At 60.3% G+C, this 57425-nt stretch carries 49 protein-coding genes, 1 tRNA gene, 1 pseudogene and 1 riboswitch (2 of these 52 running past the window's edge); of the genes and pseudogenes, 38 read left to right on the top strand and 13 right to left on the bottom strand.

What is annotated here, in order from left to right; genetic code table 11:
• The 15 genes from ACYQ8E_RS15140 to ACYQ8E_RS15070 form a co-directional block, all read left to right on the top strand.
• On the top strand, nt 1–321 hold the 3' end of the coding sequence (locus tag ACYQ8E_RS15140; protein WP_459861330.1) for a ComF family protein. 441 nt of this gene lie to the left of the window's left edge; 321 of the gene's 762 nt are visible here — the last part of the coding sequence; its start codon lies beyond the left edge, outside the window; the stop codon is at nt 319–321.
• A gap of 64 nt (nt 322–385) precedes the next feature.
• Nucleotides 386–1864 (top strand): sensor histidine kinase, encoded by a 1479-nt coding sequence (locus ACYQ8E_RS15135; RefSeq protein WP_459861327.1) that lies wholly within the window; start codon nt 386–388, stop codon nt 1862–1864.
• Nucleotides 1865–2005: 141 nt separating this feature from the next.
• On the top strand, nt 2006–2191 hold the full coding sequence (locus ACYQ8E_RS15130; RefSeq protein ID WP_459861325.1) for a hypothetical protein: 186 nt from the start codon (nt 2006–2008) through the stop codon (nt 2189–2191).
• 65 nt (nt 2192–2256) lie between these two features.
• Nucleotides 2257–3345 carry a hypothetical protein gene (locus ACYQ8E_RS15125; protein WP_459861323.1) on the top strand — a complete coding sequence of 363 codons (1089 nt, stop codon included), beginning with the start codon at nt 2257–2259 and terminating at the stop codon, nt 3343–3345.
• Nucleotides 3342–3998: an endonuclease III domain-containing protein gene (locus ACYQ8E_RS15120; protein ID WP_066724434.1), complete on the top strand. Its 657-nt coding sequence runs from the start codon at nt 3342–3344 to the stop codon at nt 3996–3998. Before ACYQ8E_RS15125 ends, ACYQ8E_RS15120 begins: the two co-directional genes overlap by 4 nt.
• 81 nt (nt 3999–4079) lie before the next feature.
• Entirely contained in the window at nt 4080–5705 is a 1626-nt protein-coding gene (locus ACYQ8E_RS15115; protein ID WP_066724431.1) for an NADP-dependent glyceraldehyde-3-phosphate dehydrogenase, read from the top strand.
• 107 nt (nt 5706–5812) lie between these two features.
• Nucleotides 5813–7126, top strand: a complete 1314-nt coding sequence (gene nhaA, locus ACYQ8E_RS15110; protein WP_459861320.1) for a Na+/H+ antiporter NhaA — start codon at nt 5813–5815, stop codon at nt 7124–7126.
• Nucleotides 7127–7369: 243 nt separating this feature from the next.
• On the top strand, nt 7370–7549 hold the full coding sequence (locus tag ACYQ8E_RS15105) for a hydrogen-dependent growth transcriptional repressor (RefSeq protein ID WP_066724425.1): 180 nt from the start codon (nt 7370–7372) through the stop codon (nt 7547–7549).
• Nucleotides 7550–7743: 194 nt separating this feature from the next.
• Nucleotides 7744–10524 carry an isoleucine--tRNA ligase gene (ileS, locus tag ACYQ8E_RS15100; protein WP_066724423.1) on the top strand — a complete coding sequence of 927 codons (2781 nt, stop codon included), beginning with the start codon at nt 7744–7746 and terminating at the stop codon, nt 10522–10524.
• Nucleotides 10525–10605: 81 nt separating this feature from the next.
• Nucleotides 10606–11091, top strand: a complete 486-nt coding sequence (lspA, locus tag ACYQ8E_RS15095; RefSeq protein WP_459861318.1) for a signal peptidase II — start codon at nt 10606–10608, stop codon at nt 11089–11091.
• 23 nt (nt 11092–11114) lie between these two features.
• Nucleotides 11115–11261 (top strand): hypothetical protein, encoded by a 147-nt coding sequence (locus ACYQ8E_RS15090; RefSeq protein ID WP_459861316.1) that lies wholly within the window; start codon nt 11115–11117, stop codon nt 11259–11261.
• A gap of 48 nt (nt 11262–11309) precedes the next feature.
• A complete protein-coding gene (locus ACYQ8E_RS15085) occupies nt 11310–12155 on the top strand; it encodes an ion transporter (protein WP_459861314.1) in 846 nt (281 codons plus the stop codon).
• Between the two features lie 81 nt (nt 12156–12236).
• Nucleotides 12237–12313: transfer RNA gene (locus ACYQ8E_RS15080), tRNA-Pro, on the top strand.
• Between the two features lie 489 nt (nt 12314–12802).
• Entirely contained in the window at nt 12803–13363 is a 561-nt protein-coding gene (locus tag ACYQ8E_RS15075; RefSeq protein ID WP_459861312.1) for a helix-turn-helix domain-containing protein, read from the top strand.
• 179 nt (nt 13364–13542) lie between these two features.
• Entirely contained in the window at nt 13543–14214 is a 672-nt protein-coding gene (locus ACYQ8E_RS15070; protein WP_459861310.1) for a tyrosine-type recombinase/integrase, read from the top strand.
• On the opposite strand, the gene ACYQ8E_RS15065 is transcribed toward ACYQ8E_RS15070, so the two are convergent.
• Nucleotides 14201–15363, bottom strand: a protein-coding gene (locus ACYQ8E_RS15065) for an IS3 family transposase (RefSeq protein WP_459861308.1) whose coding sequence is annotated in 2 segments (ribosomal slippage) — nt 14201–15102 and nt 15102–15363 — 1164 coding nt in all. Because the reading frame shifts where the segments join, the coding sequence is not laid out codon by codon here. The genes ACYQ8E_RS15070 and ACYQ8E_RS15065 overlap by 14 nt on opposite strands.
• 72 nt (nt 15364–15435) lie before the next feature.
• Between ACYQ8E_RS15065 and ACYQ8E_RS15060 the strand changes: the two genes are divergently transcribed.
• The 6 genes from ACYQ8E_RS15060 (at nt 15436) to ACYQ8E_RS15035 (ending at nt 21183) form a co-directional block, all read left to right on the top strand.
• On the top strand, nt 15436–15840 hold the full coding sequence (locus tag ACYQ8E_RS15060) for a hypothetical protein (RefSeq protein WP_459861306.1): 405 nt from the start codon (nt 15436–15438) through the stop codon (nt 15838–15840).
• 440 nt (nt 15841–16280) lie between these two features.
• Complete coding sequence (locus ACYQ8E_RS15055; protein WP_459861304.1) at nt 16281–18257, top strand: PriCT-2 domain-containing protein; 1977 nt, start codon at nt 16281–16283, stop codon at nt 18255–18257.
• Nucleotides 18258–18869: 612 nt separating this feature from the next.
• The gene (locus tag ACYQ8E_RS15050) at nt 18870–19829 is read left to right on the top strand and encodes a CsgG/HfaB family protein (protein WP_459861302.1); all 960 of its coding nucleotides are present in this window, start codon (nt 18870–18872) and stop codon (nt 19827–19829) included.
• Nucleotides 19826–20122, top strand: coding sequence for a hypothetical protein (locus ACYQ8E_RS15045; RefSeq protein ID WP_459861301.1), 297 nt, complete (start codon nt 19826–19828; stop codon nt 20120–20122). The genes ACYQ8E_RS15050 and ACYQ8E_RS15045 overlap by 4 nt, the downstream gene beginning before the upstream one ends.
• Before the next feature lie 12 nt (nt 20123–20134).
• Nucleotides 20135–20542 (top strand): DUF4810 domain-containing protein, encoded by a 408-nt coding sequence (locus ACYQ8E_RS15040; protein ID WP_459861299.1) that lies wholly within the window; start codon nt 20135–20137, stop codon nt 20540–20542.
• Complete coding sequence (locus tag ACYQ8E_RS15035) at nt 20539–21183, top strand: DUF799 domain-containing protein (RefSeq protein ID WP_459861297.1); 645 nt, start codon at nt 20539–20541, stop codon at nt 21181–21183. Before ACYQ8E_RS15040 ends, ACYQ8E_RS15035 begins: the two co-directional genes overlap by 4 nt.
• A gap of 755 nt (nt 21184–21938) precedes the next feature.
• Here the strand turns inward: ACYQ8E_RS15035 and ACYQ8E_RS15030 are convergent.
• Genes ACYQ8E_RS15030 through ACYQ8E_RS15010 form a run of 5 tightly spaced genes read right to left on the bottom strand, consistent with a single transcriptional unit; the run spans nt 21939 to nt 29515 of the window.
• Nucleotides 21939–23129 (bottom strand): Wadjet anti-phage system protein JetD domain-containing protein, encoded by a 1191-nt coding sequence (locus tag ACYQ8E_RS15030; RefSeq protein WP_459861295.1) that lies wholly within the window; start codon nt 23127–23129, stop codon nt 21939–21941.
• Complete coding sequence (locus ACYQ8E_RS15025) at nt 23129–26623, bottom strand: SbcC/MukB-like Walker B domain-containing protein (RefSeq protein WP_459861293.1); 3495 nt, start codon at nt 26621–26623, stop codon at nt 23129–23131. The genes ACYQ8E_RS15030 and ACYQ8E_RS15025 overlap by 1 nt, the downstream gene beginning before the upstream one ends.
• Nucleotides 26620–27282 (bottom strand): DUF4194 domain-containing protein, encoded by a 663-nt coding sequence (locus tag ACYQ8E_RS15020; protein ID WP_459861291.1) that lies wholly within the window; start codon nt 27280–27282, stop codon nt 26620–26622. The genes ACYQ8E_RS15025 and ACYQ8E_RS15020 overlap by 4 nt, the downstream gene beginning before the upstream one ends.
• Nucleotides 27272–28681 (bottom strand): Wadjet anti-phage system protein JetA family protein, encoded by a 1410-nt coding sequence (locus tag ACYQ8E_RS15015; RefSeq protein WP_459861289.1) that lies wholly within the window; start codon nt 28679–28681, stop codon nt 27272–27274. The genes ACYQ8E_RS15020 and ACYQ8E_RS15015 overlap by 11 nt, the downstream gene beginning before the upstream one ends.
• Complete coding sequence (locus tag ACYQ8E_RS15010; protein WP_459861287.1) at nt 28682–29515, bottom strand: WYL domain-containing protein; 834 nt, start codon at nt 29513–29515, stop codon at nt 28682–28684. It lies immediately after the preceding gene.
• A 161-nt stretch (nt 29516–29676) separates the two neighbouring features.
• Between ACYQ8E_RS15010 and ACYQ8E_RS15005 the strand changes: the two genes are divergently transcribed.
• The 5 genes from ACYQ8E_RS15005 to ACYQ8E_RS14985 all read left to right on the top strand — a co-directional run bounded on the left by ACYQ8E_RS15005 (nt 29677) and on the right by ACYQ8E_RS14985 (nt 31879).
• Nucleotides 29677–30318: a hypothetical protein gene (locus ACYQ8E_RS15005; RefSeq protein ID WP_459861286.1), complete on the top strand. Its 642-nt coding sequence runs from the start codon at nt 29677–29679 to the stop codon at nt 30316–30318.
• A 103-nt stretch (nt 30319–30421) separates the two neighbouring features.
• Nucleotides 30422–30706 (top strand): DUF4258 domain-containing protein, encoded by a 285-nt coding sequence (locus tag ACYQ8E_RS15000; RefSeq protein ID WP_066724414.1) that lies wholly within the window; start codon nt 30422–30424, stop codon nt 30704–30706.
• Nucleotides 30703–31182, top strand: coding sequence for a type II TA system antitoxin MqsA family protein (locus ACYQ8E_RS14995; protein WP_066724412.1), 480 nt, complete (start codon nt 30703–30705; stop codon nt 31180–31182). Before ACYQ8E_RS15000 ends, ACYQ8E_RS14995 begins: the two co-directional genes overlap by 4 nt.
• Nucleotides 31183–31259: 77 nt before the next feature.
• Nucleotides 31260–31493, top strand: a complete 234-nt coding sequence (locus ACYQ8E_RS14990; RefSeq protein ID WP_197463724.1) for a type II toxin-antitoxin system Phd/YefM family antitoxin — start codon at nt 31260–31262, stop codon at nt 31491–31493.
• Nucleotides 31493–31879 carry a type II toxin-antitoxin system VapC family toxin gene (locus ACYQ8E_RS14985; protein WP_066724403.1) on the top strand — a complete coding sequence of 129 codons (387 nt, stop codon included), beginning with the start codon at nt 31493–31495 and terminating at the stop codon, nt 31877–31879. Before ACYQ8E_RS14990 ends, ACYQ8E_RS14985 begins: the two co-directional genes overlap by 1 nt.
• Before the next feature lie 194 nt (nt 31880–32073).
• On the opposite strand, the gene ACYQ8E_RS14980 is transcribed toward ACYQ8E_RS14985, so the two are convergent.
• From ACYQ8E_RS14980 to ACYQ8E_RS14970, 3 genes are all read right to left on the bottom strand, one after another.
• A complete protein-coding gene (locus ACYQ8E_RS14980) occupies nt 32074–32628 on the bottom strand; it encodes an SOUL family heme-binding protein (RefSeq protein ID WP_066724401.1) in 555 nt (184 codons plus the stop codon).
• 172 nt (nt 32629–32800) lie between these two features.
• The gene (locus ACYQ8E_RS14975; protein ID WP_066724399.1) at nt 32801–33697 is read right to left on the bottom strand and encodes a nucleotidyl transferase AbiEii/AbiGii toxin family protein; all 897 of its coding nucleotides are present in this window, start codon (nt 33695–33697) and stop codon (nt 32801–32803) included.
• The gene (locus ACYQ8E_RS14970) at nt 33660–34688 is read right to left on the bottom strand and encodes a type IV toxin-antitoxin system AbiEi family antitoxin (protein WP_066724396.1); all 1029 of its coding nucleotides are present in this window, start codon (nt 34686–34688) and stop codon (nt 33660–33662) included. Before ACYQ8E_RS14970 ends, ACYQ8E_RS14975 begins: the two co-directional genes overlap by 38 nt.
• A gap of 282 nt (nt 34689–34970) precedes the next feature.
• Here ACYQ8E_RS14970 and ACYQ8E_RS14965 point away from each other — a divergent pair, with 282 nt between their 5' ends.
• The 3 genes from ACYQ8E_RS14965 (at nt 34971) to ACYQ8E_RS14955 (ending at nt 38004) form a co-directional block, all read left to right on the top strand.
• Complete coding sequence (locus ACYQ8E_RS14965; protein ID WP_066722594.1) at nt 34971–36185, top strand: IS256 family transposase; 1215 nt, start codon at nt 34971–34973, stop codon at nt 36183–36185.
• Between the two features lie 237 nt (nt 36186–36422).
• Nucleotides 36423–36806, top strand: a complete 384-nt coding sequence (locus ACYQ8E_RS14960) for a hypothetical protein (RefSeq protein WP_066724394.1) — start codon at nt 36423–36425, stop codon at nt 36804–36806.
• A gap of 373 nt (nt 36807–37179) precedes the next feature.
• On the top strand, nt 37180–38004 hold the full coding sequence (locus ACYQ8E_RS14955; RefSeq protein ID WP_066724392.1) for a mechanosensitive ion channel family protein: 825 nt from the start codon (nt 37180–37182) through the stop codon (nt 38002–38004).
• Nucleotides 38005–38084: 80 nt separating this feature from the next.
• On the opposite strand, the pseudogene ACYQ8E_RS14950 reads toward ACYQ8E_RS14955, so the two are convergent.
• Nucleotides 38085–38432 (bottom strand): annotated as a pseudogene (locus ACYQ8E_RS14950) (hypothetical protein); the annotation flags it as partial.
• On the bottom strand, nt 38413–38685 hold the full coding sequence (locus ACYQ8E_RS14945; RefSeq protein ID WP_157471739.1) for a pyridoxamine 5'-phosphate oxidase family protein: 273 nt from the start codon (nt 38683–38685) through the stop codon (nt 38413–38415). The gene ACYQ8E_RS14945 and the pseudogene ACYQ8E_RS14950, both read right to left, overlap by 20 nt.
• A 184-nt stretch (nt 38686–38869) precedes the next feature.
• Nucleotides 38870–38963: riboswitch (cyclic di-GMP riboswitch) on the top strand.
• 135 nt (nt 38964–39098) lie between these two features.
• On the opposite strand from ACYQ8E_RS14945, the gene ACYQ8E_RS14940 reads away from it, so the two are divergent.
• The 3 genes from ACYQ8E_RS14940 to ACYQ8E_RS14930 all read left to right on the top strand — a co-directional run bounded on the left by ACYQ8E_RS14940 (nt 39099) and on the right by ACYQ8E_RS14930 (nt 42819).
• A complete protein-coding gene (locus ACYQ8E_RS14940) occupies nt 39099–40715 on the top strand; it encodes a hypothetical protein (RefSeq protein WP_066724389.1) in 1617 nt (538 codons plus the stop codon).
• Nucleotides 40716–40797: 82 nt separating this feature from the next.
• A complete protein-coding gene (ade, locus tag ACYQ8E_RS14935) occupies nt 40798–42513 on the top strand; it encodes an adenine deaminase (protein ID WP_066724386.1) in 1716 nt (571 codons plus the stop codon).
• Between the two features lie 45 nt (nt 42514–42558).
• Nucleotides 42559–42819 (top strand): hypothetical protein, encoded by a 261-nt coding sequence (locus ACYQ8E_RS14930; RefSeq protein ID WP_066724384.1) that lies wholly within the window; start codon nt 42559–42561, stop codon nt 42817–42819.
• A 175-nt stretch (nt 42820–42994) separates the two neighbouring features.
• Here the strand turns inward: ACYQ8E_RS14930 and ACYQ8E_RS14925 are convergent, their stop codons facing one another.
• Both ACYQ8E_RS14925 and ahr read right to left on the bottom strand, forming a co-directional pair.
• Nucleotides 42995–43438: a VOC family protein gene (locus ACYQ8E_RS14925; RefSeq protein WP_066724378.1), complete on the bottom strand. Its 444-nt coding sequence runs from the start codon at nt 43436–43438 to the stop codon at nt 42995–42997.
• 140 nt (nt 43439–43578) lie between these two features.
• Entirely contained in the window at nt 43579–44580 is a 1002-nt protein-coding gene (gene ahr / locus ACYQ8E_RS14920) for an NADPH-dependent aldehyde reductase Ahr (protein ID WP_066724375.1), read from the bottom strand.
• Nucleotides 44581–44903: 323 nt separating this feature from the next.
• Between ahr and ACYQ8E_RS14915 the strand changes: the two genes are divergently transcribed.
• The 6 genes from ACYQ8E_RS14915 to ACYQ8E_RS14890 form a co-directional block, all read left to right on the top strand.
• Nucleotides 44904–45410, top strand: a complete 507-nt coding sequence (locus ACYQ8E_RS14915) for a YcjF family protein (protein ID WP_066724373.1) — start codon at nt 44904–44906, stop codon at nt 45408–45410.
• 63 nt (nt 45411–45473) lie between these two features.
• Entirely contained in the window at nt 45474–45653 is a 180-nt protein-coding gene (locus ACYQ8E_RS14910; protein WP_066724370.1) for a hypothetical protein, read from the top strand.
• Nucleotides 45650–46360, top strand: coding sequence for a thioesterase II family protein (locus ACYQ8E_RS14905; protein WP_066724367.1), 711 nt, complete (start codon nt 45650–45652; stop codon nt 46358–46360). The genes ACYQ8E_RS14910 and ACYQ8E_RS14905 overlap by 4 nt, the downstream gene beginning before the upstream one ends.
• Nucleotides 46350–47045 (top strand): 4'-phosphopantetheinyl transferase family protein, encoded by a 696-nt coding sequence (locus tag ACYQ8E_RS14900; RefSeq protein WP_082820161.1) that lies wholly within the window; start codon nt 46350–46352, stop codon nt 47043–47045. The genes ACYQ8E_RS14905 and ACYQ8E_RS14900 overlap by 11 nt, the downstream gene beginning before the upstream one ends.
• A 48-nt stretch (nt 47046–47093) precedes the next feature.
• Nucleotides 47094–47975, top strand: a complete 882-nt coding sequence (locus tag ACYQ8E_RS14895) for a DUF481 domain-containing protein (protein WP_066724362.1) — start codon at nt 47094–47096, stop codon at nt 47973–47975.
• Nucleotides 47976–47985: 10 nt separating this feature from the next.
• Nucleotides 47986–57425: the 5' portion of a non-ribosomal peptide synthetase gene (locus tag ACYQ8E_RS14890; protein WP_066724359.1), read on the top strand. It continues 79 nt past the right edge of the window; the window shows 9440 of its 9519 coding nt (coding positions 1–9440); the start codon lies at nt 47986–47988; its stop codon lies off the right edge, out of view.

The raw sequence follows: 57425 nt of genomic DNA, 5'->3' as shown, positions 1-57425 counted from the left end.
TCACTCCTTTTGGCCCGCTGCCTCGGCCGCCAATTCGGCCTGCCGGTGGCGGCCGGCCTGCTGCGGCGCACCCGGGCGACGCCATCGCAGCAGGGGCTGCCGGCTGTTGTGCGCCGCCGCAACCTGAAAGGCGCCTTTGCCCTTGGCGAGGCACCCGGACCTTGCCACATCCTCCTTGTCGATGACGTCATGACGACCGGCAGTACCGCCCGGGAATGCGCGCGGACCCTGCGCGCCGGCGGGGCGCTGCGGGTCGAGGTCGCCGTCGTCGCCCGCGCCGGAAATCTGCTTGCCCCTTGCCCCCCGGGAGGAATATGTTAGATTTTCCATGAATTCGGCGCCCTCACCACCGGCCGCACCGGCCGCACTCTCCTCTGGAGCCGTTGTGACCCGACTCGATCCGCTTATTGCAAGCATCTCCCTGGAAAAAGTCCTCGAAACCATCCCCAGCGGCCTCTTTGTCGTCGATTCCGGGCAACACATCGTCTGCTGGAATGCCGAAGCCGAGCGCATCACCGGCTATTCAGCTGCCGAGGCGATCGGGCAGCACTGTTCGTTTCTCTCCGGCATCCCCTGCGGCAAGGGGTGCGGTCTCTTCGACCCGCTGCAACAAAAGCCGATCATCGGCACCTCCTGCTCCATCCGCCGCAAGGACGGCGGCCGCGTTTTCCTCAGCAAGAACGTCGACTATTTGCGCGACGAGCAGGGCGCCATCATCGGCGGCATCGAATCATTCATCGACGCCAGCCGCCAGCGGCGGCTTGAAACACGGCTGCGCAACCATAGCCGGCGCCTGGGGAGGGCGGTGCGCCAGCGGACGGCCCAGCTCGAGGAAGAACGTTCCCGCCTCGGCATGCTCCTCGACTCCATGGAAGATCTCGCCTACCTGGTCGGTCCCGAGTTCCGGATCAGCTTTACCAACCGGGCGCTGCAGAAGGTATTCGGCGAAGTTCAGGGGGCGATCTGCTATCAGGCCCTGCATCGGCGCAGCTCGCCCTGCCCCTGGTGCCCCCTGGAACGGGTCCGGAACGGCGAAATCGTGCGCGAGGAGCGCGAAATCGAAAGCAACCTGCGCCGCTACGAAATCATCCATTCGCCCCTGCGCACTGCGGACGGCGTCATCGAGAAGCTCGCCGTCTATCGTGACATCACCGCCCGCAAACTGGCCGAGGAGAAACTTCTCGCGGCCAACCAGGAACTCGACGCCTTCGTCTATACCGTCTCCCACGACCTGCGCAGCCCGCTGACGCCGATCATCGGCTTCGCCGAGTTCCTGCGCGAGGAGTACCGCGACCGCCTCGACGCCCAGGGGATCGAACTGCTCGGTGAAATCGAGACCCAGGGGCAGAAGATGCTCGCCCTGATGGAGGATCTGCTGACCCTCTCCCGGGTCGGGCGGGTCACGCCGCCGCCGGCGCCCCTCCCGCTGCAGCCGATCCTGCAGGAGGTTCTCAACGAACAGAGTCTGGAAATCAATCGTCTCGGCCTGCAGGTCGCGGTCGAGGAGCTGCCCGAACTGCAACTCCCGGAGACCCTGATCGGGGAGCTCTTCACCATCCTGCTCGAGAATGCCATCCGCTATGCGGCGGCACCGGGTGCCACCATCGAAATCGGCAGCCGCGCTGCCGCGGAGCGGGTCCGGCTCTTCGTGCGCGACCATGGTCCCGGGGTTCCCGAGGCGGAACGCCAACGCATCTTCGACCCCTTCTATCGGGGCTCGACCGCAACCGGCAGTCGCGGCACGGGGATTGGCCTCGCCACGGTACGCAAGATCGCCCGGCTTTATAATGGCCGCTGCTGGGTGGAGGAAACCCCGGGGGGCGGTGCGACCTTCTGGATCGAGCTCCCCCGCCACATCACCTGAAGCGACCCCGTGCGCATTTGCGCACTCGTCGACCGTCCCCCCGAACCGCTATTGCTGCGGCGATCACCGTGGTCAAAGGTCCCGACCGGGGCTATTTTTCCAGGCAGAGATGCTTCCCTCGCACCCGTAACGGAGGAGACCATGCCCCTGCCCGCCCCGTCGGCTCTGCCGCGCCCACCCCGTCCGCCCGTCAAATCCCGCAACTGGGAGAACCTCAGCCGCGAGGAGCAGCGGCGCCAGATCCGGGACCTGATCGGCAGCCCTTACTGGGTGGTCCTCCCCCTCGACATCCAGGAGCGCTTCCTCGATCTCTACCGCAGCAACTGATCGGCCCCTGGCGGGGCCAACCGGGATCGCTTGCCCGATTTCATCGCGCGTGCTATCTATCCCCCATGCGCCTGCGTTACTACATCAGCGGTCATGGTCTCGGCCACGCCAGCCGTTCCCTGCAGATCATTGCGGCCCTGCGGCGGCGCCACCCGCAGCTGGCGGTGGACGTCGTCACCAGTGCCGCCCCCTGGTTCCTGCGCGCCGGCGGTCTTCCCGCGACAGCAGTGCGCAGCGCAGCCTTCGACATCGGCGTGATCCAGCGCGACAGCCTGGAGATGGATCTCGCCGCCACCGGCTGCGCCTGGCGGGAACTCCTCAGCCGGCGCGACGCCCAGCTGGCCGCCGAGACCGCCTCCCTGCAGCGGGATCGGGTCGCGCTGGTCGTTAGCGACATCCCCGCCCTCCCCCTGGTGGCGGCGCGCCAGGCTGGCATTCCCGGCATCGGCGTCAGCAACTTTACCTGGGACTGGATCTGCCGCGGCTTCGTCGCCGAAGCGCCGGAGCTGGCGGCGGTGGCGGCCAGCCTCGCCGCCGACTACGCCGCGGCCGAGCGTTTTCTCGCCCTCCCTTTTCGCGGCCCGTTTCCACCCGGCCCAAGCGTCGAACTGCTGCCTTTGGTGGCACGCAAGGCGCGGCGCCCGCCCGCGGTCATCCGCCAGGAGCTCGGCCTCCCCGCCGCCAAGCGCATCGCCCTGATCTCCTTCGGCGGCTTCGGCCTCACCGAGTTCGACTCCGCTCCCCTCGGCCGCCTTCACGACTGGATCTTCCTCAGCGAACCGGCCCTCGGGGCGGCGGCGCCCAACCTGCGTCTCATTCCTCAGGGGAGCTACTTCTACCCGGATCTGGTCGCCGCCGCCGATGTCGTCGTCACCAAGCCGGGGTACGGCATCGTCGCCGAGGCGATCGCCAACGACACCGCGGTGCTCTACACCGAACGGGGGAATTTTCGCGAGCAGGAGCTGCTGATCGCCGGCCTGCGGCGCTATGCCCGGGCCCTCCCCATCGACAACCGGCAACTGCGCAGCGGCGACTGGGGAGAGGCTCTCGCCACCCTGCTCACCCTCCCCGCAGCGGGCGAAGCCCTGGCGAGCGACGGCGACACGGTTGCCGCCGATCGTCTCGCCACCCTCGCTACCGGCAGGTCAGAGTGAAAGCGCAGCTCCTTGCCATCTTTGAACTGCTGCAACACCACTTCGGCCCCCGCCACTGGTGGCCGGCCGAATCCCCCTTCGAAGTGGTGATCGGCGCCATCCTCACCCAGAACACCGCCTGGCGCAACGTGGAGCAGGCGATCGCCAACCTGCGCGCGGCCGACGCGCTCACCCCGCGAGGGATCCTCGACCGGGAACTGGCCGAGCTTGAAGCGATGATCCGCCCCGCCGGCTTTTTCCGGCAGAAGGCAGCGCGCCTCACCGGTTTTGCCCGCTACCTCGAAGCCCACCACCACGGGGACCTCCCCGGCTGGCTCGGCCGCCCCCTCGACCAGGTGCGGGCCGAGCTGCTGAGGCTGCCCGGCATCGGGCCGGAGAGTGCCGATGCCATCCTCCTCTATGCCGGCCAGCGCCCCTCCTTCGTCGTCGATGCCTATACCCGGCGACTTTTGGGTCGCCTCGGCCTGCTGCGCGGCAGCGAATCCTACCATCAGGTCCGCTCCCTTTTCATGACCGCCCTGCCGCCTGATACGCAGCTTTTCAACGAGTTCCATGCCCTGATCGTCGAAGAGTGCAAGGTCTACTGCCGCACCCGTCCGCGCTGTCCCTCCTGTCCGCTACGGTCCCGCTGTCCCGCCGCCCTCCCCGGCTGATTATTCCTTCCCGACAGCTTGCATCCTGGTGTCAGCGGTTACACTTGGTAACACCCCTCCCACCTTGTCACGGAGATCACCATGGATACGCTGCCGCAACGGATCGACCGACTCTTCCCGACCGCCGGGCAAATCCCCGAAGCCTACCGCCTGCCCCCCCTGGAGCAGGACGAATATCTGATCAACGGCGAGTTGCGCCACTGGCCCGGCCCCTACGGTGAAGCCCGTTCGCCGGTCTGGCTCGAAACCCCGTTGGGGGCGAGCCCGGTCGTCATCGGCCACTACCCGCTCCTCGACGAGGCCGAGGCCCTCGCCGCCCTGGTGGCGGCCCGCGATGCCTACGGCCAGGGGCGCGGTCCCTGGCCGACGATGGCGGTGGCCGACCGCATTCGCCACGTCCAGGACTTCCTGGTCCGCTTCCGGGAAGTGCGCGAGGACGTGGTACGACTGGTCATGTGGGAGGTCGGCAAGAGCGCCGCAGACGCCGGCAAGGAATTCGACCGCACCGCCAGCTACATAGCCGACACCATCGAAGCGCTCAAGGACCTCGACCGCAGCTCCTCGCGGCTGGTGATCGAGGAAGGGATCATCGCCCAGACCCGGCGTGGTCCCCTCGGCGTCGTTCTCTGCATGGGCCCCTTCAACTACCCGCTCAACGAGACCTTCACCACCCTGATCCCGGCCCTGATCATGGGCAACACCGTGGTCCTGAAGCCGCCGCGCCTCGGCATCCTCCTCTACCGGCCGCTCCTCGAAGCGTTTCGCGACTGCTTCCCCCCCGGGGTGATCAATACCGTCTACGGCGAAGGGCGCAAGGTACTCGGTCCGCTGATGGCCACCGGCGACGTCGATGTCCTCGCCTTCATCGGCTCGGCCCGGGCCGCCGACGCCCTGAAAAAGGCCCACCCCGCCCCGCACCGGCTGCGCGGGGTCCTCGGCATGGGGGCCAAGAATCCGGCCATCGTCCTCGCCGACGCCGATCTCGACCTGGCGGTGCAGGAGTGCCTCCTCGGCAGCCTCTCCTTCAACGGCCAGCGCTGCACCGCGCTGAAGATTCTCTTTGTCGAACGCTCCATCGCCGCCCCCTTCGTCGCGCGCCTTGCCACTGCCATCGGCAACCTTTCCTTCGGCATGCCCTGGCAGCCCGGGGTCGCCCTCACTCCGCTGCCGGAAGCCGACAAACCCGCCTATCTCAGCGAACTCGTCGCCGATGCGATCGCCCTGGGGGCCGAAGTCTGCAACGCGGCCGGCGGCCGAATCCGCCACAGTTTCTTCTATCCGGCGCTGGTCTACCCGGTCACCCCGGCCATGCGCCTCTATCATGAAGAGCAGTTCGGCCCGGTAATCCCGGTGGTTCCCTTTGACCGCGTCGAGGAACCGATCCGCTACGTCGTCGAGTCGAACTTCGGCCAGCAGCTCAGCCTCTTCGGCAGCGATCCGCAGACTCTCGCCCCCCTCATCGACCCGCTGGTCAACCAGGTCTGCCGCGTCAACCTCAACAGCCAGTGCCAACGCGGCCCCGATATCTTTCCCTTTACCGGCCGCAAGGGCTCCGCCGAGGGGACGCTCTCGGTCAGCGACGCCCTGCGCGCCTTTTCGATCCGGACCCTGGTCGCCGCCAAGGAGGGCGAACTCAACAAGGAGCTGATCCGCACCATCACCCGGGAAGGGCGGTCGAACTTCCTCTCGACCGACTTTCTACTCTGAGCTCGGCGCCGGACCGGCCCTTGCGCCTGCGCGCCCTTCTGGCAGACTTAACAGTAGAAAGCGCTGTCGCTCCGAACGCCCCAAACCCAATGTGAAGAAAGGCCGTCATGCCGGTCCGCCTTTCCAACCTGCTGCGTCCCTTCGAGGATTTTTTCAAAAGCCAGGTGGCCGGGGGAATCGTTCTCCTCGGCGCCACCCTCATCGCCCTGCTCCTCGCCAACTCCAGCTGGAGCGGCTATTACCACCATTTCTGGGAAATGGAACTGACGGTCGGCTTCGATCACTTCGGCCTGACCAGGAGCCTGCATCACTGGATCAATGACGGCCTGATGGCGGTCTTCTTTTTCGTCGTCGGCCTCGAAATCAAACGGGAACTGCTGGCGGGGGAACTCGCCAGCCTGCGCAACGCGACCCTTCCCATTGCCGCCGCCCTCGGCGGCATGCTGCTGCCGGCGCTGATCTACCTCCTCCTCGCGCCCAATCCCCCCGCCGTCACCGGCTGGGGGATTCCGATGGCGACCGACATCGCCTTCGCCCTCGGCGTCATCGCCCTGCTCGGCGACCGCATCCCCCGTTCCCTCGCCATCTTTTTGACCGCCCTGGCCATTGTCGACGACCTCGGCGCGGTCCTGGTCATTGCCCTCTTCTACACCAAGGACCTCGCCCTGCTGCCCCTGGCGATCGCCCTGCTCGGACTGCTGGTGCTGGTCGCCGGCAACCGCTTCGGCCTGCAGAATCCCAACTTCTTCGCCCTGGTCGGATTCGGTCTCTGGCTCGCCCTGCTTAAATCGGGCGTGCACGCCTCCATCGCCGGAGTTTTGATCGGCGCCACCATCCCGGTCCAGCCGCGCCATTCCAGGGACGAGTTCCTCCGCCGGGTGCAGACGCTCCTCGACCGTTTCCGCAACTTCGAGACGATTGACGGTCCGTTCCACAACGAATCGCGCCTCGGCACCCTGCTCGCCCTGGAGCATGTCTGTCACGACGCCATGAGTCCGTTGCAGCGCATGGAACACGTCATGAGCCGCTGGGTGATTTTCGGCGTCATGCCCCTCTTCGCCCTCGCCAATGCCGGGATTCCCCTCAGCCTCGGCGACCTCCAGGCCGCCGTCAGCAACCCGGTCACCCACGGCGTCGTCTGCGGCCTGCTCATCGGCAAGCCCCTCGGCATCTTCACCTTCTCCTGGCTGGCGGTGCGGCTGAAGCTCGCCGACCTCCCCCGCGGCACCCGCTGGATTGACATTCTCGGCATCGGGATTCTCGGCGGCATCGGCTTCACCATGAGTCTCTTCATCTCCAACCTCGCCTTCGAACTCCCCGGCCAGGTCGAAGACGCCAAGGTCGGCATCTTCAGCGCCTCGCTGCTGGCCGGCGCCATCGGCTACCTCCTGCTCAGCCGGCGCCACCAGAGTTCGCCGTAATTTGGGTCATCCTGACCACAATGCCGCCCATGTGCGTCATTTTGTCCAAACTGTCCCCGAGCACACTCCCGCCAGATCGACCCAAAATCGACCCAACCTGTTGAAATTTAAATAATTGTAAAGTTACAGAAAAATAATTTTCCCGCTGGCAGCACCTTTGCACTTATGTATACGCAACATTTTGACGCAATACCCCGATCGGGGTGCGTCGAGCAAATCTTTCCCAGCAAAGGAGCAGCAGCCATGGGCCGACCGGTGGAAAACCCCAAAAAGTACATCATCTCCTGCCGTATCAATGATGACGAAATGCAGGTGCTGCAGGACCTGGCCAGACGTGCCGACACCAGCATCTCGACCCTGTTGCGGCGCAGCCTCGACCTCCTCCAGCAGGAGAGTGGCGCCGAGTTCCGGCTCAGCGCCTGAGCGCCGACCCGGGATGACGCGGGGATGGCAGGGCGATGGCGCCCTGCGTCCCCCGCCCGCCTCGCCCGCCGCCAGCTGCAACCACCTCCCGTCACCTCCCCCGCCAGGCCCGGTTTTCCCTTGACTTATCCTGCCATTTTGCTACCTTACATGACTTGATTTTTCCCACCCCAGGGCTCCCGGGAGGACCACCAATGGATTACAAAGAGACCCTCAATCTCCCCGTCACCGACTTTCCGATGCGCGCCAACCTGCCGCAACGGGAACCGGCGATGCTGCAGCGCTGGCAGGAATTGGGGCTCAACGACAAGCTCGAGGGGGCCGACGCCGGTCGCCCCACCTTCATCCTTCATGACGGTCCCCCTTACGCCAACGGCCATATCCATATCGGTCACGCGCTCAACAAGATCCTCAAGGACATCGTCGTCAAGAGCAAGCGCATGCAGGGGTATTACGCCCCCTACGTGCCGGGCTGGGACTGCCACGGTCTCCCCATCGAGCTCAAGGTCGACCAGGAACTCGGCGAGAAAAAGCGCGGGATGAGCAAAGCGCAGATCCGCAAGGAGTGCCGCCGCTACGCCCAGAACTGGATCACCACCCAGAGCGAGGAGTTCCAGCGCCTCGGTATCTTCGGCGACTGGCAGCACCCCTACCTGACGATGACGACCCGCTACGAGGCGGCGACCGCCCGCGAGCTGGCCCGCTTTGCCGAGCGCGGCGGGCTCTACAAGGGGAAGAAACCGGTCCACTGGTGCCCCTCCTGCGTCACCGCCCTGGCCGAGGCCGAGGTCGAGTACGATGACCACACCTCGCCGTCGATCTACGTCAAGTTTCCCTTCGTTGACACCCTGCCGGCCGAACTGGCGGAGTTGGCCGGGCAAAAGCTCTCCTTCGTGATCTGGACCACCACCCCCTGGACGATCCCGGCCAACCTCGCGGTCTGCCTCCACCCGGAGCTCCCCTACGTCGTCATCGAGACCGGCGGTGAGCTGCTGGTGATGGCCGAAGGGCTCTACCAGCAGGTCCTCGGCAAGCTCGGGATCAGCGACTTCACCCTGCGCGCCACCTTCCAGGCCCCGATCTTCGAGAAGCTGCGCTGCAAACACCCCCTCTTTGCGCGCGACTCCCTCCTCGTCCTCGGCGACTACGTCACCCTCGAAGCCGGCACCGGCTGCGTCCACACCGCCCCCGGCCACGGCCAGGACGACTACCTCACCGGCCTGCGCTACGGCCTGGAGATCTACAACCCGGTCGACGATTACGGCCGCTACCGCGACGACGTCGAGTTCTTCGCCGGCCTCAACGTGCAGAAGGAGGCCAACGCCGCCGTCAGCGCCAGGCTGAAGGAGGTCGGGGCGCTGCTCGGCGAGGGGAAGGTCTCCCACAGCTACCCGCACTGCTGGCGCTGCAAGAAACCGATCATCTTCCGCGCCACCGAGCAGTGGTTCATCGCCATGGAGGCGAACGACCTGCGCGGCAAGGCCCTCAAGCACATCAACGACGTGCAGTGGATTCCCCACTGGGGCCGCGAGCGCATCTACAACATGATCGAAAACCGCCCCGACTGGTGCATCAGCCGCCAGCGCACCTGGGGGGTGCCGATCACCGTCGTCTACTGCAAAAAGTGCGGCGAAGCGATCGCCGACGGCAAGCTGATGCACCACATCGCCAACCTCTTCGAAGAGGGCGGCAGCGACATCTGGTTCGAGCGCGAGGCCAAAGAGCTGCTGCCGGCGGGGACCAGCTGTCCCAAGTGCGGCCACGACGACTTCGACAAGGAGCAGGACATCCTCGACGTCTGGTTCGATTCGGGGGTCTCCCACGCCGCCGTGCTTGAGACCACGCCCAAGCTCCACAGCCCCGCCGACATCTACCTGGAAGGGAGCGACCAGCACCGCGGCTGGTTCCATTCGAGCCTTTTGGCCTGTGTCGGCACCCGCGACGCCGCCCCCTACAAGGCGGTGCTGACCCACGGCTTCGTCCTCGACGAGAACGGCCGGCCGATGTCGAAATCGATGGGGAACGTCGTCGCCCCGGAGAAGGTGATCCAGAAATTCGGCGCCGAGGTGCTGCGCCTCTGGGTCGCCACCCAGGACTACCGCAACGACACCCGCGTCGGCGACCAGATCCTGCAGCAGGTCTCCGAGGCCTACCGGCGCATCCGCAATACCGCCCGCTACATTCTCGGCAACCTGCACGGCTTCGACCCGAGCGCCGACTCGGTCCCCGACGGCGACCTGCTCGAGATCGATCGCTGGGCCCTCTCCAGACTGGAAGGGCTGGTCAAGCGGGTCGAGAAGTCCTACAACGACTACGAGTTCCACGTCCTCTACCACGCGGTCCACAACTTCTGCAGCGTCGACCTCTCGGCCTTTTACCTCGACGTCCTCAAGGACCGCCTCTACATCTCGCCGGCCAAGAGCCTGGCCCGACGAAGCGCCCAGACCGCCATGTACCGCATCCTCGATGCGCTGACGCGGCTGATCGCCCCGGTCCTCTCCTTCACCGCCGACGAGATCTGGCAGGAACTGCCCGGCGAGCGGGAGGAGAGCGTCCACCTCGCCGCCTTCCCGGCCTTCGAGGCGGCCCTCTTCGACGCCGATCTGGAGGGGCGCTACAGCAAGCTCCTCGCCGTCCGCTCCGATGTCTCCAAGGCGCTGGAACTGGCCCGCGCCGAGAAGCGCATCGGCCACTCCCTCGACGCGCGGGTGCTGCTCGCCGCGCCGGCCGGCCCCTGGCGCGAACTGATCGAAGCCTACCAGGGGGAACTTGCGACCCTCTGCATCGTCTCCCAGGCGGAACTGGTCGATGAACTTCCCGACGGCGGCGCCGGCGAAGAGGTGGCAGGGCTGCGCATCAAGGTCGAGAAGGCCCAGGGCGAGAAGTGCGAACGCTGCTGGAATTACGCCACCACCATCGGCGAGAGCGACCAGCACCCGACCGTCTGCCACCGCTGCCGCGAGGCGCTGGTCTGACCGCGATGAGCAATGAGTAGCGGGCGACGAGAAACCTCATCGCTCATCGCTCATTGCTCGCCACTTTCCCTGAGGTTTCCCGTGTCCCGTTACCGCCTGCTCGCCATCGTCACCGCCGTCGTCCTCGTCCTCGACCAGGCGACCAAACTCTATGTCGACAGCCATTTCCGCCTCCACGAGTCGGTGACGGTGATCGAGAACTTTTTTCACTTCACCTATGTCCGCAACAAGGGGGCCGCTTTTGGCATCTTCGCCGACAGCGCCATCCGCATCCCCTTTTTCATCACCGTCTCCCTGGTCGCCGCCGGCGGCATCCTCTGGTACCTGCGCCGCCTGAAGGAGAGTCAGAAGCTGGTCAGCTTCTCCCTGGCGCTGATCTTCTCCGGCGCCATCGGCAACCTCATCGACCGGGTCCGCTTCGGCGAGGTGATCGACTTCATCGACGTCCACTGGTACCAGTATCACTGGCCTGCCTTCAACGTCGCCGACTCGGCGATCAGCATCGGCGTCACCCTGCTGCTGATCGACCTCTGGCGTGAGGAACGGGCCCGCAAGGCGAAGTCCTGAACCGCCCCTTCCGGAGTCAAAGCATGGCCCGTCTCACCGCTCTTTTGCTGCTGATGATCCTCGCCCTCGCCGGCTGCGAGACCCTGGTCGGCGCCCGCAAGGACCTCCACGCCGTCGGCCACGTCCTGCAGGAGACTGCCCACGAGGTGAACGCCAGCCTCAAGCAGTAGCCCTGCCATGGTCGGCCGCCCCCTCGGCAGCCGGCACAGGAGAGCGCCATGACCCTGCCCCAACCGCCCTGGCAGAAACCCGAGACCCCCTACCACAGCAGTTGGCGGCAGACGCTGCACGAAGTGATTTTCGAAGCCGACACCCCGGCCGGCAAGACCTTCGACGTCCTGCTGATCTTCTCCATTCTCGGCAGCGTCGCCGCGGTGATGCTCGACAGCGTCGCCACCATCCGCACCAGTTACGGTCCGCTGCTGACCGCCGCCGAATGGTTTTTCACCCTCCTCTTCTCCATCGAGTACCTGCTGCGCCTCGTCTGCGTCGGCAAGCCGCTGCGCTACGCCCGCAGCTTCTACGGCATCGTCGACCTGCTCGCCATCCTCCCGACCTACCTCAGCCTGCTGCTGCCGGGAAGTCACTACCTGCTGGTGATCCGCATCCTGCGCATCCTGCGCATCTTCCGGGTCTTCAAGCTGGTCCAGTACCTGAGCGAGGCGCGCATGCTCGGCCAGGCGCTGCGCGCCAGCGGCCGCAAGATCGTCGTCTTCCTCTTCACCGTCCTGACCCTGGTGATCATCTTCGGCTCGCTGATGTACCTGATCGAAGGGGAGGCGAGCGGCTATACCAGCATCCCGCGCAGCATCTACTGGACCATCGTCACCCTGACCACCGTCGGCTACGGCGACATCTCGCCGCAGACCGGTCTTGGCCAGAGCCTTGCTTCCCTGATCATGATCTGCGGATACGGCATCATCGCCGTTCCCACCGGCATCGTCACCGTCGAGATGAGCCGTTCCTTTAGCCGCAGCGTCTCGACCCAGGCCTGCCCCGCTTGCGGCGGTGAAGGACACGATGCCGACGCCGTCCACTGCAAGTTCTGCGGCGCGGCGCTGTAGCTCAATTTCCTGCAAAAGCTGCTTGCATTTTTCCGACTCGCGTGCTAAAAGTCTCGTCTGTTGTCGCAAGGAAAGTGATGTCGGGGCGTAGCGCAGTCTGGTAGCGCACCTGCTTCGGGAGCAGGGGGTCGGAGGTTCAAATCCTCTCGCCCCGACCAGTAATAGCAAAGGGAGATCCCAATCGGGGTCTCCCTTTCGTTTTGTCCTCCGGTCCGATTCTGGTCCAGGGGCTTTTTATTTGTGGCTGAGGGGATGCCTGGAGATCAGGCTATGGATGCTCCGGTACGAGGGGACACCTCCGGGGAGTCTCCGGGGCCAACAAAAATCGTCCAATCCAAGCCCACCTCCGAATTAGCACTAACCGCCCCATATCTCGCGTTTCTGCGATATGGCTATTCCGGCAGTCTCCATATCTCGCGTTTGTGTAATATGGAATCTCTATTGGAGGTCCCGGGGCGGGGTTTCGACTCCGGGGAGTCTCCGGGGCGGGGGTTGCCCATGGGTGTACTTTTGAAAGGTCCTCGGAGCTCAGATTCCGGGCAATATCCCCACGAAATATGTTTGACATGGAGAACATTTAGTGATACATATCCAACACGCCAATGGCAAGAAATCTCAAACAACACGTTCAAATGGAGGCACAGGCCATGAACCACCTCTCACCCAATCAAGAAAATCTTCTTGGTAAAATCTTAAAGGAAACCAGAACAAAAGCTGGGATAGGCCTTAGGGAGATTTGCCGTATGTCGCAGCGACATACATCAACCGGGAAATCTTTCTCGGCTTCTTATTATTCTCAGGTCGAAAATGGCAAAAAGGTAAACATTGACAAAGTAAGCCTTGATTTTCTGTGGGCAGTTGGTGCGGTTCTTTCGATTGACCCACTTTTACTTTTCGTTGCATCCCGACCAGATCTCCCTGACAAATTCTTAGACGCAACAGCTAGGGACCGATTATTTAAAATAAGAACTTACAAAAAAGAACCAACTGATGAGATCGAAATACGAAATTGGCCTACAAATCTTCCTGCGCAGATAACTGCCGTGTATTCCTTAATCAGCCAACTAAAAAGAACGACCCCTTTAAGTAAAATTAAAAAATATTTTATCAATCCACAAGAAGGAGAGATTTCAGAAATTCTTGATTCACTCGTATCCCTAGGTAAGGCTAAAAAAAATAAAAATGGCTACCTTGCCATTCACACTTAATTAATCTTACCAGTAGCGACCTCGCCCCAGCCACCCCGGTTGGGGCTTTTCTTTTGCCCCCTCAAGACCGGACCTGGACCGGACTTTTAGCCCTTCCCGCCACAGACCCACCTAAAGACTCACCCCCTCACCGTAGCGCAAAGAATATCTAGATCTACGTCCAAGAAAGGAGGCCATCCATGAGCCAACCTACCCGTCGTTTTGCGTTCACCAAACGCAGCATAGAAGCCATCCCACCCCACGATCCTGCCAGCCCCAGCAGGGAGGCCGAGTATTCCGACGCTGAGTGCATCGGTCTCCACCTGAGGGTCAGCAAGAACGGTCGTCGTTTCTTCCAACATAGGTATCGGTATCTGGGCCGGAAGAAATGCCTCAGCCTTGGGGAATACCCCCATGTGTCCATTCAGGATGCCCGTCAAAGGGTCAGCGAGCATAAGGCCCTTTTGGCCAGAGACATCGATCCCAGCGATGAGCGGTCCCAGAAGAGGAATGACCTCACCTTCTCCACCTTTGCCCGAGACTTCTATATCCCCCACGCCAAGATGCACAAGAAGACCTGGCAGGAGGACGTATGGAAAATTGACCGGCAGCTGATACCGGCCTTTGGCAACCTCAGGCTATCCACCATCTCTTCCAGGGACATATCGACCTTCCATTCCAAGGAAAAGGCCAGAACCTCCGCGACCACAGCGAACCATCACATGACGCTGATCAAGAGGATGTTCAATTTGGCGGTGAAGTGGGGATTGATCGAGAAGAGCCCCGCAGCCAGCCTGGACAAGTTCAAGGAACCGCCTCACAGGGAACTGATCTTGCCCGCCAAGAGCGGACACGGGGTTAAGCGGCATTGAGCGCTTCAAACTCTTCCGGGCTCATGTAGCCGTTGGCACTGTGATCACGGCTGCGATTGTAATCGACTTCGATATATTCGAACACGGTGCTTCGCATTTCCTCGCGGGTGGCGAAGTGTTCACCGTGGATGGTTTCCACCTTCAGCGTGTGGAAGAAGCTTTCAGCGCAGGCGTTGTCGTAGCAGTTGCCCTTGGCGCTCATACTGCAGAGCAACTCGTGCCGCGTCAAGAGCCCTTGATACAGCGCCGAGCAATACTGGCTCCCCCGGTCGGAGTGGACGATGACCCCTTTGGGCATCTTTCGCCGCCATAGAGCCATCTGTAGCGCCTGGCAGACCAAGTCGGCGGTCATCCGTTCGGCCAGGGCCCAACCGACGACCAGACGGGAGTAAAGGTCGATGACCACGGCCAGATAAAGCCACCCCTCCCCGGTCCAGAGATAGGTGATATCGCCCACCCACTTCTGGTTGGGAGCCGTGGCGGCAAAGTCCTGCTGCAACAAGTTGGGCGCCACCGGCAGATTGTGTTTCGAGTTCGTCGTGGCCTTGAACTTCTTGGCCGCTTTGGCCCGCAAATCCTGCCGTTTCATGCTGTCTGCCACGGTCTTGCGGTCATAGCGGTGCCCTTGCTTGGCCAGATCGCGCGTAAGACGCGGCGACCCTTTGCGCTTCTTGGCAGCCTCGAAGGCTTTCGCCACCTGCTGATCGAGACACGCGCGCCGCTGCTGCCGTGCCGTCGGCTGTTGACCTCGCTGGCGCCAGCGATAGAAACCGCCACGCGAAGCGCCGAGTACCCGGCACATCGTTGTGATTTTGAACTCGCCTGAATGGTTCTGCATAAAGGCGTACTTTATTTCAGGCTTTTCGCAAAGTACGCCGCGGCCTTTTTTAGGATGGCCAACTCTTCCGCCTGCTCGGCCAACTGCCGCTTCAGGCGGGCGTTCTCTACGGCGAGCTTCTCTTCGACCTCGCTGCGTTCCTGGCCAAGACGAGCCTTGCTCCTCCAGGAATAGAGTTGGCTGTCGTGCAGACCGAGCTGTTTGGCGGCGGCCGCCACTCCGATCCGGTCGGCCAGAGCCAGGGCTTCAGTTCGATACTGCTGGGAGTGGCGCCTGCGGGTCTGCACTTGCTTCTTCTGAATCGTTGTCATCGGTCACCTCTGTCAGGGAGTTTACTCGCTTAACAGGATGTCTGTCGATGACGGGCAGGATCAGAACGACCTGTGGAAGCGAACGATATCCGCATACTCAAGAAAGACACCTGCCCTTCCCTGATGAACAAATCGATCCTCACCTACCAGATCGGCTGTAACGAACGTTCTGAAATCCTGCTGTGCATCGAGGGCAATACGGGAAGTGGCATCTACAGCAAGGAGTGGGTACCTCTTTTCACCCTGCTGGACTTGATCGCTGAGAGTGATGGTCCCTTTACATGGTCAATCCTGCAACCCCTCTTCAAGAACAGGTCCGTGAATACCGCCTGCTTTCTTCTTGCTGCCTTGAAGAACGAAGGACTGGTGACGGCGCTGGAGCGAAGTTATGAAAGGGTCGATCCTGAGAACTTCATGTCGGCCATGAAGATCCTGATGGGTACCAAGAAAAGGCCCTCTAAGAAATCCTCAAAATAGGAGTCAATATGGTCTCGTCATTCATTTCCATGGCCATCATTTCTGTATTGCTGCTCTGCTTCAAATCCACCCAATGGCTCGGCTTCATCGGGGCAGCGGTCTTGGGTTTACTCTTTCCCATTACCACGACCATCGTCACACTTAGTGTTGCTTTTGTCCTCTACTGGTTCCGGTATCGGAAGAGATGATCATTCGGGGGGGGAAACTGAAAAACTGGAAAACTGAAATGGTTCGTCCTGGATTCAGTGATGAATTAATAGCTCGTTTTCTAATGTTTCGTAGGAGAAAAACAAAACCCTTATGTGATTTTTTACCATATTTTTCCTAGGATTAAATTCAAAAATTCTCTTTTAATATCGGCAAGTTGAAACCAGGTTTACTTAACCCTAAAGGCAACACCTTTAAGGGGCACTCAACAACCCGATATTAGGAGATTTATAATGAAAAAAATTGATCCAAGGACTATCCAGATCCCCAAAGAGGCCCAAGGGAAAATTTCCCGTGGGGATGCCGCCATCAATTGGTTCAAATTCGGCTTGATGGTCATTCCGGTGAGCCCGGGAGAAAAGCGAACCGCTGTGAAGTGGGATGATTGGCAGGAGGACTTATCTGCCGAGAAGATTTCTGCGCACTGGTCGAAGCACCCCGCCCACGACCTAGGGTTTATCGTTGGAGACGACCTCATCGTATTCGACGCGGACACACCAGAAGCCGTCAAGAGCCTGCAACGAGTTGAGGAGGAATACGGTGCAAGGCCCTCCATGATTGTCAGGACTACGAAGGGCGAGCATCACTACTTTCGGAAAGAAGAGGGTACTTGGGTAAAGACCACGGGGCATGGCGAAGGGGTCGAACAGAAGATCGACATCAAGACCGGGCGAACAATGGTGGTGTTGCCTCCTAGCCCGGGTAAGGAGGTTATCACCTGTAACGTCCAGAACGTCGCACAGTTTACCAAAATCAATCAGGGCTTCATCGATTCCATTTTCCTGATGATCGGGAAAGCCGCTCCTCGCCCAGAACCCGCTCCCCGTCAATCACTGCCCCAACGTGAGCCCACCGAAGATTCCTTCCGGAAAATCAAGGCACTTCTTGAGCATCTAAGTGCGGATAGCGGGTATGAAGTCTGGACTAAGGTCCTCATGGCCATCTATCATGAAACCGGTGGTAGCGAGGAAGGCCTTGAGCTTGCCGACAACTGGAGTCGTCGGGGAACGAAATACAAAGGGCGGCGGGAGATAGAAGCCAAATGGCGCTCATTCCGGGAGGTGTCAAATCCGGTGACGATAGCGACTTTAGTGAAGCTGGCGAAGGATAACGAAGCAGACATTGCTGCGATTTTGGATCTGAGGGAGCGCTTTAAACCTTGTGAAACGATCGTAGCTTACCCTGAAAACGCTAAAGAGACGACGGCTGCCAGCCATCCTCTTGCCCGTTTCTCCTTGACGGGCCAGTCAGAAGAACTTGAGCGCAAAGCTGCCGCTAGAATTGCTATTCTAGGTGAAGTGGCCGTTCTTGGCCAGTTAACGGTATTGTATGCCTCGCCCAACACCGGCAAAACGCTCCTGACTCTCAAGCTTTTAACGGAAAGTATTGAAGCAGGCCGGATAGACCCGGAAAAGGTATTTTATCTCAATATGGATGATGACAGCCGTGGTCTTGTCGAAAAACTGAAGATTGCCGAGGAATTCGGCTTTCACATGTTGGCTGAAGGCTATAATGGTTTCTCGGCCGAAGGGTTCATAAACGAGGTTCGTTCCCTGATTCGCAACGACCTGGCCAGAGGGGTAGTCATAGTTCTGGACACCCTAAAAAAGTTCGTTGACTTGATGAACAAGAGCCATTGCCGAGACTTCAACCTTGTTCTCGGCCAATACGCCGCCAAAGGGGGCACACTCATAGCCCTGGCCCATACCAACAAGAAGGGCAATGCCGACGGAAAACCGATTCATGCCGGCACCACAGATGTTCGCGAGGATTTCTCTTGCGCCTACACGATGCGGTTGATTTCCGGAAACGACAGCCAAGAAAAAATCGTCCTGTTTGAGGAATTAAAGAGCCGAGGACTGGGCGCAGAAAAAGCCAGCTACCGATATGTCAGTGGAAAGGATATCGGCTACAACGAGATGTTCATGTCAGTTGAGAAAGTCGATGAGCGGCAGTTCAATTCAAAAAAGCAGGCCGAAGCAATGCGCTCAGACGCCGAGATTATCGATGCGGTCAAAACCTGTATCGGCGAAGGAGTAAATACCAAGATGGTCCTGGCCGAAGCTGCTGCAAAACGGTCTGGAGCAAGCAAGCGGTCTGTGCTTCAACTGATCGACCGGTACACAGGAGATGACCCGGCCAAGCACCAGTGGAATTTTGTTCGGGGAGAACGCGGGAAACAGACCTTCAGTGTATTAAATTCGAATTAGACTGGCACCTCGGCCCCTGACTACGGAGTTGACATAAACGCTGTGGTCAGGGGTCGCCTTCTACCTGTACCAGAATCGCAGTTTTTCAGGTTTTCAGCGCTTCACCCTTCCTCGTCCCCCACCCGGCCAACCGAGCCGCTCCCACTGACCGGGCTACCGACCACTCCCCACCACCGGCCTCCATACGGCCACCTCCTGCAGCAACCGACCCCAGCCCCTGGCTACCCCCATGCCGGCACCGGTCGCGTCTCTATGGGGCGACTGGGAGTGCGGAAAGAAGGCCGGACCGCCGGGGAAAGCTCCGAGGGGCGTTTCATGGAAAATCGTGAATTGTTATTTTTCGAGGGCTTTCGCGCCCCAAAGGCCAAAAATTGCGCGGTTCATACGCACCAGGGCCTTTTCATCAAGGTCCAAAACATCCTTTACATTTCGGAAGGATCGTCTTAGATTAGCAAGGTATTATCTGAAATTTCATTGGGGGGGATGAAACGATGCAGAACAAAAGCAGAGAGACTTCTTAATTGACCGCTGTTGCTAGCATTGTGCTGGCCAGCGGTTTTTCATAATTTAGCACCATCCAGAATTAGACCTTAGAAGGGAGACACCACCGAAATGTCTAAATTCCTAGGATTTTTGTTTGTTTTTATCTTACTTTCGGGGTGTGCAACTGTTTCCACCCCAATAACCCCAGTAAAAGCCCAAGCCACCGAAGCCACCCAACTCAAGGCACAAGAAGAAGCACTACAGCCTGTCACGAAAGGGTACAAGCGTAAGGTGGCCATCGCCAGATTTTCTAATGAATCGAACTACGGACGGTCTCTTATGACCGATCAAGATTACGACCGAATAGGCAAACAAGCATCCGATATGCTCGCGACCAAACTTATAAGTACCAACAAATTTTTAGTATTTGAAAGAACAGATCTATCCAAAATTCAGCGCGAACAGGCCATTAGTGGTGATGCTAAACTTATTGGTATTGACGCCTTGATTGTTGGTTCTGTTACCGAATTTGGTAGATCTACAAACGGGAAAACAGGATTTCTTTCAAAAACAAAGGTTCAGACGGCACGCGCAAAGGTTGACGTCAGGTTAGTAAGTGTCAAAACAGGGCAGGCATTCTTTTCAGCATCTGGCGTTGGTGAGGCCAGTACTGAGTCAGGTGAAATTGCTGGTTTTGGAAGTCGATCAGATTATGACGCCACCTTAAATGACAGAGCCATTTCTGCAGCAATTACTGATATGCTCGACAAACTTGTTTCTTCTCTCTCTGATCGTCCTTGGAAAACCGACATACTTGAAATTCAAGGCCAAAATGTCTTTATCAGTGGGGGCCAAAGTCAAGGTGTAAAAATTGGAGATATTCTTCAGGTCATGGAGCAAGGAGAAAAAATTCAAAGCAAACAAAGTGGCTTTGATATTCACCTACCACCAAAGAAAATCGCTGAGATAAAGGTATCTGGCTTTTTTGGTGATAATGAAAACAATGAAGGGTCAGTGTGTGAATTGATTAGCAACAAATTAATATCTAAAAATATTGAACACTTATATGTGGAAGAGGTGGAAAAATGAAATTTATGACGATTGTTTTCTTCGTATTGCTTATCCTCGGCTGCTCTATGCCAAACACTTCAGTTCGGTCGGTCGACTCCCGTCCCAGCATTATCATTAAAGGCACCTCGGAAAATGCTGCACTATTTGTTGATGGCCTCAATATGGGAAAAGCAATTATTTACAATGGGAATCCGAAAGCATTGAACGTTTTACCCGGAACTCACAAAATAACAATCATTGAAAATGATAAGATTATTTATGAAAAAACCGTTTTTGTTGACTCTGAAATGAAAGTAATAACTGTTTATTAACTAGGAGGGTTTATGAAGCTCTTTGCACATTTTCTTATTATAATAACATTTTTATTAGTGAATGGCTGTGTACAGAACCGCTATGTATGGAATAATTATGACCAGAAATTGTACAACCACTACAAAAACCCTGCGGACAATGATCAATTTATAGAAGAACTTCAACAAACCGTCGCCGCAGGTGAAGTAGCGGGCAGGGTACCACCCGGAATCTATGCTGAATATGGGTACGCCTTATATGAAAAGGGACGTTATGCAGAAGCGATTGAGCTTTTCAAAAAAGAGCAGGTCAAGTGGCCAGAGTCTTCTATCCTCATGACAAAAATGATCAGCAATGCTCAAGATCTTTTGTCCAAGAGTGAAAGTGATAAATCTAACCTGACCTTAACTTCTAATAAAATTAATGAGGGGACACAATGAGCAGGTCACTTTTGATTTTTTTAACGATCATGATTCTGTCTGGGTGTGCAGTTCACCAACCAAAAGACTACACAAAGTTTAATAATTCGAAACCAAAGTCAATTCTTATCGTACCGGTTGTGAACAATAGTGCTGAAGTCACTGCACCAGATTATTTTTTATCCACTATTACAATCCCACTAGCCGAAAGGGGATATTACGTTTTCCCCGTAAATTTAGTAAAGAGACTACTTGAAGATGACGGCTTATCAGACGCAAATCTTGTACACAGCGCCCCTGTCGAAAGACTATGCAAATTGTTTGGTTCAGATGCTGTACTCTACGTCAACATTAATAGATGGGATGCGAAATACATGGTTTTATCGACTCAAGTTACTGTTGATTTAACATACACCATCAAAGGGGCGGAAACTGGCGAGACTCTCTGGGAGCACAACCAGAATATGGTTTATGTCCCGCAAAACAACAGCAGTGGGAATCCTTTTGCAGACTTGATCATTATGGCAATAAATGCAGCCGTTACCAAGGCGGCTCCTAATTATGTTCCTCTTGCACGACAAGCAAACAACGCAACATTCGCCTATCCGGGGCCAGGGATTCCACCAGGCCCTTATGCTTTGAATGACTTTACGACAAATTGAAAGATTAAATTTATAGCACAAGAAGTCATAGCCCCTCCCAAATGCCTCGTTTGGCCAGGTACAGTTCTGATGCACTGAGAATGCAAAACCGTTAGCGGTTAGCCTGCTTGTGGAACGTGTTTGTAAATGGGCATTGAGGGGGAAGTGTTTCCCATCTGAATACGTCTGGGAAGAGTCGTCTGACAATGTTTCTCCTGGGAAGTCTACATAAAGAGACTTGATAGGTCCATTGCAACCGCCCCTTCCGGCGTATCCTGCTAAGGCCAATCTGTCTGCACCCTAAGGAACGTCTACCGGGGAGGTTTTTGTCTGACGAATCAAGCGCACAGCGTTAGCTAGAGCGAAGCGAATCTGCTTCGGGAGCAGGGGGTCGGAGGTTCAAATCCTCTCGCCCCGACCATACAAAAATAACGTCGGCCATTTGGTCGGCGTTTTTTTGTTATTGACCAGAGAGAGGATTTGAAGCGGAGCGAGCGCTGACTGAATGTCAGAACAGCGGCCAGGGATGGCCGCGCCAGCGAGCGGAGGGGAGCCTACGCAGGAAGGAGCGTAAAGCGAGAGACGTAGTGGGCAAATCCTCTCGCCCCGACCAAATTTTCCTTATAGCTTCATCGGCTTTCGATCCCGAGCACGAAAGCCAACGCCACACACCAGAACGCCTACTGTCCCTCTACGGTCAGTAGGCGTTCTGTCGTTTTGCGATCTAGATCTTTTTTTGCCGAAAGGCAGTTGCCCGGCCCATCCCCCCCGAAAAGCTAAACCGGAGACCGTGGGTCAATGTTTTCCTGCTCGAGGACTAGATATGGGCTGTTTGCTCGGGCGGCCTCTGCGAGGGCTTCGATTTCTAGGTTGCCCCCAGCCTGATCCACGGACACGGAACGCACGGCTTGCTCCGGTTCCTTACCATAGGAACGGAGAAGGTCGGCGGACATGAGGTGTAGGCGCAATGGGCGCTTCAGCAGGGATTGCACATGCCGGGCAATGTTCAGCCCTCCGAAGTCGATATCTCCCCAGTGGTAGAACGGTATCGAGTCGGGCATGGCCTTATCTAGCATCTGGAGGACTGGTGCCGTGGTTGGCCCCATAAACCCGCCTGTATAAACCACAACCCCCCAGTCAAAGATTTCCCGACAATGACGATTGAACGAGGCCAGGTTCTCAACGGTGAGCACAAACTCAGGGAGGCCCAGATTTCGAATTCCACGGATAGCGTCAGCCGGAAATCCGAGGTAATTCGGCAAAGAACCTACCTGGATCCACGAATCTTCGATCTGAACCTCGATCGGCCCTTTTATGCAGACCATCGGTGGAAATTTTACAAGCCCAAGAGATTCAAAAAGCTCAAAACCGTCAAGCCCCGTATCGAATCTTTCGTTCCAGACTCTTGCGAATCTATCACGGATCTTCTCCATAGCTTTCGAATTCCCAAGTTCCTTTGCGCTAAAAGTCCGCAAATCCAGTCCTTGCTGACGGTTATTTCTGACGGCATGGATGGCCTTCATCAACAAGACCGCATCGTCTACGGTACCTGGTGGCATCCGGTAGGCAGACTTGTTTTTATCCCACTGGCAGATGATCTTGGTAAGGATGTCCCGCAACCAAGGATCGCTGGGTATCCGGGAAAGAATCTCCTGAGCTGAACTGCTTGCAACGTCTCTTGCTATGGGTTCTCCAAGGTACTCTGCCAGAGCCCGTCCATCGACCAGCCAGATTTTATGGAGGATATTGCTGTCATGGAACCGGCCCCACTCCAGGGTGACACAGCCAGCCCTTTCGGCGCTTTTGAGGCTGCCATGTAGACGGTCCTTTTCATCCGGGTTGGTGGTGGTGAAATACTCCTCTGCCTTGCCCTTTTTGATCGGCAGGGATTTGCGTCTTTCACCGTCAGGGTTGGACTGCCACGACTGGAGGAGTTTGTAGAGAAGGCTGTGTCCGGGTTCCATCATCAACTCGCCGCGACAACCGAAACAGGCTCGGACTCAGGTGTAGCATCTGAGTCCTTTCCCTTGAAGGGGTTATCTGACCGTAGAAGTTTGTGGGTTTTATCCGAAAGGTATTCCACTTCGATTTCGATATTCCCACCGTCCTTGGTGATCCAGACCATCGTGTTCATTTGTGACGCCAGAGTGGTGTACTTATCGTCGGGGGCGGCCAGAAGAACCTGCAGAGAAATCTCCTTCAGGAATTCGAGGCAGTTGAAGATATTGCCGGCGTCCAGTTTAGAAAACGCTTCATCGAACGGGGCAAGATTCATCCCGCCATAGGTTGTCCGCCCGGCCCGGCCCTGGAGCTTGTAGGCCGACGCCAGAGATGACCCGATTGCTACGTAGAACGGGGCCATATTCTCCCCGCCGGATCCTTTTGCGATCCGGTGTTTCATGTTGGCTACTTTTTGCCCGGTCAGCAGAAACATTTCCACATCGAAAACGAAATAGTTCCGGTAGTCCTGCACCAGTTTTCCGCGAGCTTCATCCTGAAAGGCCTCCTTGATATATTCGAAGGCAGCTCGATGAGGGGAAGATTGATCGTTTGCCGGGTCAAATAGTCCCCCAATGGCACCGGCGGTCGATCGATCGAATTCGAAGTCAACAGCTAGGTCATAGACCGGCTTCAGCTCGGATGATGGTTGCGCCCTGAATTGGTAGTATTCTCCGTTGAACGGCCGGTTTTTGAGAATGCGGTTGAGCCCCTTGATATTCTCTTCCACGTCCTTGAGACGCTCGCCGAGGCGGCCGATAAACTTATCCCGGAATATCACCTCCACATTATGAAGGGCGATTGTTGCCTGACTGGTATAGCTAGCCAGGGTCGTTTCCTCGAGCTGCTTCTTTCTCGCCGAAATGAACTCCTCCCGGTCCTCGAAAGAGTCGAACGCCCAGCCTTCTCCACCGGTCAGATGCACCTGGGCCTTGTTGGTGGCGAGGAAGTTTTGTAAACCTTCTACCGCCAGGTCATGCTGTTTTTTCAGGTACTGGTCCTTGGTGCTGATCGTCTTGTCAATGGCGTCAATGACCGCTTGGTAGGGTGTGTCGATATTCTCAAGCTTGGAGCGAAACCGGTCCAGAATGTCCACGGCTCCGGAGGCGTCCAGCTCGGGGTATTTCTCTCGCCACGACGACTGTTCATTCTCAAATACTTTGGCCATTTCCAAGTGGGTCTCGACGGCTTTCCGGAGCTCCCCTCGCTTTTCCGCCTTGGTACGAATGTTCTCATCCAACTTTCCGTTTTTCTCACTGAGGGACGTGTGGGACGCCTTCAGACCATCGATCTTGTTTTTCAGCCCTTGATCGTCGGTGGCCTCCAGAATGGCTATTTCGTCATCGAGATGTTTTACCTGCGCCAGCTTCTCGTTTCGGCGGCCCGCTTGAGAGGTTAAACTTTCGGCGGCAGCAAACCTTTCATTGAAAGCATCGAGGAGGGTGATGGCTTGCGACAAGTCCTTCTGACTTTCCAGAAGTTTTTCTTCCTCCCGTCTCTTGGTCTCCTGGACGCCTTTCAGCCGCGCGAGTTGTTTCTCGCGGTTGCCGCGACCGAGAATCGTGTAGGAAGGCTCCGTCATCATGGTTGTGGTGCCACCGCTAGCCAACATCAGATCTGCGGTGGCAGCACGTTTGTGCTTCAGAAGGTCAGCCTCGCTCTCCACGCAAATAATGTTGCCGAGTCGGAGGTTGATAAACGCCCTAGCGTGCCGATCATCAGTCGCTATCAGTTCAGCTAGAGAGCCCTTTTGGCACCTGTCGATCCACTCCTCGGTTTTTGTCGTATTGACGATATGCGCCCCGCGGTACTTGCCCCCTTCGTACCGATAGATACGGACGGCGGATTGGGCCAGGTTGGGGGGAACGATCAGGGCTTCCCTGATATTGCCCAGAACGGCTTCTATTGTGTTTCGCCAGGATTCGTCTTTGACATCAATCAGGTCGCACAACGGCACCGGGTCGATCCGGTTCGCTTTGAGGAGATCAATGAGATCGACGGTTTTTTGCGCCAGGGGCGACTCCTTGTTTTCAAGGCGGGCGATGATGCGGGCGCGTTCCTTGTTCTCATCGACAATTGGCGAAATCCGTCCCCACAACTGCGAGACGCTGGACTGCATCGTCTGCCTGGTTTGTCCGCTATATATGGTCAATACCTGGGTGACGGCTCTGTCAACCTCTTCCGGGTTTTTGGGCCAGTCACCACTAAGCAAGTCATCTTCGATTTTTGCCAGTCTGGTCAAATTCTCAGCTACGGGAACCAGTTTCCCGGGGAGGAGGGCCTTACTTTTACTGATATCCGCAAGCCCGGTCATTTTCATCCGGCTCGATTGCATCTGGTCCTGTATCAGCGTGGCCGCGGCCTCCAGGGTTTTCTTCTCTTTTTTGTGTCCTTCGATTTTTTGTGCGACATCTTGCCGTTTACGTTCTTCTTCACAAGCGACCAGCTTACGGAAAACTTTATCCTGTTCGGCCCTCCCCTGCGTCAAAATGTCGTTCAACTCTTCCAGTTCGACATTCAAATCGTCCAACTCGACTTGCACCGGGCTTGACGCTTCGTAGCACTGCTCGATCCTGGCCGCCATGAATGCGTACTGATGCAGACGGATCTCGGTTTCCGCAGTGCGGACGTTTTCACAGAACTTTTCGAGCGCCCCCAACTGGCTGATACATTCCGAGGTTTGGTTGGCCTTATCACGCAGTTCGCGCCAGAAATCCAGGGAGGACTTCAGGTCCCGAATGTTAATGTCGCTGGGGTCAAGCATATTCTGCTGGATAAACTTGGTTGGATCGGCGATTGGCTTGAACGCTATGGCCGACAACAGGGACTTGACGATGGTGTGGGGGTTCATCGGAGCGCCGGGTTCGGCGCTCATGATGGTGTACAAGTTTCGGGTGAAGTCTCCGGAACCTTTCGAGGGGAGGATCAACGAGGCATCGTCATTGAAATCTTTCCCCAACTTATAGCGCCGCAATAGACGATCCCTGACATCATTCCAGGGAAGCGTGACTTCGCCACCAGAGACATTCTCAGTGAAAAAGTCTCCAGTCAAAGGCACATTATCCCTAGTGATGAAATAACCGCAGAAGTTTTCCTTCGGATCCCTGGCCGAGGACCAGATCGAGACCCCGGCAGACAGGTATTCGAAATTTTCGTCATCTCGGAAACACAGGACGAGGTAGGTGTTTGCAGAGGGGCGAGGCTCAACGCGCACGGATGAATTCGGGTCACTGACGATCCCGAGGCAATATTCTCGAATCGTCCGAGAGGACCGCTCATTACTGCCCTTATTGAGCGATATCCGGTTTTTGTCTCCTCCTGCCAGAACCGTTTGTACGGCATCAATGATCGAAGATTTCCCGGCGCCGTTGGATCCAACAATCGCGGTATGCCCGACGATAGGGATTTCCTGTTTTTCAAACAGGTACCACTGGACGAGGATGATGCGGGTGAGTCGTTTCATTCTGCCTCCTCGGCTACTGGCCCTTGAACTTCTTCGTTTTCTTCCCCATCGTCGTCATCTGTGTCGCTATCTTCTTCGTCGTGGATGATGCCGGCATGCTGTTCGAGGACCTGGAACCAGCTTTCATTTAAGACCAGGCGGACCGCTGGGCGGATTCTGAAGTCCAGCAGCCGGTTGCTGTTCTCCTGGATATCATCGACCAATCCGGAGCGTTTGAATTCTATCAGGAGACGACGCAGATCGGTCAGTAATGGGCGCTGTTCGGCTCCGGTGGAGACGAGATATTTCGCCAGCAGTTTCTCCGAGTTGGTGTGCGCACAGCCGTTCTTGATCTCGAACCTCTCTAGTGCGTCCTCATAAACGAGGCGTAGGGTAAGTAGCAACAAGGCTTCTTCTTTTTTGAGCCGTTGCGAAGACATCCTTCCGCGGGGGAGCACCCCGACCATGCCCAGCTCCTGGTCGAGAACGAAGTCGTGGTCGATTGCGTCGAATAGATTCTCAAAGTAGGCTGCGTGGCCGGCCAATACCAGGTAGCTTTTCCTTTCCTTGTCCTTGTCGGAATACAGAAACTGTTTGGCGAGAAGGGTTGCGGCAACCCTTTTTAAAGTCCCGGCTTCGACATCCTCTCGCTCGGATACTCTTCTCAGGTCAGTTAACATTTAGTCTCCGTTCGACGGTAAAATTGGGAATAGTGGCCCATTCGGTTTCGATCTGTTCCGGCCTGCGCTGGATATGAAACTCCTTGGCTCTTACCTGCCCCTTCCCCAGCATTCGGGGAAGTCGACGAATCAAGAGGAAGGAAATCAGATCCTCCACCGTCTGAATGGAAAACTCGGCGGCGCTCATGACTGTCCTGTCCCCCATCTGCTGATCCAAATAATTCACCACCCTAAGCGGTTCGTATGCCCGCCTTTTCATGTATTCGCGGACGATCTCTTTTTTCTTGCGAGCCTCTGGGCTCAGCTCCCGTGATCGCAGAACCTGGACGGTCGGTTTTTCTTTTCGGCCATGGGGACTATATATACTGAACTGGCTGACAGTCTGCTGCAGGTTTGCCCTGACCGGGGTTGGTAAATCTTCGTGCTCGTTGAGATTTTCCCCGAGGGTTCTGAGAAGGTCTATCATCCGTTGAGAAATACCCGGCATGGTTCGGTCAATAAACCGGACTGTTTCAGCCACCCTGTTTTCCAGCCGGAAGCAGAAAGAGTCGATTTTTTCAAGGCGGCGATCCACCGAACGGAATATCCGCATGATGAACTCCATGTCTCGTTTGAGACGAATTGACGCCTCATCGCCGTCGATATTGTAGTGGTCCTGATAGTGCCCCACCAGGGTTGTAATATGAATATCGGAATACTCCATAAACTGGAGGTGCTGAAGTATTCGCTGCCTGAACCGAAAGGGGTTATCTGCGGAGTTGAGGGTCTTGTAGTCGGCAACAAGGATGCGCTCGACAAACTCTTCGAAGAAATTGGCCAGAACTTCCCGTGGATCCTTGATCTTGGCCAGCAGGTCCTGAACCTCCTTGAGGCTGTAGAGTATCCCGCGAAGGTGACTGGAAAACTCGCGCGTTTGGGCTACAGCATCGAGAAAGACCAGGCCCCTGTCCTTGGGGTGGTTGAGGGCTTGTTCAATGTGCCCGAGGATTGAAAGAACCACGCGCCCGTAGCTCTTCTTTTCCCTTCTTTCGATATCAATCAGAGCCTCAAGCAGCAAGGTCGCGTTGGGGTTTGGTGTGACGTTGGTATTGTAGCCATCCTCTTCCCATTCCAACCACCCTGTATTAACCAACCGGCGGAGGATGTAATCTGCTGCTGCTGCAGGTGTGTTGTAGATCGCGCCGCCCTGGTCCTCTTCATCGAGAAGAAGCAGTTGATCCTCCATGATTAGTACCTGGTGAATTCGATCTAGGACGATATCTCGGCGCGGGGAGTCTGTGGCCGGGTTCTCATCGTCGAAAAAAAGAACGTGTAGTTGCTTCAACACCTTCTCGATGATGTGCCGGTTTGGGCCTGAGAGGGGCCGGAATATTTCGTTGGGCAGTTTGCCGAACAGCACTTATGCCTCCTCCACCACTTCCTTCGCCGGCATAATTTCCTTGTGCCACCTGTCTACGTCCTCGCGGTTGACGATCATCAGCTGCTGCTCCCGTGCCTGGTCGGTTTCCTTGACCAGATTGAGTTGGCGCAGCAGGTATGGCAGGTAGGCGTGACGCAGAGGGAACAATACCTCCCCTTCGGTCATGTCGTAGTCCTCAGCGATGATCTTTTGCTGCATTGGGCTCAGGCCAGGATGCGGGGCCAGAACAATCTGGATGATGCTGTTCCAGTAGGTATCCTTCTCCGGCCCAGGGAGGTTGGAGGGCTGATCTATTCGGTCGACACCGAGAATCCTGGCCAGCAGGAAGTCCCGGAAGTCCCCTGTTCCCTCGCAGTATCCCCGGACGTGCCAGCGGCGGCCGTCGGAACCAAAAGTGTGCGGCCTGACCACCCGTTTGATCGCCTCCGGACGGGACAATGACTGGTAGACGATGCAGACATTCCGTTCATCGGATATAGCCTGGAGGATCGGGCGCAGGACCGAGGGCGCGATGTGTCTGGACGGCAGAGGCATGATCTCGGCCGGCCCATCCCCCCGCGCCATTTCACCGAGAACAGCGTCGGACGACGGCGAGCCGAATTCAGGCTTCATTTGCGGGGTCGGCAGGTAGGCCCTGACGGTCCCGTCGTATTGGATGTTTTGTGGTGAGAGCCGCTGGTAAGTCTGGAGATCGGTCGTCGCCTGAACCATGGAAACGCCGAAGGCGGCACTGATGTCGCTGCGGTTAATCCTCCCCTCCCAGCGCAGTTTGTCCTCGATGAATCGCATCCGTTGGGTTTGAGCCCACTGCATAGCCTTATCCTTCCAAGACGATCATGCTTTCTTTTACCTAAAGTTTCTTGTACCACAAGCCGGCCAGTGAGGAAAGCCTTATTTTTCTTTCGCGTCCCCGTGTCTGAAGCAGCACCAAGGGTCACTCGTGTCAGGCCTGCAAACATGGAAATAGGTTACAATTGCACAATTGCAGGCCTGACACGAAATCCTTCCGCGACCTGGCCGGACAGCTCGACGCCCACCGCAAGCGCCAGCAGGAACAGCACCCCGACCTCACCCTGACCGGCATGTACAACGTGCTGGAGAAGCTGCGCGCGGGGGAGACGCTGACCGCCAAGGAGAAGACCATCCACGAGCAGGGGCTGGTGTCGGTGCTGCGGCAGCTGCACGACGAACTCGACGCGGCCGTGGCCGATGCCTACGGCTGGCCGGCCGACCTCGCCGACGAGGCGATCCTGGAACGGCTGGTGGCGCTCAACAAGGAGCGCTCCCGGGAGGAGGAGCAGGGACTGGTGCGCTGGCTGCGCCCCGAGTACCAGAACCCCTCCGGGAGGGTGGGAGAGTCGCAGGGGAAACTGCCTGGCAGCGAGGAAGCCGCCGCCCCCGTCGCCGCCAAGGAGAAGCCGGTCTGGCCCAAGACCCTCCCCGAGCAGGTCGCCGCCGTCCGCGCCGCCCTCACCCAGCGCAGCGCACCGACAACGGCCCTGCAACTCAAGGAGGCTTTCAAACACGCCCGCGAGCCCAAGGTCCAGGAAATCCTTACCGCCCTCGCCTCCATCGGCCAGGCCCGCGAGGTGGAACCAGGCGTATTCGCGGCCTGAGCTTCGGCGCAATGCGCTGGCCATGGCAGCGTCACAGAAAAACACAAAAGTTGTTTTTATGACAACTTTTGTGTTGCTCGACCAAAATAGGTGTATTATATAGATGCTCCTCGAACCTCTCAGACCGCCCGAGACCAAAAAACTGATACGCAAGATCCTCAGCGAAGGCATCGTGACCTACGCGCAACCGCATGCCGAAGAGCGGATGCGCGAGCGTGATATCAGCACTGTCGACTGCGTCAACGTCCTGCGGGGCGGCAAGGTGGCCGAAGGGGAGCAAGAAAACGGGACGTGGCGCTACCGGGTCTATACCGGCAGGATGTGCGTCGTCGTCAGGTTCGAGTCAGAAACAATCCTGCAAGTCCTGACTGCATGGAGAGTCAAATGAAATGCGAACGCTGCGAACACGGTGAATTTGTCGAGTCGCAGGAGAATTACCATTACCGTGAATGTGGGCTGGATAACGTGACCCTGGTGGGAATCACGGTTCGCAAATGCCCCGATTGCGGCAACATCATGCCACTCATCCCCAGCATCGAGGGACTGCATGATGCCCTGGCCCGGGCGATCATCAGCAAGGACGGTCCATTGGCGGCAGCGGAGATTGTCTTCCTGCGCAAGTCCCTCGGCTGGTCGGGCACGGATTTCGCGCGCAACATGCACTGCGACAAGGCCCAAATCTCCAAATGGGAGCACGGCACGGTGACGATGTCCAAGTCCAACGACCTGCTGTTGCGCGAAAAGGTGGCCTCCGGCAAGAAGATCTCCGACTACCATAGTGCGGACCTGACCCTGGAGAAAAGGGTCAAGCCGCACCCCTTCAGATTACAACTCCAGAAAAAACGGTGGAAGGAAGCGGCCTAGATTTTTCCTTGACCGTGACGCAGCAAAGGGCTACTGTTGGCTAGCTAAACTTAGCTAGGTCCAAAACGGAGATGTTTATGCAAGTCAATATGCACGAAGCAAAAAGCAAATTGTCAGCCTTGGCAGAAAAAGCCTGGGAAGGGGAGCCTGTTGTCATCGCAAAAGCTGGAAAACCCTACCTTGACCTCCTTCCGCACAAGGAAGGGCGCCGTCAGCGTGCGCCAGGCCGCTTCAAAGGCCAGATTCGCATTGCAGATGACTTTGACCAGACGCCGGAAGACGTTATTGAGGCGTTCGAAGGGAAAAGCTGATGCAACGCTTCCTGCTCGACACGCACGTTTTGCTCTGGTGGCTTGATGACGCACCAAGGCTAGGCCCACGTTGCAAGGAACTCATCGCCGATCAGCGCAATGAGGTTTTTGTCAGTGCCGCAACCACCTGGGAAATTTCAATTAAAAAAGCTCTTGGTAAATTGGAGGCCCCGGAGGATATAGACTCCATTGTAGAAGATGAAGGATTCAGTAAGCTCCCCATCAGTCTCTACCATGGCCAATTGGCCGGTAGCCTTCCGGTGTTCCATCGTGATCCATTTGATCGAATGTTGATTGCGCAGGCCCAGTCAGAGGGTCTAACCCTGGTGACATCTGACGAGAATATGGGCCTGTATAAGCTCCGTCTTCGGAATCCCGAGGAGTAAAAAGTTACTCTTCAAGGCCTTGCTGAGCCTGCTTGACGGCAAATCACCCCCAGGAGGTTCAATTCCTCGCGCCCCGACCAAATTTTCCTTCAGAACCAAGCATTTAAGGCCACCCATGCCTGGGTGGCCTTATTGCGTTTCATCTCTTTGGTCCGTGTCCGGTCCTGGTGGACGCCGGGCTGGAGTCTACACGGTCATTCCGCGACCGGAATCAGGACTTCATTGCGGCGCATGAACCACGGCACAAAAGGGGCATTGTAGCGGGCCCAGATCGGCTCGCCGACCGCCTCCAGGCCCTGCTGCTGAATCCAGGCCTCCAGTTTCGTCAGGTTCTCCGTGTAATTATCCTCGCTCCAGAAGCCCGAATATCGCACAGCGGCAATGCGCCGGGCCGGGACCTCGCGCAAGGTCACCGTCGGGTCGTCCGGGATCGGCAGCGTTGCCATGCCATAGGAGGCGGGCATCATAAAACTGACCAGCCAGCGGTCACCCGCCTTCTGCTGCCCGACCGGAGCGGTCATCGCTATCTTCTCACCCTTGGATTGCGACACCGGCGCGGTCATCGCTATCTTTTCCTGCGCCTTGTTCGCTCCCGAGATGTAGCGGAAAAGATTCTGGAAAGCATTGCTGCCGGCACTTTCAAGATCACCCGCGACGGGAGTCTCGGCGACGATGTGGGGGGCATAGTCGCGGAGCTCGAAGGGGCTGTCGGCTTTAACGACGGTGTAGGGTGCTTCTTCGATGGCCATAACGGAATCGACTCCTGAAAGAAGGATGACGAGCGCAAAAAGGATCTGTCGGGTTGGTATTTTCACGGGCTATCTCCCATCAAGGTTTTAAACATCAGCTTACCCGTTGAGGATATCAACTTTTGGCAAGTCAAACGGAGCCCCCTTTTTGTCGGCGGGAAGGATCGCCTCTTCAATGCGGATGGGGGGGAAGTTCATGAACGCCCTCTTTCGCAAGGGCCTCGGCAAAACCCTCCGTCAGTTTCTTCAACTTCAGCATCGTCTCGTCAAAGGAATCCTTGATTCGGACGCCCCTTACCATGTCGGTAACCAGGCGACAACGCTGCCGTTCGTCTATTTCTTGAAGCAGAATCATCTTTACCGCTTCCCCCGTCTCCTTGTTGGCCATGGCGGCCATATCTCGACCCAACAATCGAACCCCGGCCTGGGTTAAGTCGAATTCTTCTTGCTTCAGCAGTTCCGTTTCCTCATCGAACAGCCGGTCGACATTGCCAACTTCGGCGTAGTTCACCATAAGGAACAACAGGTCTTCCGCGTCCTTGGAGCGATGCGGATAATCGTCATCCCAGGAAATCAATTTCATTAGCGCCATCCCCGGGATGGTCGGCACCTTGACGTCGAGTGGCGGGTCGGCACTGAGCCGGACAATCACTCCAGACTCGTAGGCTTCCTGAAAAGCCATAATGTTCATCATCACCTGATGTTCTGGCGGCCAAGAGATATTCCGCGTATCGGCACTGACTCCACCATAGGGGACGATGTCGACGAAGTAATTTTCGCAGGAGAGGCGATGCGGCTCCCTTGTCGGTGCAAACTTACCCGATTCGATCAAAGCGTCCTTGAGCTGTTGGAACTCCTCCCAGCCGGCAACCTCAACGCCGATATCAAGATCAAGTGTCCCTCTTCCGACGGGGATGTTATGTCCATGATAGATCAACCAATCACGGGCAGTGGCGCCGACGACAACGAAGGGGATTCCCCTCGCGGTTGTCTCCTGCTGAATACACCCAAGGATGTTGACCAGAAGCGGGTTAATTCTCCCGGACAAGTTGTAAGAGATGTCGGTCATAAATCATCTTTGCGGTTTCGATGTTGCGCTGATTACCCGTCGCCAGCAAATCGGCATAGACCAGGAGCGGGTGAACCATGTCCCCGTTGGGGGGGATCGTCTCCGGCTGCCAGAAGCGGGCAACCAACTCCACATCCCCTTGCGGATTCTTTTTCAGCCGATTCGGAATGAGAAGGGCAGCGGGATCATCCCGGTCCACGTAAACGGTGACCGTCAGCGGTTTCAGGTAATTGGTAAGCTTTGCCGCCGCCACCTCTCCGCCCCACAATGCCTTATCCGGTTTCAAGGTCGCCTGCTGCCACCACCCTTCCACGCCGTCATAGCGTCCGAGTACCAGTTTCGGGCGCAACTGCTCGGCATAGGCGGTGACCCAACGATTAAGGAGGTGCTCTTTTTCAATCAAGCGCAAATTCCGGGCGCGACCGGTCGTCCCCATTGTGGCTAAGAAACCCAGTTCTTCAAGATCCCTCACCACCCTGTTGACCATTCCCAGAGCAACATCTGTCTTGTCGGCAATAGTGCGATAAGTCTCGTTCTCGAGACCTGGCTGACAGAGAAATGCGTAAAGAACTCGCAGCCCGGTCTGTTTGAAGACACGGGGTGTTGCGGAGGTTTCAAGGATGTTTCGGGCCTTGTTCCCTTTGACAAAGAGGTAAACCGGTGGCTGGTCAATGTAGCCATTGCCGGCGGCATCGATAAACTGGATGCCATCCTGGCGAAATTGGTCGGCCCTGTTAGCTGTGACCTGGGGCAGTGCCACCACATAGCGTTCGGGATTTTGCAACCACTTTCGAAAAATTAGAGCTGCAGGGATATTCTGTGCGCCGCCTTCATCGACAACCACTTGAAGGTCGGCATCTACCCCCGGGATTTTCAGAAATGTTTCCTGCTCAGCCCCCTTCTCGACCAGCTCAATTGCCACGCCTGTCTGTTGGGCAAAAGCCCCCCGAGCCGCTTCCAGAATCCTTTTTTTGCCCTTTGTCAGCTGCATATGTTCACCTTTTTAGTTTGTTCACTTTTATTGAACATATATATTTTGTGAACTTTATGCAACTGGTAAATCACTCCGGCAAAAGGACGAAATCCCCGGGCAGGTCCATCAGCAGCACCGGATGACGAAAAGTAGAAAAGGGTCAAGTCTCCGTTTGGCTCTTGTTCGCAGCAACAAGCAGCATCTTGATCTTGTTGATTCGCCCCTGACGGAGGGTGTAAAAAAGATTGTGTAAATGGCCATTCAGGGGTACACCGGGACCCCACCCTCTAAGGAGCCCCCATGGCCATCGAAAAAGATCTGCTGGACCGTCTGCTTGCCGACTACAAGAAGCCCGAAGACCTGATCGGCGAAACCGGCTTGCTTAAACAGCTCACCAAGGCCCTTCTGGAACGAGCTTTGGAAGCGGAATTGACCCAACACCTGGGGCACGAGAAGCATGCTCCCGTGGCCACGAAAGGCGGCAATGCCCGCAATGGCAAGTCGGCCAAAACCATCAAGGGCGAATTCGGCAAACTGCCGATCGAGGTTCCGCGTGACCGGGACAGCAGCTTCGAGCCGCTCATCATTCCCAAGGGCCAGACCCGCTTCGCCGGCTTCGACGGCAAGATCATCTCCCTCTACGCCCGGGGGATGACGACCCGGGAGATCCAGGGGCATCTGGAAGAGATTTATGGCGTCGAGGTCTCTCCCGCCCTCATTTCCAGCGTGACCGATGCCGTCGCGGACGAGGTCAAGATCTGGCAGAACCGACCGCTCGACGCCCTCTATCCCATCGTCTATATGGACGCGGTCCGGGTCAAGGTGCGAGACAACGGCCACGTCAGCAATAAAGCGGTCTACCTGGCCCTGGGCGTCACCCTGGACGGCATCAAGGAGGTCCTGGGCATGTGGGTGGCCGAGAACGAGGGCGCCAAGTTCTGGCTACAGGTGGTGACCGAGTTGAAAAACCGGGGTGTCGAAGACATCTTCATCGCCTGCGTGGACGGGCTCAAAGGTTTCCCCGAGGCCATCGAAGCAGTCTTTCCTCGCACCCAGGTCCAGCTCTGCCTCGTTCACATGGTGCGCCATTCTCTCCGCTACGTCTCCTGGAAACAGCGCAAGGAAGTGGCGGCCGATCTGAAGTCCATTTACCAGGCCGCGACGGCCGAGCAGGCCGAAATGAACCTGACGGAGTTCGAAGCGAAGTGGGATAAAACCCACCCCTCCATCGGCCAGTCCTGGCGGCGCAACTGGGAGAGAATCACCCCTTTTTTCGCCTACCCGGCGGAGATTCGCAAGGTGATCTACACCACCAATGCGATCGAATCGCTGAACATGTCGCTGCGCAAGGTCACCAAGAACCGGGGCTCATTCCCCAACGACGCAGCCATGTTCAAACTGCTCTACCTGGCGCTGAACAATATCGCCAAGAAATGGACCCTGCCGATTCGGGACTGGAAGGCCGCCCTCAACCAGTTCTCTATCTTGTTCGAAGGCAGGTTGCCGGTTTACTGACGACAAAAACCCAAGCCATTTACACAAACTGATTTACACCGCCCCCTGACGCCCTCGATCGGTTGTCAGTCGATGCCTTATTCGCTCTGTCGCACTGCTTGCGTAACTGTAGCCGCACATGCCGAAGAGAGTACCGATCGACAGCAAGCCGTCCGCATAAATTGCGGATGCACCAAATTGCGAGTATCATTGTTTTATCTTCAGGTTACACAAATCGAAGAAGGAGGTAACCGAAAAATGAAATGCCCGTTATGCAAAAGCAGGGAACACGTCGAGATCGACCTTCATGCTGAAGGCTTTGCCCAGGACGCACGGGAATGCGGCACTTGCGGAGGCGTCTGGACCTTCTCCGATGGCAAGCTGAAGATCATCAAGGGGCAAGTTGCAAAAAGACAGCTGGTTCAAACCGAGTTCGTCTGCCCCACCTGCCGATTCATGGTTAGTCAGGAGACCGAGCTGCATGCTTTCCAGTTCCATGAAGAGTTGTATGAGTGCCTGATTTGCGGGACGGTTTGTTCGGTTGCTCATGACAAGGTTGAGGTCGTGAAAGATTCGGCGAAAGACTCGTTCCTGGATTCCACCGGCGACAAGGTGGAAGCGGATGACTACAACACCATGTAAGTGAACCGCACCCCTTTTTGGGGGCTTAACTTTTTCAGCAAAAGGGGTGCGTCGGGTTCAAATCCTCCCGTCCTGACTATCCGCACAACGGCCGCCGCAACCAAAGCCGGCATTGGGAAGATTCGGTATAGGCGGTCACCGAAAAAGCAGAGCACATTGCGGGTCGTGTGGCAGGAACGACCTGGGCGGCCGCGAGAGATCAAGGCCCAGACTGCCATCCGGGAGCATTAACCTTGGGCAGGGACAGCCCAGAGGGTCCCGGACACTTGACCCGGCAGAGTTTGACCTCTTTGTTCTGGTCTTGAGGTTGAGATCCGCAAACATATGCATTCAACTTGATCGACAACCCTGGATCGCGTCACAGGAGGACAAGATGGGAAATCCATTGCAGGACAGCGGACAATATATGGACACATTGATCAATCTATTCGTGGTGTGGGGGCCCAAACTGGTCGGGGCAATACTGGCTCTGATTGTTGGCCTTTATCTGGCGACCTGGGTTGCCGGCACGGTTGGCAAACAGATGGAGAAAAAAAAGATCGATCCGTCGTTGCAACCCTTTTTGAAAAGTTTGATCAGTACCTTGCTCAAAGTTCTGGTCGTTGTCAGTGTTCTCGGCATGGTCGGCGTCCAGATGACCTCCTTCATTGCCATTCTGGGTGCGGCAGGATTGGCGATCGGGCTGGCTCTCTCCGGAACCCTTCAGAACTTTGCCGGCGGGGTCGTGCTCCTGATCTTCAAGCCCTTCAAAGTTGGTGACTACATCGAGGCCCAGGGTTTTGCCGGCACCGTTCGGGAGATCCAGATATTCAACACCATCCTTAAGACACCCGACAACAAGACCATTATTATTCCCAACGGCGGGCTTTCAACCTCGTCCATGGTCAACTATTCCACAGAAGCCACCCGCCGGGTTGACTGGACCTTCGGCATTGCCTACGGTGATGACATCGACAAAGCTAAGAAGGTTCTGACTTCTCTCCTTGAAGGCAATGACAAAGTTCTTCAGGATCCGGCCCCGTTCGTCGAATTGGGTGAACTGGCCGACAGTTCCGTGAACTTTACGGTCCGGGCCTGGGTCAATACGGCGGATTACTGGGCGGTATATTTCTTCATGCTGGAGAATGTCTACCGGAAGTTCGGCGAAGCGGGACTGAATATCCCCTTCCCGCAAATGGATGTGCATTTGCACAAATAGCCTGGATGAACAGATTAAAGAACAATCAAGGGGCCGGTTTCTGCCGGCCCTTTGATTGTTGCTCTGGGAAATTTGAGTGATCAGGCGCTCAGATCATCCACCCTGGCTTCGGGAGCATTTTTCTTGACCGATGTGGTCCCATTCCCCAGGGCCGAATAGGAGGATTCATCTTCGCGGAACTTGATCTTCCCCTCCTTGTACCAGGGTGCGCATCTGGCCGAAGAATTCGCCGTAGCGATGCCCGTAGTCGTCGAAGATAATGAAGCCCTGCGTCCTGATCCGCCTGGTGAGCAGGATCCGGGTCAAGAGGGGAGGTCCGGCCCCGGGGGAAGTTCGGTATCGTTGTAATGGACAATCAGCCCACAGACCGGAATCCGGGCTCTCGGGTTCAACAGGGGGAGGACGGTGTCAAAGACGGCGCTGCCGACCATCACCGCGCCGAAGGCGACAGGTGGGGCATAGGATGCGGCCCCGCATGTAAGGATCGAGGGAGAGGTAGACGGCATGGGGGTTCTCCTGCAGGTTGCAGTGGGTCAGGCGATCGCGCATGATCATCGCCAGGGTGCCGTCCGCCTGCAGGTGGGGGCGGGCGTAGATCGCCGCATCGACCTCTCCCTGCCGATCCGCGGTCGAAAGAGTTCCGGTACCCTGCCGGGTGGTAAAATATTCTTCCAGGTCCATTGGTCTGATCCTTCCCGTCGGTTGAAATTTTCCGGCACCGCGCTGCCGGGCGGCTCACATCGCCGGGCAGCATCCCCCACACTTTACAACATCACCGCCCATCGTTTCCTCTCCAGCGCAGGATTTTGCCTGTTTGACAACCCCGGAAGATGAGGTTTACTTCATGCAACAAAAGCAAGCTTGCCTCCGATAATGGCAAACCCGGAGAAATCCGGGGACGCAAAGCCATGGGTCCTCGGTTCCGCTGAACGCGGCACACGGATCGCCAGGTCGCCGAAGAGGATGATGAACGATGTCCACTTTCCCGCCAGCGGCGCTCACTTATTTCACACAAGGAGTGCCGTTTTCGTTGGCGGAATTCCTCTGGCGGAACCTTTACCTGCAACCATCCCCCAAACCAAGGAGAGAACGCCATGAGAGTTGCCTGCTGCCTCCGCCTGCTGCCGTTGCTGGTTCTGCCCTTTTTCCTCGGTTGTGGAAACGACTCGGACGCTACCCTCGTCCGTGGGGTGGTGGCCGACGGTTACCTGGAGAACGCCCAGGTTTGCGTCGACCGCAACCAAAACCGCCGCTGCGACCCTGACGAACCGGCGGCGATGAGCGACGCCCAGGGAGCCTTCCAGCTCATTGCCCCGGCCCACTGGCTGGACGAGTCGCCGCTGATCGCCGAAATCGCCGCCGGGACGAGCATCAACCACGAGCCGGAGGGTGACGTAGTTGCTGACCGTGACTATCTTCTCTCGACCCCGCCGGGGGCCTGGCGCCGCGCTCCCGCCGACGGCCGGATCTTTATCAGCCCGCTCACTGCCATGGTCCACGAGCGGATGGTCAGCTATCCGATGACCCTGACGGAGGCGGTCGCCTACGTCAGGGCGCAGATTGCCACCGACGCCGACCTCTTCGTCGACTACCTGGCCGGCGAGAAGGGTGGGGAGCAGGCGGAGGAATACGCACGGCTGCACCGCATTGCCCGGGTCGCCGCCCTTTCGCTGCAGGACCAGATGGAGATCTTCGCCACAACCGCCGCAGCCAACGGCTTTCCCTGCGACAAGGCCAATCTCTACGCCGCCACTACCCGCCAGGTGCAGCAAAAGCTCGTCTATTACACTCAGATGACGGAAACCGCGAGAAACAACCCCGATCCGCGGGCCATCCTCGATGCCAATTCCACCACTCCCGGGGTTGACGAGATCAAAGCCAAGCTGGCGATGATGGCGATCCCGGCGCCAGCCGCCGATCCCCAGCCGATCTACGCCGCCGGACTCTACTGGGCCGACCTCGACATGGATCAGGATGGCAACCTGGTCGCAGAGTACACCCGCGACGGCCTCGGCGCCCCGAAACCGGACGGGGGTTACCAGCTCGACCGCTCAAGCTACCGTTTCGACATGGCAAGCACGACCTGGACGGCGGTACCGGCAGCGGAGCTCCAGAACGAGTACCACCTCCACCTCACCCCCGAGGGGTGGGTGCGCTGCGATCCGACCATCGAGCAGACGCTGGAATTCCCGGGGAATAACCGCGTGCTCTGGACCGACGTGCCGACCGGCCTGCGCTACAGCGAAGCCCTTGGCGTGAAGAAGGCGAGTGGGGAGGCGATCAATACCTTCCTCTACGGCTACGGCCTGACCGCGGCGGAGACAGCCATCTTCCCCGCAGCGGCAGAGTTCTACCAGGCCATCTCCGTTCCGCTCCAGGACATCTACACCATTTACCCGGAACGGGCGATCCCCATTGACGGAGGCTCCCTTTTTCCTCCCGGGATGACCAGCCTCCGGGAGATTGCGGCGCTGGAGGATTTCCCCTTCGCCAACGAGTTCCGCGAAGTCATGGGGGAGGAGGTCCTGATGGTCTATTTCGTGCGCGGAGCGCCCGGCGCGGTCCAGATGAATACTGGGTTGATGGTGCTGATCGACGGCCTGCTCTATCCCGGTGAATCCCGGGCCCAGGGGGTGCCAGAGACCTACCTGGATTTCAACCGTGCCGCCCTCGACGCCATGACCAGCGCGGCGATCGCGACTCTCCCCTGATACCGCCATCCGGTTCCGCCGGGTGATCGCCAGATCCAGGCAGATTTCAGGTCGCCCGCGGAACCGGGACAGGAGAAAAACGATGACCACTCCGTGCGCACACCTGATTCGGGTGGCCCGGGGGGAGGCCCCGGCGGACCTGCTGCTGCGCAACGCCCGTCTGGTGAACGTCTTCACCGGCCGGATCGAAAGCACCGATGTCGCCCTGGCCGGGGGCCGGGTCGCGGGGTTTGGCGACTACCGTGCCGAACGCGTACTCGACCTGCGCGGCCGCTACCTCGCCCCGGGCTTCATCGACGCCCACGTCCATCTCGAGAGCGCCATGGTCAGCCCGGCCCAGTTTGCCCGGGCGGTATTGCCCCACGGCACCACCGCGGTGGTGGCGGACCCCCACGAGATCGCCAATGTGCTGGGACTTTCCGGCCTCGACTACATGTTCGCGGCCAGCGCCGACCAGCCTTTCTCCTTTTACTTCACCCTCTCCTCCTGCGTACCAGCCACCCATATGGAGACTTCCGGTGCCCGCCTCAGCGCCGCCGATCTCGCGCCGCTGATGAAGGACCCACGGGTGGTGGGCCTGGCGGAGGTGATGAATTTCCCCGGCGTGATCGCCGCCGACCCCGAGGTGCTGGCCAAGATTGCCGGGATGCGGGCTCTGGGCAAGGCAGTCGACGGCCACGCGCCGGGGCTGGGGGGGAAGGCACTCTGCGCCTACCTCGCTGCGGGTATCGGCAGCGACCACGAATGCTCCACCCTGGCCGAAGCCCGGGAGAAGCTCGCTGCCGGCATGCACATCATGGTGCGCGAGGGGACCGCGGCGCGCAACCTCGATGCCCTGCTGCCGCTGGTCGATGCCCAGACCGCCCAGCGCATGATGTGGTGCAGCGATGACCGCCATCCCCAGGATTTACTCGCCGAGGGGCACATTGACAGTATCCTGCGGCGGGCGGTGGCGCAGGGGCTCGACCCGGTGACGGCCATCCGCATGGCGACCCTGACCCCGGCCGAGTATTTCCGGTTGCCGGGGCTGGGGGGAGTGGCACCGGGACGGCGCGCCGACCTGGTGGTGCTGGACGATCTGGCGCGGCCGACGGTTCGCCAGGTCTTTGTCGCCGGCCAGCTGGTGGCAGAAGAGGGAGAACTGGTGGCGGGGCTCTCCTTCCCAGCCACTCCCAAGGCGCCGACCAGCATGCGCGTCCCCCTCGACCGTCTCGATTTCCGGTTGCCGGCCGCCGGCGAACGGCTGCGGGTCATCGAGGCGAGTCCCGAGCAGCTCACCACCGGAGCCGGATCGGCCACACCCTGCGTGCGAAACGGACTGGCGGTCGCCGACCCCGCGCGCGACCTGCTCAAGCTGGTGGTGGTAGAACGGCACCGTGGCAGCGGCGCCACCGGCATCACCTTCATCCGTGGCTTCGGCCTGAAACGGGGGGCGCTCGCCTCCACAGTCGCCCACGACTCCCACAACATCGTCGCCGTGGGGACCAGTGATGCCGAACTGCTGCTGGCGGTGAAGAGCCTGGTGGCCGGGGGTGGGGGGATGGTGGCGGTTGCCGCTGGTGAGGTGCTGGCCCGGGTTGATCTTCCCATCGCCGGGCTGATGACCGACCAGCCGGTGGAGGTGGTGCGCGACCGGTTCCAGGCCCTGGTCGCCGCCGCCCGCACCCTCGGCGCCACCCTGCCTGATCCCTTCATGACCTTGGGCTTCATGGCGCTGCCGGTGATCCCCTCCCTCAAACTCACCGACCAGGGACTAGTCGATGTGGAACGCTTCGAAATCGTCTCCCCTTTTTGTTAGGAGGGATGGATCGATGACCCGGAAAGCGGCGACTGGTGGGTCCTGGTGCAGAATTGCCAATTCGGGCGAACGGGGGATTCTTTTATACTACGCTATGGCGTCATCGCGACGGGGGACGCCGCCAGCGACCTGGTGAGCGTCCAGCCGGACCGGACCGACGGTTCTCCTTTCGGCCTCGACCTTGCCTGGGACCTGACGGGCGCCGTGGTCGGCGCTTCCTGGTACGGTGCAGTGCAGCTGGGTCCTGCTGCGGGCCGCCCCGGGGAAATCGGCATCCTGCCGCTGCGGCTACTGGTGACGGAGTAATCGGCCCCCTGGAACCGCGAGCAAAATTGGCATTCCGGGCCTGCCCAGGAAAAGTCGGGTTTGAAGGTTTCGCTGGCATGAAGATAAATTATTTACCATCGCTTCACGTTGCAGCGGCGGCCTCAGTTTCGTCGATGGGCTGGATTCTTCATCGGCACTGCTGCGATCGACATGGTTAATCGCCACTTGATTCCAGAACCCCGGCATCGAAACAAACCAGCTCGACCGAATTGCCGTCGGGGTCGAACAGATAAATGGAGCGCCAGCCGAAGCGGGGGTGGTCGGCCAACTGGATCGGGACACCAAGGGCCATCAGACGCCCCTGCTCGGCTTCAAAGTCCGCCTTTTCCATGGCAAAAGCGAAGTGATGCAAACTGCCGGCACTGGCATCGGCCAGTGCCGGCTGCAGGTCCTTCGGGCCGCTGAAGGTGTGCGACATCTGGAAAATGGCGAGCAATTGCGGGTGCCCCGCAAAATCGTCGGCGACCTTGAGAAAGGTTGCACTACCAACGGTGGCAAAGGGTTCAAGGCCAATGATGTCCCGATAGAAGGTTACCAGCGCCTGCGGATCCGCACTGCGCAGTACCAGCTCTCCCAGACGTTTGCGTGTTTTTGCCATTCCCGAGCTCCTTTTTCGAAGCCAGCCCCATGCAGACCTTACCACCGCAGCCGGGTTATCTTTACGATAACCTCCCTCCCTGCGGGGAGGTAACCGGTTGCCGGGGTATCCGGCGTTTGCAACTCACCCACGCTCCCATCTTAGCGACTCAGCACGATGCGGTAGCGCGCCTGACCGCTGCGTAACCTCTCCAAGGCCGCGTTGACCTGCTCGAAGGGGAAGGTCTCGATCACCGGACGGATCTCGTGGCGGGCGGCGAACGCGAGCATGCGGGCGATGTTGGCCGGGCTGCCGACCGGGGAGCCGGAGATGGAACGCTGACCGCCGATCAGGGGGAAGACGGCGAGGTCGAGCGGTTCGAGAGAGGCGCCGACGAAGTGGAGCCGCCCCCGGGGCCGGAGGGTGGCGACGTAGGCGTTCCAGTCAAGCTTGACGTTGACCGTGGAGAGGATCAGGTCGAACTGGCCGGCCGCCGCCTTGATCTCTGCCGGATCACGGGAGTTGATCGCCTGGTGGGCGCCGAGCTGCAGCGCTTCATCCTTCTTCGCCGCACTTGAAGTGAAGGCGGTCACCTGGCAGCCCCAGGCATTGAGGAACTGCAAAGCGATATGGCCGAGCCCGCCGATACCGATGACCGCCACCCGGTCGGTCGCCTTGACGTCGAACTGCAGCAGCGGGTTGAAGACGGTGATGCCGCCGCAGAAGAGGGGACCGGCGCTGGCGCTATCGAGGGCTTCCGGCAGCGGGACGACACTGGCGGCCGCCGCCCGCACCCGTTCGGCGAAACCACCGTGGTGACCGATAATGGTCCCGGCCGCAGCGGAGCAGAGGTTGTGGTCGCCGTCCATGCAGCTGGGGCAGGTCATGCAGTAGCCGGCGTGCCAGCCAAGGCCGACCCGCTGGCCGACTTTCAGATTGTTTACCGACGCCCCCACTGCGGCGAGAGTACCGACGACCTCGTGCCCCGGGACCAGTGGATAGCGGGAGATTCCCCACTCGTTGTCCACCATGCTCAGGTCACTGTGACAGATGCCGCAATGTTCCACGGCGATTTCAACGTCGTTGGCAGCGAGGGGGCCGGGATCGTATTCGAAGGGCTGCAATTGGCTACCGGCGGCAAGCGCGGCATAGGCTTTGATCATGATACAGACTCCCTGGTTGAGGTTGGTGATTCCCTATCAGTCAAGTATAGGCTCTTCACCGCTCCCGCAACCCTTCCCGGGGAAATTTTCCGTCGTGGCCATGAACTACCCCGCAGCAAGCTACGGGGTATCAACAGCCTACACCCTTAGTAAAAATCGCGCAGCAAGCTGCGGGGAATTGAACCCAACTTTTGATTAAAAAGTGGATGTGCGGGTGCCAATGCCGACTTTAATTAATTCTGTTTGACTTTAAATGTTTTGGTGATATTAGTCTCTCTTATCCACGGCCAAATGGTAGGAAACCTTTTCCAGGGAGGATGGAAATGAGTGAGGCAGCCGCCGTTATCGAAGAGACCGCAACTTCGACGACCGAAGGGGAACTGACCCGCGCCGAGCAGGCCGGTCCCATCATCAAAAATCACATGTATATGGCCGCCGGACTGGGAGTGGTCCCGGTCCCCCTGGTCGATCTGGTGGGCTTTATGGCGGTGCAGTATGACATGACTAAAAAGATTGCCGGCATCTACCAGGTCGAATTTTCCAAGGAACGGGTCCGCAGCATTGTCCTTTCGCTCCTCGGCAGCGTCCTGCCGGTGGCCCTCACCCACACCACCGCCAGCCTCCTCAAATTCGTCCCGGTTCTGGGCACCTTTGCCACCGCCCTCTCCGTCAGCACCCTGGGAACCGCCAGCACTTACGCCATCGGCAAGGTCCTGGTGCAGCATTTCGAAACCGGTGGCACCCTCCTCGATTTCGACGCCGTAAAGATGCGCGACTATTTCAAGCAGCAGTTCGAAGTCGGAAAGAAAGCGGCCAAAACGACCAAGTAAAGTTGCCATCAAATGACCGTTCGGGGCTCCTTACGGAGCCCCGAACCTTTCCGGGAGGGCTCCATGGGAATCATCTTCTCCCCCTATTTTCTGCTCTATCTGGCGCTTTCGGTTATTATTGCCACCCTCGGCTATCGGAAGAAGCTCGGATTCTGGGGCTACCTTTTCGCATCCCTGCTCCTCACCCCCCTCATGGGGCTGTTGCTGGTCATCGTCACCGACAAACGGCCGGGGCCGGCGTGATCGACCTGATCTGCCTCCCGTTTGCCGGCGGGAACCAGGCTTCTTTCGCCTTTCTCAAGCCGTACCTCCCAGCCAACGTCAAGCTGTCGTGCCTGGAGTATCCCGGCCACGGCCGGCGCCTCGAAAGCGCACCCCTGTGCGATCTCGACGCCATTGTCCGCGACGCCCGGAGCCAGCTTGAGGAGCGCCTGCAAGGGGACTATCTGCTCTTCGGTCACAGCCTGGGGGCGAGCGTTGCCTTCCTCCTCGCCGAGCAGGTGGCCAGTTCCTTCTTCCCCCCGCCCCGGCATCTCTTTCTGAGCGGACAGGGCGCCCTCACCCAAAGAGCGCCCAGCCGCCGGCACCTGCTTCCGCGCCGGGACTTCTTCGGCCTGATCGCCGATCTTGCGGGGACCCCGCCGGAAGTGCTGGACTGCCCGGAATTGCTCGACCTGCTGGAGCCGGTGCTGCGGGCCGACTTTGCCGCCCTCGACGACTATCCCCGCACCCGGTTCCCGACCCTCCCCTTTCCGACCACGGTCCTGTACGGAGATGCTGACCCCTGCGTCTCCCGCCCCGCCATCCAGGCCTGGCAGGAACTCTGCGGCGGAGAATTTTCCCGGCGCGAATTCTCCGGCGGACACTTTTTCATTCATGAGCATGCCGCGGAGATTGCCGCCCTGATCGGGGCCGCCGCGACTGCGGACACTCATTGCCATGCCTGCTGAGACGACGGTCGTCGTCGCCTTTGCCAGGCCCGCACTCCACGCCGCAGCGGAGGACGTGTTGCCCGAACCGTTGTGGGCCGAGGTCCGGCGCCTGCAACGCCCCATCGACCGCCAGCGCTCGCTGACCGGCAAGCTGTTGTTGCGGGAAATCCTGATCGGAGCCTTCGGCTACCCGGCCGACATTCTCCAGCTGTTGCACAGAACGCCAGAGGGGCGCCCCACTCTCGGTCCGGCAGGTCCCGGACTGAGCATCAGCCACGCTGGCGAACTGGTCGCCTGCGCGGTGAGCCGGAGCGCCGTCGGCATCGATATCGAAGCCCGGCCCGTCGCCGACCTGGAGAGCTGCCTGCAGGTTTTCGCGCCGCCGATCGCTGCCCTCATCCGCCGTTCTCCCGATCCGGAACAGACTTTTCTACGCTACTGGACCCGCACCGAAAGCGTCCTGAAAGCCCTGGGGACCGGATTGGCCCTGGCTCCGGACCAGCTCGCTTTTGCCGCGGAGACCGTGGCGGTCGCCGGCCGAACCTGGCACACCCGGGAACTCGACCCGGGGCGGCCGGGGCATACCTGCTATCTCGCCACTCCCCAACCGGCCCGGGTAGTGGAATTTCCCCGGCCTTGCCCAACTGCAGGGGCCACCGCGCCAGCCTCCGGTCGCCCCTGGGGGGGTCGACCGGAGGCCTGAGGCAAGGATCCGCCAACCAGGATTTCCCCCCGAAGAGAAAGGCTTCCGATGCCAGCCCAGACGCGACTGCTCCTTCTGATTCCGATACTCCTGCTCCTCTTTGCCGTATCGTCGGCGGCGGAATCCGGGGGGCCAGCCGCGCCTCCGGCCGACTGGTGGAAAAAGAGTTCCCTCGATCCCGCCGCCCGCTATCCGGGGCTGCTGAAGAAGTTCGACTTCTCCTTCAATTACACCAACATCACTGGCAATACCGACGGCTACGCCTTGGGGGTGGGGACCGCCCTGACCCTCCGCCATGGGCGCTGGACCGGCCTGGCCTCCTACGACAACGCCAAGAAAAAATACACGCAAGGGACCGACCATATCAGCAACCAGAACCGCACCACCAAGGTCGAAGGGCAATTCGACCTCTGCCGCTACGGTTACCTCGCCGGGGCGGCGATCTGGGAGAAGGATACCAACAACGATCTCGACCAGCGCCGCTTGCTCATCGGCGGTCTCGGCAGCTATCTGGTCAGCAGCGAGGCCCTCAACCTCGGGGCCTTTCTCGGCGGCGGCCAGGCCAACGAGGAGTATGACGCGGTAGTGCAGCGCTATACCTCTCTGGATCATCGCACCTACAACATCCTCTACTTCTACCAGACCTTCGACTGGCAGCTGAGTCAATGGCTGCAGTTCAGCCAGGGCTTCCGCTGGATCCGCTCCTTCTCGGAGATGAACGAATTCGGCCAGGACCCCGACTCGGCCGCGGTCTTCGTCTCCGGTCGCAAGGCCCGCAGCCTGATCAAGGGGAAGGCCGAAATCCAGGTGCCGATCCGGAAGAATTTCAACCTTTTCGTCTCCTACCAGGTGAGCTACGACTCCCACCCCTGGCCCGGCAACCACTCGACCGATGCCATGACCACCTACGGCATCCGCTTCTCGTACTAGGACCGACGCCATGGATCGACCGATTCTCCAGCATCTGATCGAGGCGAGCGTGGCGGCCAACCCCGACGCTGCGGCCATCATCGAGGCAACCGGGGTCGTCAGCTATGGCGAGCTCAACCGCCGCGCCAACCGCATCGCCTGGGCCCTGAAAGAGGGGGGACTGGCACCCCAGGGGATCGTCGCCATTGCCCTGCCGAGCTCGGCGGCCTATGTCGCCGCCCAACTCGGAGTGATCAAGGCCGGCGGTGTTTTCATGCCGATCCCCCTGGACCTCCCGGGCAGCCGCCTGGCCCAGGTCTTTCGCCCAAACACGCCGGCCGCGCTGATCTGCGCCGAAGCCGATGCCGCCGCCTTGCTGCCGCGCCTTTGCGAGCTCCCCGCCTCACCGCCGCTGCTGCTGCTCGGTACAGTACCCGACACCCTGCTCTGGCACCAGACCAGCCCGCCGGACACCCCTCTGCCGGAGGAGAACCCACCGGTTACCGTCGATGCCGAAGGGGCCGCCTACGTGGTCTTCACCTCCGGCTCCAGCGGCGAACCGAAGATCATTCTCGGCAGCCAGAAGGGCCTTTGCCACTTTCTCGCCTGGGAACGCCAGGAGTTCGGTCTCGGCGCTACCTTGCGCACCCTCTCTCTGGCCCCGCCGACCTTCGACGTCAGCCTGCGCGATCTCCTGCTGCCGCTGACCTGCGGCGGTGCGGTCTGCATCCCCGATGCCGCCACCCGCAGCCAGATTCCGGAACTGGTCCGCTTCGTCCGCGCCAGCGGGGTCAACCTGATCCACTGCGTCCCCTCCCTGTTCCGGGAATTGACCAGCCATCTCGCCGAGCAGGAACCGGACGGCTTTGCCGGCGTCAACTACCTGCTGCTGGCCGGCGAACCCCTCTACGGGGCCGACGTCCTGCGCTTTCGTCAGGCAGTCGGGGGAGCGACCCGGCTGGTCAATCTCTATGGGCCGTCGGAGACGACCCTGGCCAAATTTTTCTTCCGCATCGACGACGAACCTCTGGAGAGCGGGCAGATCGTCCCGGTCGGCCGCCCCCTCCCCAACACCGCGGCGATCATTCTCAAGGGGGAACGCCTCTGCAAGATCGGGGAAACCGGCGAAATCCACATCAAGACCCCGTTCCGCTCCAAGGGGTATCTCGGCGCCCCCGAGCTCAATGCCCGCGCCTTTATCCAGAACCCCCTCAGCGCCACCCCCGACATCCTCTACAAGACCGGCGACCTCGGCCGCTACCGCCCGGACCGCAGCGTCGACTTCGTCGGCCGCGTCGACCGCCAGGTCAAACTGCGCGGCCACCGGGTCGAACTGCCCGAGGTGGAAATGGCCATCGCCGCCATCGCCGGGGTGCGCCAGGTGTATGTCCGCCCCAACCTGCGGGACGGGCTGGTCGACGGCCTGACCTGCTACTATACGGTCGCCACCCCGGTGAGCCGCGAGGAAATTGTCGCCGCGCTGCGCCAGCGCCTCCCTGGCTACATGATTCCCGCCTTCTTCCTGCAACTGGAAAAGTTCCCTCTCAACCTCCACGGCAAGGTCGATGCCAACCGTCTCCCCAAGCCCGAGGAACTCCTCTGCCGGCAGGAAGATTTTGTTCCACCGCGGACTCCCCGGGAGCGCGCGGTCGCCGCCCTCTTCGCTGCCACCGTGGGGATGGAGCGGATCAGCATCGACACCTCGCTGCTCGAAGCCGGCGCCAACTCCCTGACCCTGATCAAGCTCGCCGCCCGCCTCTACCGGGAGCTGGGGGTGCAGGTCGAGGTGGCGACCCTGTTTGCCCGGCCGACCGCCCGGGAGCTCGCCGCCTGGCTCGATGCCGCCGCGTGCGCCGGTTTCGAACCGATCCCGCGTACTCCGGCCGCCGCCGACTACCCCCTCTCCCCGGCCCAGCGCCGCCTCTGGGTCCTCGACCGCCTGGAGCCGGGCAACCCGGCCTACAATATCTTCGCTGTCGATCGCATCGACGGCCCCCTCGCGCCGGCCGCCCTGCAAACCGCCTTCGCCGAGCTGGTCGCCCGTCACGAGATCCTGCGCACCTGCTACCGGGAGCGGGACGGCGAGCCCCGTCAGCAGGTCCTGGAGGCGGTCGCCTTCCGCGTACCGCTGGAGGACCAGCCAGACGAAGCGGCGGCCCTTGAGCGCTGCCGGGAGCTGGCACTGCTCCCCTTCGCGCTGACCGACGAGCTGCCGCTGCGGGTGCGGCTGCTGCGCCTCGCTCCCGAGACCCACCTGCTCCTCTTCACCCTCCACCATATCGCTGGCGACGGCTGGTCGCTGGGGGTGCTGCTCAAGGAATTCCTCCTCCTCTACCGCGCCGCTTGCGCCGGAGTTCCGGCCGAGCTGCCGCCACCGGCCCTGCAGTATCGCGACTTCGCCGCCTGGCAGAACGCCCGCCTCGCCGATGGCACGCTGGAGTCGGCGCGCTCTTACTGGCGAGCGCAGTTGGCCGATCCGCCGCCGGCGCTGCCGCTGGCGACCGACTTTCCCCGGCCGCTGCGCCCCGACGGCCGTGGCGGGGTGATCGCTGCCACCTTCGACGCTGCCCTGACCCGCCGCCTCAACGACCTCGCCGTCGCCCAGGGCGCCACCCTCTTCATGGTTCTGCAGGCGCTGCTGCGGGTGCTGCTCTACCGCTACACCATGCAGCGCGAGCAGATCATCGGCACCGTCAGCGCCGGCCGCACTCACCCCGAACTGGAGGAGCAGGTCGGCTTCTACGTCAATACCCTCGCCCTGCGTGAGACCCTCGCCCCCGAGGAGGATTTTCTCACTCTGCTGCAACGGGTTAAAACAACGACCCTGGTGGCCTTCGCCCACCAGGACTACCCCTTCGACCGCCTGGTCGATGAACTGCGCCTCCCTCGCGACACGGCCCGCGCCCCCCTCTTCGACGTGCTGCTGGTGCTGCAGAATAACGAGGCGCCCCTCTTCGCCGTCGACGGCTTGCGCATCGCGCCGCTGGAACTCCCTGAGCAGACCAGCCGTTTCGATCTCTCCTTCCTCTTTGCCCCGCAGGGAGAGGAGCTGGGGTTGCAGATCAACTACGCCAGCGCTCTCTTCGAGGCCGCTACGGTCGCCGCCCTGGCCGGCCACCTGCAGCAGCTCGCCCGCTCTTTGAGCGCCGCGCCGCAGGAGGCCGTCGGCCGGGCGCAACTTTTGTGTGGTGAGGAGCGTGAGCGGCTGCTGGCCCTCTCCCGCGGCCCGTGCCGACCGCTGCCGGAGGGGCTCACGGTGATCGATCTGATCCGCGACCAGGCCCGCCGTCGGCCGCAGGCGCCGGCGCTCATCGCCGGGGAGGAGGGCTGGAGCTACCGGGAGCTCGACCAGATCAGTGACCGGATGGCGGCGACCCTGGTCGCTGGGCACGGCGTGACGCCGGGCAGCCGGGTCGCTCTGCACTGCAGCCGCGGACCCTGGACGGTGCTGGCGGCCCTGGCGGTCCTCAAGGCGGCGGCGGTCTACCTCCCCATCGACGCCCGCTATCCGCAGGAGCGCATCGCCCTGCTCGCGCGCGATGCCGCACCGGTGCTGGTCATCCGCTGTGCCGAGACGGACGCGCCGTCCTGGCCGCAGAGCGGCCCCTCCGTCGCCGCCCGGCAGCTGGCGGAAGGGGACGCCGCGCCGCTACCGCGACCGCCGCGGCCGGAGGAGGCCGCCTATGTGATCTACACCTCCGGCTCCACCGGACGTCCCAAGGGGGTCGTGGTCCCCCATCGCGGCATCCTCAATCTGGCCCGGGAATTGCCGGTTGCCCTCCATTTCGGCGCCGATGATCGGGTCCTTCAATTTGCTTCCCCCGGATTCGACTCCTTCGTCGCCGAGGTCTTCCCGGCCCTGGCCCAGGGGGCGGCGGTGGTCTGCAGCAGCGAGGCGCAGATCGACGATCCGCCGAGCCTGGCGGCCCTGCTGCAGCGCCAGCGAGTCACGGTCCTGATTGCTCCGCCCGCCTACCTGGCCAACTTCGAACCCGGTGACCTGGACGGACTGAAAACGCTGGTCAGCGCCGGCGAACGGCCGAGCCCGCAGCTGGTACGCCAGTTCGCACCCAGGCTGCATTACCTCAACGGATACGGTCCGACCGAGAATACCGTCTGCGCCACCCTCTACCCGGTCGCGGCGACCCAGCCGATCCCCGAGCCCCTCCCCATCGGCCGCCCCATCGCCAATGTCAACTGCTATCTGCTCGACGACCAGGGGGAGCTCGTCCCCGACGGCGTCGTCGGCGAACTCGCCCTCGGCGGCAGCGCCCTGGCCGACGGCTATCTCGGCCAGGCGGAGCTGACCGCCCGCGCCTTCGCCGCCAGCCCGGCCCTGCCGGGGGAGCGCCTCTACCGCAGCGGCGATCTCGCCCGGCGCGGCAGCGACGGCGAGCTCCGCTTTCTCGGTCGCCGCGACGACCAGGTCAAGGTCCGCGGCTACCGCATCGAACTGGAGGAGGTCCGCCAGGCCCTCGCCGCCCATCCGCAGCTGCGCGACGCGGCGGTGGTGCCGGTGGGGGAGGCGGGGATCTACAGCAGCCTGCTGGCCGCCTACGTCGCCGCCGAGCCGGCGCCGGGCAGTGCCGAGCTGCGCGCCTTTCTCGCCGCACGCCTCCCCGCCTTCATGGTCCCGGAGCAGCTGCTGGCGGTGGCGCAGCTCCCCCTCAACCGCCACGGCAAACTGGACGGCACCGCCCTGCTGGCGCTGGCGCAACCGCCGGCGAAGGTCACGGCGCCGCCGCAGACGCCCGCCGAGAAGCTGGTCGCCGCCCTTTTTGCCGACCTGTTGCAGCTCACCTCCCCCGGCCGCGAGACCCATTTCTTCGAAGCCGGTGGCCAGAGCATCCGGGCAATGCAGCTCGCGGCCCGACTCCACCGCCAGTGCGGCGCGCAGGTTCTCCTGCGGGAGATCTACGCCCATCCGACCGTTGCGCGCCTGGCCGCCTTTCTCGACCGGCAGCGGCAGGGCCATTTCGCGCCGATCCCGCGCCGCGCCACGGCGGCCGACTACCCCCTCTCGGCCGCGCAGCAGCGCCTCTGGGCCATCGATCAAATGCGCGCGGATGCGCACACGCCCTATACCCTCTTCGGTGTCAGCCGCCTGCACGGCCCCCTTGACAGCACTGCCCTGGCCGCGGCCTTCGCCGCCATGGAGGTGCGCCATGAGTCGCTGCGGACCCGGTTCGTGCTGCGGGACGGCGCCGTCCGCCAGGTTGTCCGGCCCGCCGGTGCTTTCCGGATCGAGGAAGTCGACCTGCGCTCGGTCAGCGATCCCCAGGCCGCCGCCGCAGCCCTGGCGCGCCAGGAGGGGGAAAAACCCTTCGATCTGGCGCAGGGCCCACTGTGGCGGATCAAATTGCTGCACACTGCTCAGGACGAAGCCTGGCTGCTGCTCCACCTCCACCATATCGTCGCCGATGGCTGGTCAATGGGGGTGCTGCAGCGGGAAGTCAGCCACAGCTACGCCGCCCTCGCCAGCGGCGGCGCCCCGGCGCTGCCGGCGGGAGGGCTGCACTACCGCGACTTCTGCGCCTGGCAGGCGGCCCAGGTCGGCAGCGCCGAGCTGGCGGCCAGCGGCCAGTGGTGGCGCCAGCAGTTCGCCGGACCGATCCCGACCCTCGAACTGGCGACCGACTTCCCCCGCCCGCCGGTACAGAGTTTTGCCGGGGAGACCCTCGATTTCTGCCTGCCGCCGGCGCAAGTCGCCGCCATGCAACAGTTCGTCGACCGTTTGCAGGTGACCCTCTTCGACCTGCTGATGGCCCTGGTCAAGACCCTCCTCTACCGCCTCAGCGGCACGACCGACCTGATTGTCGGCGCCCCCGCCGCCGGCCGCCGCCATCCCGACCTGGAGGGACTGGTCGGTTTCTTTGTCAACACCCTGCCGCTGCGGGATCGGCTCGATCCGCAGGAGCCCTTTGCCGAGCTGGTGCGCCGCGTCCATCACACCCACACCGCCGCCCTGGAGCATCAGGATTACCCCTTCGACCGCCTCGTCGACGAGCTGGGACTGATCCGCGACACCTCCCGCAATCCATTGTTCGACGTGGTCCTGGCATTGCAGAACAGCGCGGCAGTCGCCTCGGACCTCGGCCCACTGCGCCTGGAGCCGCTGCCCCTGCGCCGCCCGGTCAGCCATTTCGACCTGACCTTCTATTTCAGCGCCGATGCCAGCCGGGTGGAGATCGAATACTGCAGCGACCTGTTTCGCGCCGCCACCGTCGCCGGCTGGTTCCGTTGCCTGGAGACCCTCCTCGAAGCGGCCCTCGCCGCTCCCGAGACCGCCGTCGGCGATCTCGAACTGCTGCCGCTGGCGACCAGGGCGGCCCTCGCCCGGATCAACGCCACTGCCAGAGAGCTGCCGCCACAAAGCCTGCCGGAACTCTTTGCCGAGCAGGTGGCACGGGATGCGGAGGCCTGTGCCCTGGTGCATCGCAGCGGCCACTACAGCTACCGCTGGCTCGACCAGGCTTCGGACCTGGTCGCTGCGACCCTGCAGCAGCGCCACGGCGACCTGCATGGCCGGGCCATCGCCCTCCTCTTCGAACGCGGTCCAGCGATGCTGGCGACGATCTTCGGGGTGCTCAAGCTCGGCGCCGCCTATGTCCCCCTGGAACCGGAGACTCCGGCCGCACGCCTGGCGTTTCTCCTGGCGGACTGCGAGGCGGTTCTGCTGGTCACCGACCAACGCAACGAGACGGTGGCCCGGCAGCTGCCGACAGAGGGGCCGACACGGGCGACAGTCGTCGCCGTCGAGACCCTGATCCGGAACCTGCCGGAACAGGTCCCGCCTTTCCCGTCCCGGGCCCGCCCCGGCGACCTCGCCTATCTCATGTATACCTCCGGTTCCAGCGGCCGCCCCAAGGGAGTGGCAGTCGAACACCGCAACGTGGTGCGCCTGGTCAAACAGACCGACTATTGCCAGGGCCGGCCCGGCGACCGCTTTCTGCAGCTCTCCAGCTACGCCTTTGACGGTTCGACCTTCGACATCTTCATGAGCCTGCTCAACGGCGCCACCCTCTGCCTGCCGGAAACATCGGTACTGCGCAGCCCGGAGACCCTTGGCGCCTACCTGCGCCAGGAACGCATCAGCAAATTCTTCCTGACCACCGCCCTCTTCAACCAGCTGGCAGAAACGGTCCCGGAGGCGCTGGCGGGGTGCGAACAGATCTTCTTCGGTGGGCAGGAGGCGAGCCTGCGACCGGTCCGGCATGCCCTGGAGCAGCTGGGGGAAGGGACCGAACTGGTACACGTCTACGGCCCGACCGAGACCACCACCTTCGCCACCTTCCATCCGCTGCCGCGCAGGCTCCCGGCCCTCTGGCGGCTGCCGATCGGCAAACCGATCGCCAACACCACCATCCGCGTCCTCGACGCCGCGGGCCGCCCAGTGCCGCCCGGCGCGCTCGGGGAGCTCTTCATCGGCGGCGCCGGGGTGGCGCGCGGCTACCATCGGCAGGCCGATTTGACGGCGGCCCGCTTCGTGGCCGATCCGGCGGGGAGCGGCGAACGCCTCTATGCCAGCGGCGACCTGGTCCGCTTCGAACCCAATTTTGACCTGGAGTTCGTCGGCCGCATCGATGCCCAGATCAAGCTGCGCGGCTACCGGATCGAACTCCAGGAGATCCAGAACCGCCTGCTGGCCATGCCGGACCTGCGCGAGGTTTATGTCCATCCGCTGCGCGACCCGGCCAGCGGTGCGGTGGAAACCCTGGCGGCCTACTTTACCCTGCAACCCGGCGCTCCCGCCCCCGACGCCGACGAATTGCGCCGTTACCTCGGCGCCTGGCTCCCCGGCTATATGATTCCCGGCTTCTTCATCCCCCTGGACGCCCTCCCCCTGAACCGCAACGGCAAGGTGGAGAGCGCTGCGCTCCCCTCCCCCCGCCAGGCCGAGCTGCTGTCGACCACCGCCCCGGCCAGCCTCCCCACCACGGACCTGGAGCGGGAACTTTCGCAACTGCTCGCTCAGGTCATCGGCCGCGACGGGCTCGGCGTCGACGAGGACTTCTTCGCCGCCGGCGGCGATTCGATCAAGGCGATTGTCGCCGTCGGCCGCCTGCGGGAAGCAGGCTGGCAGCTCCAGGTTCTCGATCTCTTCGAGGCGCCGACGGTACGGGCTCTCGCCGGCCGGGTGCAACCGCTGCAGCCCCAGGCCCAGCCGCAACCGCCCCGGGTCCATGGTCTGGTCCCGCTGACCCCGGTGGAACGCTGGTTCTTCGCCACCCAGCCCGCGGCCCCCGGCCATTTCAACCAGAGCGTCCTGCTCGCGGCAGCGGCCAGCATCGATCCCGCGCCCCTGCGGGCGGCCCTGGAGGCGCTGGTGGCCCACCACGATGCCTTGCGCAGCCGCTACCGATGCTGCAAGGAAGGCTGGGAGAAGTCCATTCTGCCAGCGGATGAACTCGATCTCTGCATCTGTCCGCTGCCGCAAGGGGCCGAGATCAACAACGAGATCGAACGGGTTTACCGCCGCATGGACCTGGCTGCCGGGTCCCTGTTCAAGGCGGTCCTGTTCCAGCGCCCGGAAGGGGACCGTCTCTTTCTGACTTGCCACCATCTGGTTACCGATGGCGTCTCCTGGCGTCTGCTGCTGGCGGACCTGGAAAACGCCTATGGGGCGGCGAGTGCCGGCCGGCCGATCGAACTGCCGGCAGCGACCGCCAGCCCCGGGGACTGGGCCCTCGCCCTTGACAGACTGGCCGCAACCGACAGCGTGCAAGCCGAGCGGAGCTATTGGGAGGCCCAGGTGCAAGCGCCCGTCGGCCCCGCCATGATCGACCCGGGCCGTTTCGCCGACAAGCGGACCCATGCCCTGCAATTCGGCAGCGACTTCACCGCCCAGCTGACCGGCGCCGCCAACCGGGCCTACCAGACCCGCACCGAAGAACTGCTGACCGCAGCTCTTGCCAAGGCCCTGGCTGTAGCCGCAGGCGCGCCACGGACGGCGCTGACCCTGGAAGGACACGGCCGCGAACCCCTGGTCGGCTGCGACATCTCGCGTACCCTCGGCTGGTTTACCACCCTCTGGCCCCTGACCCTCGATGTTGCCGCCCAGGACCCGGGACGCCTCACCGTAGCGGTCAAGGAGCAGCTGCGACGGGTGCCGTCGCGCGGGTTGGGCTTTGGCCTGCTTCACCCACCGGAAAGGTGGCCCGCACTGCTCGGGTCGGAACGGGTCGGCTTCAACTTTCTTGGCGAGTTTGCCGCCGCGCCGGGGAGCTTCTTCACCCAGGCTCCAGAGCCGACCGGCGCCGAAATCTCCCCGGCGGCCCGGGCCTGGCATCTCCTCGACGTCGCGGCACTGATCGCCGATGGTCGCCTCAGCGTCCAGTTTCACTATCACCAGGAGCATTATCCCCTGGCGCGAGTCACGGCTCTGGCGGCCGGTTTCACCGCCTGGCTGGAGAGTCTCGTCGAACATTGCTGTGCCCGCCAGGGGAGTCAGGCGACCCCGGTCGACTTTGA

It is taken from the genome of Desulfuromonas carbonis, assembly GCF_054658035.1.
The sequence above is the reverse complement of the archived record's forward strand: the minus strand, read 5'-3'. Positions and strand labels throughout refer to the sequence as shown.

Bases quoted from the DNA above. Each gene is read 5' to 3' on its own strand.
- ACYQ8E_RS14960 (WP_066724394.1), top strand. From the start codon at position 36,423: ATGAAATGCCCGTTATGCAAAAGCAGGGAACACGTCGAGATCGACCTT.
- ACYQ8E_RS15050 (WP_459861302.1), top strand. From the start codon at position 18,870: ATGTCTAAATTCCTAGGATTTTTGTTTGTTTTTATCTTACTTTCGGGG.
- ACYQ8E_RS14965 (WP_066722594.1), top strand. From the start codon at position 34,971: ATGGCCATCGAAAAAGATCTGCTGGACCGTCTGCTTGCCGACTACAAG.
- ACYQ8E_RS14970 (WP_066724396.1), bottom strand. From the start codon at position 34,688: ATGCAGCTGACAAAGGGCAAAAAAAGGATTCTGGAAGCGGCTCGGGGG.
- ade (WP_066724386.1), top strand. From the start codon at position 40,798: ATGACCACTCCGTGCGCACACCTGATTCGGGTGGCCCGGGGGGAGGCC.
- ACYQ8E_RS15075 (WP_459861312.1), top strand. From the start codon at position 12,803: ATGAACCACCTCTCACCCAATCAAGAAAATCTTCTTGGTAAAATCTTA.
- ACYQ8E_RS14945 (WP_157471739.1), bottom strand. From the start codon at position 38,685: ATGGACCTGGAAGAATATTTTACCACCCGGCAGGGTACCGGAACTCTT.
- ACYQ8E_RS14995 (WP_066724412.1), top strand. From the start codon at position 30,703: ATGAAATGCGAACGCTGCGAACACGGTGAATTTGTCGAGTCGCAGGAG.
- ACYQ8E_RS15085 (WP_459861314.1), top strand. From the start codon at position 11,310: ATGACCCTGCCCCAACCGCCCTGGCAGAAACCCGAGACCCCCTACCAC.
- ACYQ8E_RS15125 (WP_459861323.1), top strand. From the start codon at position 2,257: ATGCGCCTGCGTTACTACATCAGCGGTCATGGTCTCGGCCACGCCAGC.
- ACYQ8E_RS15070 (WP_459861310.1), top strand. From the start codon at position 13,543: ATGAGCCAACCTACCCGTCGTTTTGCGTTCACCAAACGCAGCATAGAA.
- ACYQ8E_RS15055 (WP_459861304.1), top strand. From the start codon at position 16,281: ATGAAAAAAATTGATCCAAGGACTATCCAGATCCCCAAAGAGGCCCAA.
- ACYQ8E_RS14915 (WP_066724373.1), top strand. From the start codon at position 44,904: ATGAGTGAGGCAGCCGCCGTTATCGAAGAGACCGCAACTTCGACGACC.
- ACYQ8E_RS15090 (WP_459861316.1), top strand. From the start codon at position 11,115: ATGGCCCGTCTCACCGCTCTTTTGCTGCTGATGATCCTCGCCCTCGCC.
- ACYQ8E_RS15010 (WP_459861287.1), bottom strand. From the start codon at position 29,515: ATGCAGTGGGCTCAAACCCAACGGATGCGATTCATCGAGGACAAACTG.
- ACYQ8E_RS15020 (WP_459861291.1), bottom strand. From the start codon at position 27,282: ATGTTAACTGACCTGAGAAGAGTATCCGAGCGAGAGGATGTCGAAGCC.
- ACYQ8E_RS15105 (WP_066724425.1), top strand. From the start codon at position 7,370: ATGGGCCGACCGGTGGAAAACCCCAAAAAGTACATCATCTCCTGCCGT.
- ACYQ8E_RS14975 (WP_066724399.1), bottom strand. From the start codon at position 33,697: ATGACCGACATCTCTTACAACTTGTCCGGGAGAATTAACCCGCTTCTG.
- ACYQ8E_RS14910 (WP_066724370.1), top strand. From the start codon at position 45,474: ATGGGAATCATCTTCTCCCCCTATTTTCTGCTCTATCTGGCGCTTTCG.
- ACYQ8E_RS15025 (WP_459861293.1), bottom strand. From the start codon at position 26,623: ATGAAACGACTCACCCGCATCATCCTCGTCCAGTGGTACCTGTTTGAA.
- ahr (WP_066724375.1), bottom strand. From the start codon at position 44,580: ATGATCAAAGCCTATGCCGCGCTTGCCGCCGGTAGCCAATTGCAGCCC.
- ACYQ8E_RS15130 (WP_459861325.1), top strand. From the start codon at position 2,006: ATGCCCCTGCCCGCCCCGTCGGCTCTGCCGCGCCCACCCCGTCCGCCC.
- ACYQ8E_RS14990 (WP_197463724.1), top strand. From the start codon at position 31,260: ATGCAAGTCAATATGCACGAAGCAAAAAGCAAATTGTCAGCCTTGGCA.
- ACYQ8E_RS15035 (WP_459861297.1), top strand. From the start codon at position 20,539: ATGAGCAGGTCACTTTTGATTTTTTTAACGATCATGATTCTGTCTGGG.
- ACYQ8E_RS14900 (WP_082820161.1), top strand. From the start codon at position 46,350: ATGCCTGCTGAGACGACGGTCGTCGTCGCCTTTGCCAGGCCCGCACTC.
- ACYQ8E_RS14940 (WP_066724389.1), top strand. From the start codon at position 39,099: ATGAGAGTTGCCTGCTGCCTCCGCCTGCTGCCGTTGCTGGTTCTGCCC.
- ACYQ8E_RS15045 (WP_459861301.1), top strand. From the start codon at position 19,826: ATGAAATTTATGACGATTGTTTTCTTCGTATTGCTTATCCTCGGCTGC.
- ACYQ8E_RS14925 (WP_066724378.1), bottom strand. From the start codon at position 43,438: ATGGCAAAAACACGCAAACGTCTGGGAGAGCTGGTACTGCGCAGTGCG.
- ACYQ8E_RS14985 (WP_066724403.1), top strand. From the start codon at position 31,493: ATGCAACGCTTCCTGCTCGACACGCACGTTTTGCTCTGGTGGCTTGAT.
- ACYQ8E_RS15000 (WP_066724414.1), top strand. From the start codon at position 30,422: ATGCTCCTCGAACCTCTCAGACCGCCCGAGACCAAAAAACTGATACGC.
- ACYQ8E_RS15030 (WP_459861295.1), bottom strand. From the start codon at position 23,129: ATGATGGAACCCGGACACAGCCTTCTCTACAAACTCCTCCAGTCGTGG.
- ACYQ8E_RS14980 (WP_066724401.1), bottom strand. From the start codon at position 32,628: ATGGCCATCGAAGAAGCACCCTACACCGTCGTTAAAGCCGACAGCCCC.
- nhaA (WP_459861320.1), top strand. From the start codon at position 5,813: ATGCCGGTCCGCCTTTCCAACCTGCTGCGTCCCTTCGAGGATTTTTTC.
- ACYQ8E_RS14895 (WP_066724362.1), top strand. From the start codon at position 47,094: ATGCCAGCCCAGACGCGACTGCTCCTTCTGATTCCGATACTCCTGCTC.
- ileS (WP_066724423.1), top strand. From the start codon at position 7,744: ATGGATTACAAAGAGACCCTCAATCTCCCCGTCACCGACTTTCCGATG.
- ACYQ8E_RS14955 (WP_066724392.1), top strand. From the start codon at position 37,180: ATGGGAAATCCATTGCAGGACAGCGGACAATATATGGACACATTGATC.
- ACYQ8E_RS15040 (WP_459861299.1), top strand. From the start codon at position 20,135: ATGAAGCTCTTTGCACATTTTCTTATTATAATAACATTTTTATTAGTG.
- ACYQ8E_RS15115 (WP_066724431.1), top strand. From the start codon at position 4,080: ATGGATACGCTGCCGCAACGGATCGACCGACTCTTCCCGACCGCCGGG.